The organism is Stenotrophomonas sp. Steno-Z10-BAI (assembly GCF_056393115.1).
This window is the reverse complement of the sequence record NZ_JBWJOZ010000004.1, coordinates 327453-385123: the sequence shown is the minus strand read 5'-3', so window position 1 is coordinate 385123 and position 57671 is coordinate 327453. Positions and strand designations below refer to the sequence as shown.

The following is a 57671-nucleotide window of genomic DNA, read 5'->3' as shown; positions in this document are numbered from 1 at the left end:
GCAGCACATCCAGACGCGTGCCATCGCCGTAGTAGATCTTGAAGCCGAACTTCTCGGCGCTCTGGATCATCTCGATGTCGTTGTCGATGATGGTCACATCCACATCGCGCGCCAGCAGCGACTGACTCGCCACCTGGCCGAAGCGACCAAAGCCGATCAGCAGCACGCTGCCGGACAGGCCGTCGGCTTCTTCGACGCCATCGAGTGAGACTTCACGGTCCGGCATCAGCTTGTCGTGCAGCAGCACGAACAGCGGTGTCAGTGCCATCGAAAGCACCACGATCGCGGTGAGGTTGGCGTTGACCTGCACGTCGATCACACCCGCCACCGCCGCGGCGGAGAACAGCACGAAGGCGAACTCGCCGCCCTGCGCCATTACCACGCCACGGTCCAGCGCCTGGCGATGATCACTGCCGAGGATGCGCGCGACCACGTAGATGCAGATTGCCTTGGCAAACATCAGCGCGAATACGCCGGAGACGATCAGCGGCCAGTTGTTGGCGACCACGGTGAGGTCCAGCGCCATACCGACGCTGAGGAAGAACAGGCCGAGCAGGATGCCGCGGAACGGCTCGATGTCCGCTTCAATCTGGTGGCGGAAGGTGGATTCGCTGAGCAGCACGCCCGCGAGGAACGCACCCATCGCCATCGACAAGCCACCCAGCTGCATCAGCAGCGCGGCGCCGAGCACGACCAGCAGGGCAGCGGCCGTCATCACCTCGCGCGCTTTGGCGGCGGCAAGGATGCGGAACAGCGGATTGAGCAGGAAGCGGCCGACCAGCACCAGGCCGACGATCGCACCGGCGGCGATACCGACGGTGACCCAGCGCGAGCTCTCGCCCGCGTCGCTGTGCACCGGCGCCATGAACGCGACCACCGCCAACAGCGGCACGATCAGCAGATCTTCGAACAGCAGGATCGAGACGATCTTCTGGCCGGTCGGCAGCGCGATGTCGCCACGTTCGGCGAGCAGTTGCATCACCACTGCGGTGGAGGTCAACACGAACCCGGCGGCGCCGATGAAGGCCACCGGCAACGGGAAGCCGAGCAGCATGCACACGCCGGTCAGCACCGCGCCGCAGACCACGATCTGCAGCGTGCCCAGGCCGAAGATCTCGTTGCGCAGACTCCACAGGTGCGAGGGCCGCATCTCCAGGCCGATCACGAACAGGAACATCACCACGCCCAGCTCGGCGGTATGCAGGATGGCCTGCGGATCGGAGAACCAGCCGAACCCGAACGGGCCGATGGCCAGGCCCGCGGCGAAATAGCCCAGCACCGAGCCCAGCCCGAGCCGGCGGAACAGCGGCACCATGACCACAGCCGCACCCAGCAGGGCGACCACTTTCACCAGTTCACTGGCACCTGCTTCCACCGCCATGCGGTTGTTTCCCCGGACTGCACAAGATGGGTCAACGATAGGGCAAAGCGCTGAAGGGCAGTAGCGCGGATGCTGCGTTTTATCGTACTGAATTCAGAACGATGTTGAATCTGGATGCCAGATCATCCCGAAATCGCGACCGAACCCAGCTGTAGAGCCACGCCACGCGTAGCTGCGCTCACCCGGCGGCCTCGCCAACGACCTCCACGCATGGCGTGGATCTACGCGGCCCCTCAGCCGCTGCAGAACGCCGCGTAATCGATGTAGCCCGGAAATGCGCGCCCGGGCGCGCACAGCGGGCAATCCGGGTCGGGCCTGAGCCGCGTCTCGCGGAAGCGCATGCCCAGCGCGTCGAAGGTCAGCAGGCGGCCGATCAACGGCTCGCCAATGCCAAGCAGCAGCTTGAGCACTTCGGTCGCCTGCAGCAGACCGACCATCCCCGGCAGCACGCCGAGAACCCCCGCCTCCGAGCAGTTGGGCGCGAACTCGGGCGGCGGCGGCTCGGGGAACAGGCAGCGGTAGCACGGCGCGGCGCCGCGCTGGCGGCCGGCATCGAACACGCTGACCTGCCCGGTGAAGCGCTCCACAGCGCCATACACCAGCGGAATGCCGTGCTGGAGGCAGGCATCGTTGAGCAGATAACGCAGCGGGAAGTTGTCCGAGCCATCCAGGACCACGTCGACCCCGTCGAGCAGCGCATCGATGTTGTCCGAGGTAACCCGTGCCTGCACGGCCTCCACGTCCAGCGAAGGATTGAGTGCGAGCAGGCGTGCGCGGGCCGAGAGCACCTTGGGCTCGCCGACGCTGGCGTCGGTATGGATGATCTGCCGGTGCAGGTTGCTGCGGTCCACCACATCGTCGTCGGCGATGCGCAGGTGCCCTACCCCGGCCGCGGCCAGGTAGAAGCTGGCCGGTGCACCCAGACCGCCCGCGCCCAGCACCAGCACGCGCGAGGCCAGCAGCGTCTTCTGGCCCTCGACACCCACCTGCGGCAGCAGCAGATGGCGCGAGTAACGTTCGTTGAAGTCGCGCTCGGCATCACTCTGCATCGGCTGCACCAGCGGCAAGCCATCGGCGCGCCACGCGGTGGTGCCACCGTGCACGGAGGCGATGCGGGTGTAGCCGAGGCCGGCCAGGAAGGCCGCGGCCTGCATCGAGCGCTTGCCGCTCTGACAGATCAGGACGACCTCGCGGTCGATCGCCGGCAGGTGCGTGCTGGCTTCGGCCTGGAGATCGCCCTTGGCGATGCCGAGCGCACCTTCGGCCATGCCGATGGCACGTTCGTGTGCCTCACGAATGTCGATCAGCAGCGCGCCGTGGGCGAGCCGTTCGCGGGCCTGCACCGGGGTGAGTTCGGGGATGCTCATGCGGAGGATTATCGCGCACGTGCGCGCCGGCGGTCGGTTTGTCCGGGTTGCCGGCCAGCGGCCGGCACTACGGCTGCGTGCGGCCACTGGCCGGCCGCGCCAATGAAAAGAGCCGGCTTGCGCCGGCTCTTCTTTGCATCACTTGCCCTTGACGTGCTTGATCAAGCGCCGCTTGCGCTTGAGCTGACGTTCGGTGAGCACGTTCTTTTTGCCTTCGTACGGGTTCACACCCTCGCGGAAGATGAACTGCACGGGCGTGCCGACCAGCTTGAAGCGCTTGCGGAAGAAGTTCTCCAGATAGCGCTTGTACGACTCCGGCAGGTCTTTCAGACGGGTGCCGTGGACGATGAAGGTCGGCGGGTTGGAACCGCCCGGATGCACGTAGCGCAGCTTGGACACGTGACCACGGATCGCCGGCGGCGGGTTGGTCTCGTAGGCCGTTTCCAGCGCCTTGTTGACTTCGCTGGTGCTGAATTCGTGCGTGGCCGAGGCATGCGCGGCGTGGATGCAGCGGAACAGCTCACGCAGGCCCGAGCCGTGCTTGGCCGAGATGCGCACCACTTCCGCCCACGGCACGAAGCCGAGCTTGCGCGACACCAGGGCTTCGGCCTGCTCGCGCTGGTAGTCGGTCAGGCCATCCCACTTGTTGATCGCCACCACCAGCGCACGGCCGGCATCGAGCACCGCACCGAGCACGCTGGCATCCTGATCGGTCACGCCTTCGGAGGCATCGAGCATCAGCACCGCAACCTGGCACTGCTCGATCGCCTGCAGGGTCTTGATGACGCTGAACTTCTCGACCACTTCCTCGACACGCGCCTTGCGACGCAGGCCGGCGGTATCGATCAGGCGGTACTCACGCCCGTCGCGCTCCATGTCCACCGCGATCGAATCACGGGTGGTACCGGGCACTTCGGAGGCGATCATGCGCTCTTCGCCGAGCAGACGATTGACCAGCGTCGACTTGCCCACGTTAGGGCGGCCGACGAAGGCGATGCGAATGCGGTTCGGATCGGTGTCCAGGGTCTCGGTGGTGCCCTCTTCCGGCAACCGTTCCACGACCTCGTCCAGCAGATCATCCAGGCCCTGGCGGTGCGCGGCCGAGACGGTCAGCATTTCGCTGAAGCCGTAACGGGCAAATTCCGAACGCACGGTGTCTTCGTTCATGCCATCGATCTTGTTGATCAACAGCAGGGTCGGACGAGCCAGTCTGCGCAGCCAGGACAGGATCTCGTCGTCCATCGGGCCCTCACGGGCATCGACCACGAACAGGATCAGGTCCGCCTCGGCGGCGGCGGCGCGGGCCTGGCGGGCGGTAGCACCGGCCAGACCTTCTTCTTCACCGGCGATACCGCCGGTATCGACCACCAGGAACGGGTGGTCTTCATCAAGACGACAAACACCGTAATTACGGTCCCGGGTCACGCCGGGCTGGTCATGGACCAGCGCGTCGCGCGTACGGGTAAACGCATTGAACAGCGTGGACTTGCCGACATTCGGCCGTCCAACCAGGGCGACCAAGGGCAGCATCGCGGTAACTCCTTATTGTGCCAACCGGAACGCGGTCAGCTTTCCATCAACGTTCTGCACCAGCAGAATCCCATCGGCAGCTACCGGCTGTGCCAGGAGGGCGTCGCCGCCACTCTTGGCGCGCGCCGCGAACTCACCGTTATCGGTCCGCAACCAGTGCAGATACCCCTTGTAATCACCGACCACAACGTAATCGCCGTGGATGACCGGACCGGTCAGCGAACGACGGGCCAGGCCCGTCTGCGACCACATGGCCGAACCGCTGGCCTTGTCCAGGCCGAACACGCCGCCCTTGTTGTCGGTGACGAACACATTGCTCGAGGTCAGGGCCACGCCACCGGCGCCGCCATGATCACGTGCCCACAGCGGACGGCCGGTCGGGCCTTCGATCGCCATGGTCTGGTTCTTGAAACTGCTGACGAACAGCGTATTGCCTTCCAGCACCGGGGCGCCGTCGATATCGGCCATGCGGTCCAGCTCGGTACGGCCTTCGCCGTTGCCGACCATCTGGTCCCACAGCGTGCGGCCGTCCTGCATGGCCAGCGCGGCGATGGAGCCGTCGTCGTTGCCGATGAACAGCACGCCCGGGCCGGTGACGACCGGCGCGTTGCCACGCACGGTCAGTGCCGGCAGCTCGCGCGGGTTGAACCAGCGCTGGGTGCCATTCTCGGCATCCAGACCGGTCACGCGACCGTCGTTGCTGCGCACGAACACCATGCCCTGGCCCACGGCCGGCGCGGAGATCACTTCACCCGGCACCTTGGCACGCCACTTCTCAGTGCCGTCGGCCGCGTTCAACGCGATGACTTCGCCATCCAGCGTGCCGATGACGACCAGGCCGTCACCCACGCCCGGGCCACCGGACAGACGCAGCTTGGGCTGCTTCTTCACCTTGGCAGGTTCGTAGGTCCAGATCTTCTTGCCGGTCTGCAGGTCGATGGCATGCACGCCACCGTAGATGGCGGCCGCGTACACGCGACCATCGGCGACCACCGGGCCCTGACGGACACCGATGCGCTTTTCACCCTTGCCGACGTTGGCCGTCCAGATCTTGTCGACCTTGGCGGTGGCATCGAACTTGACCAGCTCGGCCGGTTCCAGTGCCTTCTTGGCCGCGGCATCTTTGCCGGCGAACCAGCCCTTCATCGTGCTGCAGCCGGTCAGGGCCATGCCCAACAGGGCAACCGTGGCAACGCGCTTGATCATGACCATCTGATTCATTACACCGACTCCGCAGGATCGGTGACGGTGCCACCGGCATCCGTCAACTTGGTTTCCAGCAGGCGCCGCTGGGGCGCTGCCACGTCCAGCGTCTTGAGCGCCTTCTCATACTGCTCGCGGGCGGCATCACGCTTGCCCTGCGCCATCAGTGCGTCGCCATGGATTTCCAGGCTGGCGCTGTCGGTTGCGGTGCCGAGCTGCTTGATCGCATCCTCGGTCTTGCCGGTGGCCACCAGCAGGCGCGCAACGCGCTGCTCGATCACCGGCTTGAATTCGGGGTCGGCCTTGATCGCGCGCAGGGTCGCCAGCGCATCTTCGTTCTTGCCGGCATCGACCTGGGCCCTGGCCAGCTGCAACGCGGCCAGATCGGCATAGATGTTGGCCTTGCCGCTTTCCAGGTCCTTCACACCCTTGGCGGCCTGCTCCAGATCCTTTTCTTCCAGGCTCTTGAGGACGATCTGGTATTGGACGTTGGCGCCGGCCAGGCTGTTGCTGTGCCGGGTCTGCCATTCTTTCCAGCCCCAGATGCCACCGATCGCGATGGCTACGCCAGCAAGGATGCTGACACCATTCTTCCGCAGCCAGCCGCGGACGCGTTCACTTTGTTCGTGCTCGTCGAGCAGGTCGTCGATCGCCATGCGTACTCTCGCCCCGCCCATGAGGAGGAGCTATTTGAATTGGATTGGGGAAACGCGGTTCAGTGCGAAACTGGGACCACGGAGCCGTCAGAGGATACCGTAAAGCGTGCCACGTTGGCTCGCTGGTACGGCGAAAGGTCGACGATAGTGCCGGCCTGCTGAACCTCAACCGCCGATGCATTGCCCAGCACCATGCGGGCCACCTGGCCTGGCGCGAAGCTGCGGGTCTCGCCCGACTTGATCAGGGCCTTTTCGACGGTGGTGCCGTCGGGCCCGGAAATATCCACCCAGCTGTCGCCTTTGAACTGCAGGCTCAGCGCGCCGGCCTGTGGTGCCGGCGCAGCGGCCGGACGCGGAACCGGGGTCAGCGATGCCAGATACGGCGCCGCCGGTGCCGAGGGCTTGGCCGCTTCGACCGCCGCCGGTGCGGCCGGGTCCGGGGTGTCGCCACCGGCCACTGGTACCGCCGCCGGGATCACATCCAGCGAGGCGGTGTTCGGGGTGGTCGCCGTGCCATCGAAATGGCCACGGGTGGCAAACCAGACCGGCACGGCCAGAACCGCGGTGATGCCGACATACAGGACACGACGCCCCAGGCTCTCGGCAATGCGCCGGGCCCGCGGGGTATGGGTGTGGCTGACCAGTTGCGGTGGCACGATCGGCCCGATATGCGCCTGCTCGAGGATCTCGCCGATGTCCACCTTCAGCAGACGGGCATAACTGCGCAGCTGGCCGCGCACGAAGACCGGCGCGCCGAGGCGCTGCCACTGTTCTTCTTCGAGGGACTTGAGTACCTGAACGGGCATGTGCAGCTGCTGCCCCACCGCCTCCAGGGTCAGTCCGGCCGCTTCCCGGGCCTGGCGAAGACGAGCTCCGCAACCGGCCGCAGTATCAAAAGCGTTCACAGTCTGGTCATCAATCACAATGCTTCAACCCCGGGGATTAGGTGCCGCATCCTGCGGAAATTCCTCATGAATTCGCTGCAGATAGCGACCGGATGCCACGCTGTCGCCAAGCCGCGCCTCGATTTGAGAGGCAAGTTGTAACACGGAACGTGTGGCCGGTGCAGCCGTCAAACGCCGTTGCGAAAAGGCCCGGGCCTCGAAATAGCGCCCTTGGGCGTACTCGTTGCGGGCCATCGACTCGAGCGCATAGGCATTGACGGGATCTATCTCAAGTGCCCGTCGCAGGTCCGGCACGGCCCGTTCGGGCTGGCCGGCGTCCAGTGCACAGCCACCGGCATTGGCCAGGGCGGACGCCGGGGTGGTGTAGCCCGGCGCCTGCAGCGCCCGGTCGAACCAGACCAGCGACTCGGCCGGCCGGCCATGAGCACATAGCCACGCGCCATAATTGTTGAGGACGTCGCCGCGCTCCGGGCCCAGCTCGGCGGCCTTGGCGTACAGCTGACCCGCTTCGGCCTGGTTGCCGCGCTGGGCGGCGATGGCTGCCAGCAGCATGTAGGCCTCGGGACGCCGCGCATCGATCTTCATGGCCGCCCGCACCCGCTTCTCGGCGGCATCCGGGGCACCCGCGCGCAGCGACTCGCCGGCCAGGACCATCTGGTCCTGGTAGTTCACGCGTTTGCGGATCTCGGGGTTGTCCCGGGCCTCATAGGTCGGCGCGACCTCGAGGGGACCGGACGGCGGTTTGATGCCTTGCTTGCCACAGCCGACCACTGCCAGCGCGAGGAAAACAACGGCTGGCAATCGGCAATCAGGCAGCGGCATCCCGGCCTTTCCCGTCCTGCAGCGTTTTATTGAACTCGGCCTGGCGGCGCGTGCGATCCATGACCTGGCCCTTGAGCTGGCCACAGGCGGCGTCGATGTCGTCGCCACGGGTGCGTCGCACCATCGTCAGCACCTTCGCATCGAGCAGGATCTTCTGGAAGGCGCGGATGTCGGTTTCGCCGGAGCGCTCATAGCGCGTGCCCGGGAATGGATTGAACGGAATCAGGTTGACCTTGCCCGCGTTCGAGGCCTGCACGGCGTTGTCGAACTGGCGCATCAGCCGCGCCAGCTGGCGGGCGTGCTCGGGCTGGTCATTGATGCCCTTCATCAGGGTGTATTCGAAGGTGACCGATTCGCGGCGCTTGTTGGCGCGCAGGTAGCGTGCGCACGAGGCCATCAGCTCGACGATCGGGTACTTCTTGTTGAGCGGGACCAGGGTCTCGCGCAGTGCATCGTTGGGCGCATGCAGCGACACCGCCAGCGACACGTCGCTCTCGGTGGAGAGGCGGTCGATCTGCGGCACCAGGCCGGAGGTGGACAGCGTCACGCGCTTGTTGGCCAGGCCGTAGCCCAGATCGTCGCGCATCACGCTCATGGCGCGCACGACGTTGTCGAAATTCATCAACGGCTCGCCCATGCCCATCATCACCACGTTGGTGAGACGACGCTGCTTGTGTGGGATGTTGCCCAGATGGCGCGCCGCGACCCACACCTGGCCGATGATCTCGGCGGTGGACAGGTTGCGGTTGAAGCCCTGGGTGGCGGTCGAGCAGAAGGTGCAGTTCAGCGCGCAGCCGACCTGCGAGGACACGCACAGCGTGCCGCGGTTCTTGTCCGGGATGTAGACCGCTTCGATCGCATTCTTGCCGTCGGTGCCCATGGCCAGCAGCCACTTGTGGGTGCCATCGGCGGAGGGCTTGTCGAACACGATGTTCGGGACCAGCACCTCGGCATGCTGCTTGAGCTTGGCGCGCAACGCCTTGCCGAGGTCGGTCATGTCATCGAAATCGGTGACGTAGTGATGGTGGATCCACTTCATCACCTGGTGGGCACGGTAGCGCGCTTCGCCGAGTGTCTCGGCGAAGAAGCGCTCCAGACCCTCGCGATCGAGGTCGAGCAGGTTCTGCTTGGCCACAGCCGGGCTCGAGACGAGCACGGATGGGATGGCGGTTGGCTGTACGACCTCGTTCACGGCATCACTCTCAGCGCGAGACGACTTCAGTCGCGGCGAAGAAGTAGGCGATTTCGATCGCGGCATTCTCAACCGAGTCCGAGCCGTGGGCGGCATTGGCATCGATGGATTCAGCGAAGTCGGCGCGGATGGTGCCTGCGGCGGCTTCCTTCGGGTTGGTGGCGCCCAGCAGGTCGCGGTGGGCCAGCACGGCGTTCTCGCCTTCCAGCGCCTGGATCATCACCGGGCCGGAGATCATGAACTCGACCAGCGCGTTGAAGAACGGACGCTCGCGGTGCACGGCGTAGAAGCCTTCGGCTTCACGGCGCGACAGCTGCTTGTACTTGGCGGCGACGACCTTCAGGCCGGCCTTTTCAAAGCGGGCGTAGATTTCGCCGATGACGTTCTTGGCGACGGCGTCCGGCTTGATGATGGAAAGGGTGCGCTCCAGCGCCATGGGAATACTCCGTTGGGCGGGCCACTTGATCGGCCCGAGGTTAGCATGAAAAAAACCCGCGTCAAAACGCGGGCTTAGCCTGATATACGTGCGCCAATTCTAACGTGTAACCCCGCCGTACGGTAGTGCCGGCCGCTGGCCGGCAACGCCCTGTGCGCCTCGGGTGATCGGCCTGTTCAGGCAACGGCGTGGTTGCCGGCCAGCGGCCGGCACTGTCGGGAGCGCGGATGAACGAACCCCCGTTTCTGCTGCGCCGCACAATGCGGTGACGCAACCGCAGGTCTAGTATCAAACAATCGTTTGATTGAACTGCCCTGCCCCATGGCCAAACCTGCCCACTTCTCCACCAAGGACCGCATCCTCGGCGCTGCCGAGGAACTGTTCGCCCTGCACGGGTTCGCGGGCACCTCGCTGCGCCAGGTCACCAGCCAGGCCGATGTGAACATCGCCGCGGTCAATTATCACTTCGGCTCCAAGGAGAACCTGGTCAACGAGGTCTTCCGCCGCCGCATGGATGAAATGACCTCGGCCCGCCTGGGCCAGCTGGAGGCTGCGCGCCGTGAGCACCCCGGTGAGCTGCGCCCGGTGCTGGCCGCCTTCGTCGAGCCGGCCCTGGCGATGGCCCAGGACCGCCAGACCGGCGGCGCGTTCGTGCGGGTCATCGCCCGCGCCTACGCCGAAAAGAACGACAACCTGCGCAAGTTCCTTTCCGACCATTACGGCCACGTCCTGCGCGACTTCGGCAAGGCGATCTCCGCGTGCGTGCCGGGGCTGAGCAAGGAAGAGCTGTACTGGCGCCTGGATTTCCTCGCCGGCTCGCTGACCTATGCCATGGCCGACTTCGGCCTGATCAAGCGACCCGCCGGTGTCACCGAAGCGGCGCATCGTGCCCATGCCGCCCAGGAACTGATTCATTTCGCCGAAGCCGGATTCCGCGCCAGCGCGGCCTCGAGCGCTTCGACGACCTCCCTTTCCACCCCGTAGAGCCGGGCGCTGACCGGCTTCCAGACAACAAAGGCTTATCGACATGTCCAATTCCCTGCTAGTCCGCCGTGCCGCCGTGCTGGGTGCCGGCGTCATGGGTGCCCAGATCGCCGCCCACCTGACCAACGCCGGCGTCGACACGGTGCTGTTCGACCTGCCCGCCAAGGAAGGTCCGGCCGATGGCATCGTGCTCAAGGCCATCGCCAACCTGGGCAAGCTCAGCCCTGCCCCGCTCGCCAGCAAGTCCTACGCCGAGGCGATCACGCCGGCCAACTATGAAACGGGCCTGGAGCAGTTGCGCGACTGCGACCTGATCATCGAAGCCATCGCCGAACGGATGGACTGGAAGCAGGACCTGTACAAGAAGATCGCCCCGTTCGTGGCCGATCACGCCGTGCTGGCCTCCAACACCTCCGGCCTGGGCATCAACAAGCTCGCCGACGTGCTGCCCGAGCAGCTGCGCCACCGCTTCTGCGGCGTGCACTTCTTCAATCCGCCGCGCTACATGCACCTGGCCGAGCTGATCCCGGCGACCACCACCGATGCCGCCGTGCTGGAAGGCCTGGAAGCGTTCCTGGTCACCACCCTGGGCAAGGGCGTGGTGTATGCCAAGGACACCCCGAACTTCATCGGCAACCGCATCGGCGTGTTCTCGATCCTGTCCACCATCCACCACACGCAGGCCTTCGGGCTGGGCTTCGATGAAGTGGACGGCCTGACCGGCCCGCTGGTTGGCCGCCCGAAGTCGGCAACCTACCGCACCTCCGACGTGGTCGGCCTGGACACCATGGCGCACGTGATCAAGACCATGGGCGACACCCTGCCCAACGATCCGTGGCATGAATTCTTCACCTCGCCGACGTGGCTGGACGCGCTCATTTCCAAGGGCGCGCTGGGCCAGAAGACCGGTGCCGGCATCTTCCGCAAGGTCGGCAAGGACATCATGGTGCTGGACCTGGACAAGCAGGACTACCGCCCGGCCGACCGCACCGCCGCGCCGGAAGTGGTCGAGATCCTCAAGATCAAGAACCCGGCCGAGAAGTTCGCCAAGCTGCGCGAGAGCCAGCACCCGCAGGCGCAGTTCCTGTGGGCGACCTTCCGTGACCTGTTCCACTACAGCGCCTACCACCTGGCCGATATCGCCGAGACCGCGCGCGACGTGGACCTGGCCATCCGCTGGGGGTACGGCTGGTCGCTGGGCCCGTTCGAAACCTGGCAGGCTGCCGGCTGGAAGCAGGTCGCCCAGTGGATCGCCGATGACATCGTCGCCGGCAAGAGCATGAGCAATGCCCCGCTGCCGGATTGGGTGTTCGATGGCCGCGACGGTGTGCACGCCGCCGAAGGCAGCTACAGCCCGTCGCGCAATGCCAAGCTGCCGCGTTCGGCCCTGCCGGTGTACCAGCGCCAGCGCTTCCCGGATCCGCTGCTGGGCGAGACCTTCAGCCCGGGCGAAACCGTGTTCGAGAACGACGGCGTGCGCATGTGGCACGACGGGGACGGCATCGCGGTGGTCAGCTTCAAGACCAAGATGAACACCGTGTCCGACCACGTGCTCAACGGCCTGCAGGAAGCGATCAAGCGCGCCGAGCAGGGCTATAAGGGCCTGGTGATCTGGCAGCAGAAGGAACCCTTCTCCGCCGGTGCCGATCTGTCCGGTGCGCTCGGCCTGCTGCAGGCCGGCAAGGTGGACCAGTTCGAAGAGATGGTGCACAACTTCCAGCGCACCAGCCAGGCGATCAAGTATTCGCTGGTGCCGGTGGTGACCGCCGTGCGCGGCTTGGCCCTGGGGGGCGGCTGTGAGTTCCAGATGCACAGCGCCAAGAGCGTGGCCGCGCTGGAAAGCTACATCGGCCTGGTTGAAGCAGGCGTAGGCCTGCTGCCGGCCGGCGGTGGCCTGAAGGAACTGGCCGTGCGCGCCTCGCAGGCCGCAGGTCCCGGCGGCGACGTGTTCGCCGAGCTCAAGAAGACCTTCGAAACCGTCGCGATGGCCAAGGTCTCCAACTCGGCGGTCAACGCCAAGGAACTGGGCCTGATGCGCGCGACCGACAAGGTGGTGTTCAACAGCTTCGAGACGCTGCACATCGCCAAGGCCGAAGTGCTGGCGCTGGCCGAAGGTGGCTACCGTCCGCCGATGCCGGCCCGCCGCATCCAGGTCGCCGGTGACGTCGGCATCGCCACGTTCAAGATGATGCTGGTCAACATGCTGGAAGGCCGCTTCATCAGCCCGTACGACTACGAGATCGCCGTGCGCATCGCCACCGTGCTGTGCGGTGGCGAAGTGGATCGCGGCACGCTTGTGGACGAAGAGTGGCTGCTGACGCTGGAGCGCAAGCACTTCGTCGAACTGGCCCAGCAGGAAAAGACCCAGGCCCGCATCGCGCACATGCTCAAGACCGGCAAGCCGCTGCGGAACTGACGGAAGAGAACGGTAGTGCCGGCCGCTGGCCGGCAACTTCTTCCAGACCCCATTCAAGAGATCACTGCAATGACCAAGCAAATCCAGGACGCCTACATCGTCGCCGCCACCCGCACCCCGGTGGGCAAGGCGCCCAAGGGCGTGTTCCGCAATACCCGCCCCGACGACATGCTGGCCCATGTGCTCCGCTCCGTGGTCGCACAGGCGCCGAGCATCGACCTCAACCGCATCGATGATGCGATCATCGGCTGCGCGATGCCGGAAGCCGAGCAGGGCATGAACGTGGCGCGCATCGGCGTGCTGCTGGCCGGCCTGCCGGACACCATTGCCGCGCAGACCGTCAACCGTTTCTGCTCCTCCGGCCTGCAGGCCGTGGCCATGGCCGCCGACCAGATCCGCCTGGGCAATTCGGACCTGATGCTGGCCGGTGGTACCGAGTCGATGTCGATGGTGCCGATGATGGGCAACAAGATCGCGATGGCGCCGAGCGTGTTCGACAACGACCACGTCGCCATTGCCTACGGCATGGGCATCACCGCCGAGAAGGTCGCCGAGGAATGGAAGGTCTCGCGTGAGGAGCAGGACGCCTTCGCCCTCGCCTCGCACCAGAAGGCCATCGCCGCGATCCAGAACGGCGAGTTCAAGGACGAGATCAGCCCGTACGACGTGCGCACCCGCCAGCCGGACCTGGCCGACGGCCGCCGCATCATCACCCGCGACAAGATCGTGGATACCGACGAAGGCCCGCGCCTGGATTCGTCCGCTGAAGGCCTGGCCAAGCTGCGCCCGGTGTTCCGCAACGGCCAGTTCGGTGGCACGGTCACCGCGGGCAACTCCTCGCAGATGAGCGATGGCGCCGGTGCGGTGCTGCTGGCCTCCGAGCAGGCGATCAAGGATTACGGCCTGACCCCGCTGGCCCGCTTCGTCAGCTTCTCCGTCGCCGGTGTGCGCCCGGAAGTGATGGGCATCGGCCCGATCGCTGCGATCCCGAAGGCACTCAAGCAGGCTGGCCTGACCCAGGACCAGCTGGACTGGATCGAGCTCAACGAGGCCTTTGCGGCGCAGTCGCTCGCGGTCATCCGTGATTGCGGCCTGGACCCGTCCAAGGTCAATCCGCTGGGCGGCGCGATCGCCCTGGGCCACCCGCTGGGTGCGACCGGCGCGATCCGCACCGCCACCCTGCTGCACGGCCTGCGCCGTCGTCAGCAGAAGTACGGCATGGTGACCATGTGCATCGGCACCGGCATGGGCGCGGCGGGCATCTTCGAGTCGCTGTAAGGCATTGATCGGTGCCGGCCGACGGGTCGGCACCGGTGCAGTGGGTGTCACCGGTGCAACCCGGTGGCGCCAATGCAACGGGTAGACACCGACCGCTGGTCGGTGCGCAGTCGGAAACGAAAAGGGCAGCCTCGCGGCTGCCCTTTTCTGTTCTGTCGGGAGCCGGCCAGCGGCCGGCACTACCCTCGCTGCTTGATGAGCCGGCCAGCGGCCGGCACTACCACCGCTGCATCGCGCGGCGGCAGCCCGTCCTCAGCCTTCGGCCAGCATCTTCTGCAGCACTTCGCGCGCCGGGCCGGCCAGCTTCTCGTTGTCGAGCGCGAAGCGGATCGTGGCTTCGACCAGGCCCAGATGGGTGCCGCAGTCGAAACGGCGGCCCTCAAAGCGGAACGCGTCGACACGCTCACTCTTGAGCAGCTCGGCGATCGCATCGGTCAGCTGGATCTCGCCGCCTGCACCGGTCCCGGTCGCTTCAAGCAGCTCGAAGATCTTCGGGCTGAGCACGTAACGGCCGACCACGGCCAGGTCGCTGGGGGCGTCTTCGGGCTTGGGCTTTTCGACGATCGCGTTGATCTTGCCCTGGCGGCCATCGAAGGCCTCGGTGGCCACGATGCCGTAGCTGCCGGTCTTGTCATGCGGCACGTCTTCAACCGCGATGATGCTGGCGCCGGTGGCTTCATTGGCATCGGCCATCTGCTTGAGGGCACCGTTGCCGCGGTTCCAGATCAGATCGTCCGGCAGCAGCACGGCGAACGGCTCGTCACCGACAATCGCCTTGGCGCACAGCACCGCATGGCCCAGGCCCAGCGCTTCCGCCTGCGTCACGAACACCGCGCGAACGCCGTTGGGCAGCACGTGACGGACCAGTTCGAGCTGTTCCTTCTTGCCGGCGCGCTCGAGCTTCTGCTCCAGCTCGTAGGCTTTGTCGAAGTAATCCGCGACCGCATGCTTGTAGCGGTTGGTGATGAAGATCAAGGTGTCACAGCCGGCCTCGATCGCCTCATCAACGGCGTACTGGATCAACGGCCGATCAATGATCGGCAGCATTTCCTTCGGAACGGTCTTGGTGGCCGGAAGGAATCGCGTTCCCAACCCTGCGACAGGAAATACCGCCTTGCGAATACGCTTGCTCATCAGAACCTGTTGGCCTCACGCGCGGGAAAGGCGAGAACTTTAGCAGAGCTGACGTGATCATCCTGTTGCAGCGGCGAGAACTCCGGCATGGTCGAGAACAGAATGCTGTTGATCGCATCAGTGTCGTAGGTGGCGATCGCCTCGCGCAGTTTCGGCACGTTGGCCAATACCTGTTCGCGCGCGAACGTGCGTACGCCGGCTTCGAGAATCTTCGGGTGTGCGGTAGGACGATAATCTTCGTCCGAATAGAAGAGCGTCTCGTGCAGTTTCTCGCCCGGGCGCAGGCCCGTATAGACGATGGCGATGTCCTTGTACGGCTGTTTGCCGGCCAGGCGGATCATCTGCTCGGCAAGCACCCGGATCGGCACCGGCTCGCCCATGTCCAGCGTGTAGATCGCCCCATGCGAGGCCGACGCGGCCGCCTGCAGGATCAGCTGGCAGGCCTCGGGAATCGTCATGAAGTAGCGGGTGACTTCCGGGTCGGTCACGGTGACCGGGCCGCCTTTGAGGATCTGCTCGCGGAACACCGGCACCACGCTGCCCGCCGAGGCCAGCACGTTGCCGAAGCGCACGGTCACGAAACGGGTGTGGCTGGTCTTCTGGTCCAGGCTCTGGCAGATCATCTCCGCGTAGCGCTTGCTGGCGCCCAGCGCGTTGACCGGATCGACCGCCTTGTCGGTGGAGATGAAAACGAAATGCTCGATCCGCGCTTCGACGCAGGCGCGGGCCACCGTTTCGGTGGACAGAATGTTGTTGCGCACCGCTTCGCGCAGCTGGCGCTCCAGTACCGGCACCTGCTTGTAGGCGGCGGCGTGGAACACCGAGTCCACCCGCGACAGCGACAGCGCATGGCGGATCACCGCGGGGTCCCCGCAGTCACCCAGCACCGCCTCCACGACCAGATCCGGGAAGCTGCGCTGCAGCTCGGCCTCGATGGTCAGCAGCAGCAGCTCGCTCATCTCGACCAGGACAATCCGCCCTGCCCCATGGCGGGCACACTGGCGGCACAGTTCAGAGCCGATCGAACCACCTGCGCCCGTGACCAGCACGGTGCGGCCACCCAGCCAGCCGCGGATCAGCGCCCAATCCGGCAGGATGGGCTTGCGGCCGAGCAGATCCTCGATCGCCACTTCCTTGAGCTCACCCGGCAACGAGTGACCCAACAGAATATCGTTGAGCTTGGGCACCATGCGGAACGGAATGCCGGTGCTCTCGCAGATGGCCACCACCCGCTGCATGCCGACGGCATCCAGCGACGGGATGGCGATCACCAGCAGCTTGGCGGCGGTCTCGCGGACCACGGCGGGCGCGTCTTCCAGCGTGCCGAGGATCGGCAGGCCCTGCAGCTTGGCGCCCTGCAGATGCGGGGCATCGTCAAGCAGGCCGACCGGCTCGAAATCGCCGGAGCGGCGCAGGTCACGCACCAGGGCTTCCGCTGCCTGGCCGGCACCGAGGATCAGCACACGGCGGGCGGTGACGTCCGACTGCAGCGCCTGGTAGTCCTTCCACGCGCGATACAGCAGACGCGGGGCGCCCAGCAGCGCCGACAGTGCGAAGGGATAGATGACCAGCACCGACATCGGCACGCCTTCGAAGCGCTTGTACGCCAAGGCCACCACGATGGCGAGCAGGCCGATGAAGCTGGCTTTGAAGATGTTGAGCAGATCGGCGACGCTGGCAAAGCGCCAGAGGCCGCGATACAGGCCGACCCGCCAGAACACCACGGCCTGGATGACCAGCACCAGCGAGGTATCGATGTTCCAGAGCGGCAACGCCGGCGCATCGGCCAGCATCGAGTAGCGTCCCGCATGCAGCAGCTGCCAGCACGCCCAGACCATGAAGAGATCGTGGGCGACGATGGCGGCACGGGGCACCAAGCCGGTAAATCGGTCCTGCCAAGGCGTCATAAACAACGTAGTCCTTCTAGTTGCGCATTCCCTTGCGCAGGAGCAGCCAAAGGCCGGTCGCGAGGATCAACCACGCGATGGCCACGGCAGCCTCCCACCTCGGCTGCAGATTCGTGCATGCATTAAACACTGCCGCACTGAATATTCCAAAAACAAGATACATCCCGGTGACGAAAGTGTGGCTTGCACCACTTTTCACCGCGCGCTGATAGAGATGCTGCGTGTGGGGTTCCATCCAGCGCTGTCCGGACAGGATGCGCGAAAGCAATGTGAAGCCTGCGTCCACAAGAAAGGCCGAAAGCGGCACCAGCAACAGCAACCAGTGGATATCGGTACGCACGCTGACCAAGCAGACCAGGGCCGCGATCGCATAGCCCAGCGCCCCGCTGCCGACGTCCCCCATGAAGATGCGCGCCTTCGGGTAGTTGAACGGCAGGAAGCCCAGACAGGCCAGCCCCAACACCACGCCGGCCAGCCCGTAAGGCGGCGGCAGGACCAGGGCGAAGGCGAGACCGGCCAGGATGGCCTGCGTGGTCGCGATGCCGTTGATCCCATCCATGAAGTTCCAGATGTTGATCAATGAGGTGGCAAACAACAGCGCCAGCAGCGCCTGCCAAGGGTTGCCACTGGCATGCCAGACCAACCCCGCCAGAAGCGCGGCGGCGATGGCATGGACCAACAGGCGACGAACCGCCGGCAGGGGCCGGTGGTCGTCCCACCAACCAATCCCCGCGACCAGCACCAGCCCCAGTGCGAATACTGCCAGGGTGAGGCCGGCCTTGGGCCAGATCACCACAGCGACCGCGCAGGCCAGCAGCAGGGTCAGCACGATCGCGATGCCGCCGCCGCGTGGCGTCGCCACCCCGTGGCTGCGGCGCTCGCCGGGCTCATCCAATAGATTGCGGCGCAGCGCATAGGCGCGTGCGCCCCAGGTCAGGCCCGCCGATACCGCCAGCACCGCCAGCAGCCCCGCCATCCAGGCGACCATCATGGTTCAGAGCACCGCGTAGTTGAGCAGCGGCTTGACGGTGCCCCATTCCTTGCAGCTCGGGCACTGCCAGTGATGCGTGCGCGCGCCGAAGCCACAGCGGGTGCAGCGGTACGCCGGATTGCGCACCAGCAACTGGTCGGTGATGTGCTTGAGGTCGTGCAGCGTCGCGGTGGAATCGGCGCCCTCGGCCAGGGTCAGGTCGATCAGGGCCGACTCGCCACGCACGGAAGGACGATCCTTGAGCTGGCGGCCGAGGTAGGCGCGCGCCGGAGCCACACCCTCCTGCTCCTCCATCAGCTGGGTCAGCGCCAGCACCGGGGCGATGCCGCGGTAATGTTCGGTCATCTCAGAGAGAAACGCGCGCGCGCCACCGAGGTCGCCGACCTTGCGGTAGTTCTGCATCAGCGCCTGCAGCACTTCCGGCAGGTACTCCGGATCATTGCGGGCGGCACGTTCGAAGGCACGCACGGCGGCTTCGGCATTGCCGGCGTCGTTCTCCAGGCGCCCTTCAATGATGCCGGCACGCACCGACATCGCATCGGCCTGGTAGGCGCGCGCGATGGCCGCGCGGGCCTCTTCGATCTTCCCGGCGCCACGGTAACGCTCGGCCAGCTCGCATTCGAACTGCCCGATCAGCTTGCCCATCGGCTCGCCGGTGACCTCTTCGAAGCGGCTGGCGTTGTCGATCGCCTTTTCCCAGTCGCGCTCGGCCTGGTAGATGCCGATCAGGTGCTTGAGCGCCTGCGGTGCGCGCTGGTCGATCTGGGCCAGCTCGGTGAACACGGTTTCGGCGCGATCAAGCAGGCCGGACTTCATGTAGTCCTCGCCCAGCGCCAGCAGCGCCTGGACACGCTGCTGATCGCTCAGGTCCGCGCGGTTGACCAGGCCCTGGTGCAGGCGGATCGCACGATCAACCTCACCGCGGCGGCGGAACAGATGGCCCAGCGCGACCTGGGTCTCGAAGGTTTCCTTGTCCAGCTCGGCGATGTGCAGGAACAGCTCGATCGCCTTGTCCGGCTGCTCGTTGAGCAGATAGTTCAGGCCGCGGAAGTACGTGCTGGACAGATGGCTGACCTGGTTGTCGCCATGGCGTTGACCGCCGCGACGCCCGATCACCCAGCCCGACAACGCGGCCAGGGGCAGGAACAGGAAGAACCAGAACCACTCGGAGACAAATTCCATCGGCGCTCAGCGTCCGTCGAATGTAGAAGAAGAAGGGGGTGCCACGACCACGGCAGGCGCGGCTTTCTGCGCGCGGCGCAGTTTGGCGTACAACGGGATCACCACGCTGGCGAGCACCAGGCCGCCGCCGATGAGCGCACCGGACAACAAGGCGATGATGATCGCCACGCCGGTGGTGGAATTGATCTGGGTAAAGCCCAGGCTGATGATGATCGGCTGCGAGTTGAGGGCGCCGATGATGAGACCCACGACCAGAACCGCCAGCAGGATCAGCAGACGTACGATGTTCATGCAGCAGCTCCAGTTCCGTAGGGCTCAAGAGTAGCGGACTAACACTCCGCTCTACCAGCCGACTCCGTGGAAATCACGCATCCGCCCCTTGGCGGATGACACTCAGGCAGGATCGCTTTCCAGCGGTACCACGGCGCTGACGCGCTCGCGCAGTTCCTTGCCCGGCTTGAAGTGCGGGACATGCTTGCCCGGCAACGCGACCGATTCCCCGGTCTTGGGATTGCGCCCCAGCCGTGCCGGCCGGTAGTGCAACGAAAAACTGCCGAACCCGCGGATCTCGATGCGATCCCCGCCGGCCAGCGCCCCACCCATCATTTCCAGCAACGACTTCACGGCCAGATCGACATCGTCCGACTTCAAATGCGCCTGTCGGCGCGCCAGGATTTCGATCAGCTCGGATTTGGTCATTACGGGCTCTTGGGGAGGAACTCAGACCCTGAAACGGCCCGGACTGATGTCCGGGCCGCCCAGGAAACTACGACAGCGACAGACCGATTACTCGGACTTGTTGCCGTTCAGCTGTGCACGCAGCAGCGCGCCGAGCTGGGTGGTGCCGCTCGAGGCCGAAGAGGACTGGTATTCCTCCAGCACTTCGCGCATTTCCGCGTCGTCCTTGGCCTTGATCGACAGCTGCAGGGTACGACCCTTGCGATCCATGCCCACGAACTTGGCTTCCACCTTGTCGCCGACCTTCAGGAACTGGGTCGCGTCGTCCACGCGCTCGTTCGCAACGTCGCGAGCGGCCACGTAGCCTTCGATGCCGTCAGCCAGTTCGATGGTAGCGCCCTTGGCGTCCACTTCCTTGACCACGCCTTCGACCTTGGAACCCTTCGGGTTGGCCGCCATGTACTGACCGAACGGATCCTGCTCCAGCTGCTTGACGCCCAGGCTGATGCGCTCGCGCTCCGGATCGACGGCCAGGACGACTGCGTCCAGGTTGTCGCCCTTCTTGTAGTTGCGGACCACGTCTTCGCCGGTGGTGTTCCAGCTGATGTCGGACAGGTGCACCAGGCCATCGATACCGCCGTCCAGGCCGATGAAGATGCCGAAGTCGGTGATCGACTTGATCTGGCCCGACACCTTGTCGCCCTTCTTGTGGATGGCAGCGAAGGTTTCCCACGGATTGGCGGCAACCTGCTTCATGCCCAGCGAGATGCGGCGACGCTCCTCGTCGACGTCCAGGACCATGACTTCAACTTCGTCACCGACCTGCACAACCTTGGACGGGTTGACGTTCTTGTTGGTCCAATCCATTTCCGACACGTGCACCAGACCTTCGACGCCCGGCTCGATCTCGACAAATGCGCCGTAATCGGTGACGTTGGAGACCTTGCCGAAGACGCGGCTGTTGGCCGGGTAACGACGGGCGATGTTGTCCCACGGATCTTCACCCAGCTGCTTCAGACCCAGCGAAACGCGGTTGCGCTCGCGGTCGAACTTCAGCACGCGCACGTCCAGCTCGTCGCCGACGTTCACGACTTCGGACGGATGGCGCACGCGCTTCCAGGCCATGTCGGTGATGTGCAGCAGGCCGTCGATACCGCCCAGGTCCACGAATGCGCCGTAATCGGTCAGGTTCTTGACGACACCCTTCAGGATCGCGCCTTCCTGCAGCTTGTCCATCAGCTGCTCGCGCTCTTCCGAATGCTCGCTTTCGACGACTGCACGACGGGACACAACGACGTTGTTACGCTTGCGGTCCAGCTTGATGAGCTTGAATTCCAGCTCCTTGCCTTCCAGGTAGGCCGGGTCGCGCACGGGGCGCACATCCACCAGCGAACCGGGCAGGAACGCGCGGACATCCTTGATGTCCACGGTGAAACCACCCTTGACCTTGCCGCTGATGCGGCCGGTGATGGTTTCGTTCTTTTCCAACGCTTCTTCCAGCTCGTCCCACACCATCGCGCGCTTGGCTTTCTCACGCGACAGAACGGTTTCACCGAAGCCGTTCTCGATGGAATCGAGGGCAACCTTGACGACGTCGCCTTCAGCGACATCGATCTCGCCAGCGTCGTTACGGAACTGTTCGATCGGCACGATGCCTTCGGACTTCAGGCCGGCGTTGATCACCACGACATCGCCGCGGACTTCAACAACGACACCGCTGACGATCGAGCCCGGCTTCAGCTTGGCCAGATTGGCCTGACTGGCTTCGAACAGCTCTGCAAATGATTCGGTCATTAGATTTACTCTGTTGGACACATGGGCATTGGCCCCCGAAGGGAACCGCTTACTGCCCGCCTGTTGGTCGACCCCGGTAACGCAGGTCGTGTGTTAAGTAGGAAAACCGCCACGCATCATTGCGGGACGGAGCTTTTGTTGCCTTGCGATGGTGCGACACCGTCGATGGATTGACGGCCCTCCTTTACAACGGATCAGGCACCCGAAACCGGAAGCAGATCCAATACCTTGGCAACGACAGCGTCGATGCCAATACCACTGGTGTCGATGACGACGGCATCGTCTGCCGGCTTCAGGGGCGCCACTGTGCGCTGTGCATCACGGGCGTCGCGGGCCATGATCTCGCGCAGGAGGTCGTCAAAGTTAACCGAAACACCCTTGTCTTTCAACTGCTTATGCCGCCGCTCGGCCCGTTCCTCGGCGCTGGCGGTCAAAAACACCTTGAATGGGGCGTCCGGGAAGATGACCGTGCCCATGTCCCGTCCGTCGGCGACCAGGCCCGGCTCCATCCTGAATGCGCGTTGGCGCTCTTTCAGCGCCGCCCGGACCTCCGGGATGGCGGCAATGGCCGAGGCCAGCGCCCCGGTGGTCTCCAGGCGCAGCTCGTCGGTGGCATCGGTCTCATTGACCAGCACCCGCAGCCCGCCATCGGCCGATTCCACGAAGCGCACGTGGGTGTCGAAGGTGCAGCGCACCAGCGCCGAGGCGTCTGAGGTATCGATATCAGCCCAACTGGCGGCCACGCCCACCGCCCGGTACAGGGCGCCCGAATCCAGGTAATGCCAGCCCAGGCGGCGTGCGACAATGCGGCTGACAGTGCCTTTGCCGGCCCCGGAAGGACCGTCGATGGTGAGCACGGATGGAAGCTGATTCATGGGTTTCCCGGTAGATGTGACCGCCCATTCTAGCCCCTGCCCGGGGCGGCTTGAGACTTTTTTGGCCCAACCACTTGAAAGGATGGGAAAAAGCCCGGTAGAATGGCGGGCTTGAACGGGCGTCACCTGCCGATTGTCATCTGCATATCGCGGCCGCGCTCCAACCGAATCCAACGTTTACGCCGAGGTATGCAATGAAAGTCCTGTCTTCCCTGAAGTCGGCCAAGACCCGTCACCGCGACTGCAAGGTCGTCCGTCGCCGCGGCAAGATCTTCGTGATCTGCAAGTCGAACCCGCGCTTCAAGGCTCGCCAGCGCTGAGCCGGCTGGCCTCACGGCCGCCATCGGTCCCTCGCCGGACCGGGTGATGAACAAAAAGCCGCCTCCGGGCGGCTTTTTGCTGCCATTTTTGGTGTAATCGCCGGGTAGCTCACGACCGTTGGCCGTAGGACCTTCCGCATTCTTGACCACTGGGGAGTAGATCGAGATGAAGCGTTACCTGACCACTTTGCCGTTGCTGGCCGTGCTGGCCGTTTCCGATGCCCACGCCGACACCCTGCTGATCGACCGCAGCCGTGAAAAGCCCGCCGTCGCCCTGCCCGTCCGCGGCCAGAGCATGCAGCAGGTCCAGGCCCAGTTCGGCGAGCCGGGCGAGCGCCTGGATCCGCGCGGCGGGCAGAAGCGCCAGTGGCCCACCATCAACCGCTGGGTCTACCCGCAGTTCACCGTGTACTTCGAAAAGCAGAAGGTGATCGACGTGGTCGCCAACCGCGCCGACGCCAACGAGATCGGGCCGAAACCGCCGATCCGCTGACCCCTTTCCCTTTGCCCGCCAGCCGGCGGGCCATCGCACTGAGATCATGAACGACACGCTCCGCTTTCCGGCCGAATGGGAATCCCAGTCCGCCATCCTGATCGCCTGGCCCCACGCCGACACCGACTGGGCCGACCGCCTGGGTGACGTCGAGGACACCTACATCGCGCTCGTCGCGGCCATCACCCGCTTCCAGCCGGTGGTGATCATCGTCGCCGACGACGACCTGGAGGCGTACGCCGATGCGCGCCTGCGTTCGAACCGGATCGACACGGATCGCGTGCGGTTCGTGACCGCCCAGTACGATGACACCTGGCTGCGCGACTCCGGCCCGATCACGCTCAAGCGTGCCGATGGCGGCTTCCGCCTGCTGGACTTCCGCTTCACCGGCTGGGGCGGCAAGTTCGACGCCAGCCTGGATGACCAGCTGGTGGGTGTGCTGCACGCGGCCGGCACCTTCGCAAACGCCGAACTGCAGAGCATTCCGTTCGCGCTGGAAGGCGGCGGCATCGAGACCGACGGCGCCGGCACCCTGCTGACCACCTGGCAGTGCCTGCACGAGCGTCATCCGGACCGCAGCCGCGAATCGCTCAGCGCCGACCTGGCCACCTGGCTGGCCCAGGACCGTGTGCTGTGGCTGGACCATGGCTATCTGGAAGGCGACGACACCGACGCCCACATCGATACCCTGGCCCGCTTCGCCTCGACCGACAGCATCGTCTACCAGGCCTGCGATGACGCCGGCGATTCGCACTACGCCGAACTGCAGGCGATGGGTGCCGAGCTGGCGGCGCTGCGTACGACCGACGGCCAGCCGTACCGCCTGTTCCCGCTGCCGTGGGCGCAGCCGGTAATCGACGAAGGCCGCCGCCTGGCGGCTTCCTACGCGAATTACCTGATCCTCAACGGCGCGGTGCTGATGCCGGCCTACGGCGATGCGGCCGACGAAGCGGCGCGTGCGGTGTTGGCCCAGGCTTATCCGGACCGCGAGATCGTGCCGGTGCCGTGCCGTTCGCTGATCTGGCAGAACGGCAGCCTGCACTGCATCACGATGCAGCTGCCGGCGGGGTTGCTGGCCTGACAGCAAAGCACGCGGCCTGAAGGCTGCGGAGGCTGGGCTGGCGGGGGCGGAGGTGCGGGACGCGCCGTAAACCCATCCCTGGGGGCTCGTGGGCGCCATCCATGGCGCCCTGACGGTCCCGCACCTCCGCCCCCGCCATCCCTTCGACAGTGCACGGGCGGCCAACGGAAGAGCGACAGGTCACGCCGATGCGCCTGGCCAGTGAACTGTTGCCCGGAACATTCTGCGGAGCCGGCCAGCGGCCGGCACTACCGACGCGCGGGTGTTGACCATTTAGCAGCCAGCACGCTGCGTGCACCCATCCGCGATAAACTGCGTTTTTCCCCTTGCAGGACCGTCTCCGGATGAGCTCACGCCACACCCTTTCCGTCGCCCTGATCCAGGAGCGCAACCACGGCGATGCCGAGGCCAATCTGGCCGTCATCGAAGCGCGCGTAGCTGAAGCGGCCGCGCAGGGTGCCAAGCTGATCCTGCTGCAGGAATTGCACAACGGTGCGTACTTCTGCCAGCACGAGTCGGTGGATGAATTCGATCTGGCCGAGCCGATCCCGGGCCCGAGCACGGAGCGCCTGGGCGCGCTGGCCAAGAAGCACGGCGTGGTGATCGTCGGCTCGCTGTTCGAGCGTCGCGCTGCCGGGCTGTACCACAACACCGCGGTCGTCTTCGAGAAAGACGGCACCCTGCTCGGCAAGTACCGCAAGATGCACATCCCGGATGATCCGGGCTTCTATGAGAAGTTCTACTTCACCCCGGGCGATCTGGGCTTCACCCCGATCGACACCTCGGTGGGTCGCCTCGGCGTGCTCGTGTGCTGGGACCAGTGGTATCCGGAAGCGGCGCGCCTGATGGCGCTGGCCGGCGCGGAGCTGCTGCTCTACCCCACCGCGATCGGCTGGGATCCGGACGACCAGCGCGACGAACAGGGCCGCCAGCGCGATGCGTGGGTGCTCAGTCACCGCGGCCATGCCGTGGCCAACGGCGTGCCGGTGTTGAGCTGCAACCGCGTCGGCCATGAAGCCTCGCCGATGGGTGCCTCGGGCATCCAGTTCTGGGGCAACAGCCACGTGCTGGGCCCGCAGGGCGAGTTCATCGCCGAAGCCGGTGGCGAGCCGACTGTGCTGGTCTGCGATGTGGACCTGCAGCGCAGCGAACACGTCCGCCGGATCTGGCCGTTCCTGCGTGATCGCCGCATCGATGCATACGGCGATCTGCTCAAGCGCTACATCGACTGACCGACCAGGACACCCCACCGTGACCGTGCACCTGCGCGACGCCACCGATGCCGATATCGCGGCCATCACCGCGATCTATGCGGTGGAAGTGACCGACTTCGTCAACACCTACGAGTACGAGATCCCGGAGGCGGCGGAAATGCGCCGCCGCATGCAGGACATCGTCGGCCGCGGCTTTCCATACATCGTGGCCGAAGTCGATGGCCAGGTGGCCGGCTATGCCTACGCCAATACCTACCGCGGCCGGATCGCCTATCAGTGGACCGTGGAGAACTCGGTCTATGTGGATGCGGCGTTCCAGGGCCGTGGTGTCGGCACCGCACTGATGCAGGGGCTGATCGATGCCTGCGTCGCGCGCGGTTACCGGCAGATGGTGGCCGTCATCGGCGAGCCCACCAACACCGCCTCCATCAAACTGCACGAGCGTTTCGGTTTCCATACCGTCGGCGTTTTCCGCGGCCTCGGCCGCAAGCATGGCCGCTGGCTGGATACCGTCCAGATGCAGCGCGCGCTCGGCGATGGTGCCGACAGCGCCCCTTCGAATGAATGATGCAATGACCGATACCCTGATTGACGCCGGCGACACGTTGTTCGCCGGCCAGCCCGTCCGCATCGTCGAACGCGATGGCGTGCGCTACACCCTGCTGGGCACCGCGCACGTCTCGCAGGCCAGCGTGGAAGCGGTGGAACGTGCGATCGAAAGTGGCCGCTTCGATGCGGTCGCGGTCGAACTGGACGCGCAGCGCCTGCAGGCACTGACCGACCCGGATGCGCTGGCCAAGCTCGACCTGGTCGAGGTGATCCGCAAGGGCCGCGTCGCCCTGTTCGCGGCCAACCTGGCCTTGGCCGCCTACCAGCGCCGCCTGGCCGAACAGCTCGAGATCGAGCCGGGTGCCGAGCTCAAGCGCGCGGTCACCCTGGCCAACGAGCGCAACCTGCCCGTGCATCTGATCGACCGCGAGGTCGGGCTGACCTTCCGGCGTGCCTCGCAGCGCCTGGGCTTCTTCGGCAAGATCAAGCTGGTGATGGGCCTGGGCGCTGGCCTGTTCGCGTCCGAGGAAGTCGGCGAAGACGAGATCGAGAAGCTCAAGCAGGGCGACATGCTCGAAGCCAGCTTCGGCGAGTTCGCCAGCGAGAGCCCTGCCCTGTACGAAACCATCATCGGCGAGCGCGACCGCTACATGGCCACGCGCCTGCGCGAAGTGCATGATCCGGCCCAGCGCGAAGTGCTGGCCGTGGTCGGTGCCGGTCATCTGGCCGGTCTGGCCAAGTACCTGGAAACCGACACCGACGCGCCGGGCCCGCTGCGCGAGTCGCTGGAAGACGTGCCGAAGAAGCGCAACATTCCGTGGATCACGCTGGCGATCCTGGCCATCGTGCTGACCGGTATCGGCGTGGGCTTCTATCGCGGTGGCCTGGGTGTCGGCAGTGAACTTCTGGCGGTCTGGGCGATGTACACCGGCGGCTTGGCCGGCCTGGGCTGCCTGCTGGCCGGCAGCCACCCGCTGAGCATCCTGACCGCGATCGTGGTCGCGCCGTTCAAGCCGTTCCGGCTGAGCATCCCGACCGGTGCGTTCTCGGCCCTGGTGGAAGCGCGCCTGCGCAAGCCGGCCTACGAGGACTTCCTGAAGCTGCGCGACGATGCGCAGAGCGTCAAGGGTTGGTACCGCAACCGGGTGACCCGCGTGGTGCTGACCTTCATGCTGACCAACCTGGGCAGCATGCTCGGGTTGTGGCTGACCGGGTTCCAGGTGTGGGGCAAGGTCGCGGGGTGATTCCCGCGCCGGCTGTGAATCGAAAGGCCACGCAATGCGTGGCCTTTTTTGTGCGCGAATGTGGGAGTCGCGGGTAATGCACGCGTGGGTGCGGTCCGCGAAAAAAAGGAGGCCCGCCCAACGGGCCTCCATGCACCCTCAAACCGATTCTGCGCCCGGTTCTACCACCGGAGCATCCACGCCGCGGCCACGCGCGCGCAGGATGATCCGCGACACCGCGGTGCTCATGTCATCAAGCATCGCGTAGATGGTCGGCAGGAACAGCAGGCTCACCACCGTGGAGAACGCCAGGCCGCCGGCGATGGCGCGGGCCATCGGGTAGTACGGCGGGCCATTGCCGAGCAGCTGGGTGTCGGTCATGGAGATCGGGATCATCGCCAGGATCGCGGTGCCCATCGTCATCATGATAGGGCGCAGGCGCTCGCGCGAGCCTTCCACCAGCGCCTGGGTCCGGCCCATGCCACGGCGGCGCAGGTTGTTGATGTGCTCGATCATCACGATGCCGTTATTCACCACCACGCCCATCAACACCAGGATGCCGATGAAGGACATGATCCCGAACGAGGTGCCGGTGATCCAGAACAGCCAGAACACGCCGAAGATCGAGAACAGCACGCCGCTCATGATCGCGGCCGGGAACAGCAGCGACTCGAACACGGCGGCCATCACCACGTAGATCATCACCAGCGCGATCACCAGATTGAACATCATCTGCGACATCGCCTGGTCGTCGTCGCCGTAATCCCCGCCGTCGAAGCTGAAGGTGTAGCCGGCCGGGAAACTCATCGGCTTGAGCGTTTCTTCCATCGCCTTGCGGCCGTCCGGCACCGTCACCTTCTCGGCCAGGTTGGCCTTGATGGTCAGCGTGGTCTGACGGTTGGTGCGGCCGATCTGGGTGGCCGACGGCTTGATTGCCACATCGACCAGGCTCAGCAAGGGCACCGAGCGGCCGTCGCCAGTGCGTACCGTGTAGCTGGCCAGGTCCTCCGGGCTGCTCTGCTCGGCACCGGCGAAGCGCACCCATACCGGCACTTCGCTGTCACCGCGGCGGAACTCGCGCAGCGGCGCGCCACGCAGGGCCAGGCCGACGAAACTGGCGACCTGCTCGGCGTTGAAGCCGAAGGCTGCCGCGCGCTCCCGGTCCACATGGATGGACAACTCGGTGCCCTTTTCGCCGTTGTCGATGCGAACGTCGCGCAGCTCCTTGCGCTGGGCCAGCAGCGGCACCACTTCCTCGCCGATCTCCTGCAGCATCTTGGTCGAGTCGCCGACCAGTTGCACGTGCACCTGGTTGTTGCCGCTTCCGCCATTGCCCTCGCCCGAATTACCGACCACGTAATCGGCACGCGCCGAGCGAGGCAGCCCCTTTCGCAGTGCTTCCTGCACGGCCGGCATGTTCTTGGCGTGCGCGGTGTCGAACGTCACGATCGTGCTGCTGCCTTCCTGCTCGCTGTACCAGGAATACACCTGGGTGATGTGCAGCGCCTGCCGGTTGTCGTCCAGGTAGCGTTCGACGCGCGCCACTTCCTCGGACATCTGCCCGAAGGTATAGGCGCCCTTCCAGTTGTACCCGATGAACACCTCATGGCCCCCCTCGCCACCGAACATGTCGATCTTGGTCAGCTTCATCGGCACCAGACTGATCAGGATCACCATCGCGATGCCGAACACGCTCCAACCGCGGTGCTCCAGGGTCCACTGCAGCAGTGTGGCGTAGCGGCGCTGCAGGCGTGCGATCACGCCGCTGTCCGAATGCACCAGTTTGGGCGTCTGCATGCGCGCGGACAGCATCGGGATCAGACTCACCGCGACCAGCCAGGAGGCCAGCAGCGAGACCGAGATCGTGATGGCGATCTGCGACATGAAGATGCTGATGTTGTTGGTCTCGCCGAACAGGTTCGGCACGAATACGATGCAGTGGCACAGGGTGCCGGCGCTCAGCGCGATGGCCACGTTGCGGGTGCCGATGATCGAGGCCAGCCGCGGCTGGTCGGGCATGCGCTCGCGTTCCTGGTAGATGCTTTCCACCACCACCACGGCATTGTCCACCAGCATGCCGACCGCCAGCAGCAGGCCCATCATGGTCAGGATGTTGAGGGTGACGCCGGCGAAATACATGAAGCCCAGCGTGATCACGAAACAGATCGGGATCGCCAGGGTCACCATCAGCGTGGACGGCCAATGGCGCAGGAAGAAGAACAGCACAGTGATCGACAGCAGCAGGCCGACCGCACCCGCCTCGGCCAGTTCCAGCAGCGAAGACGTCACCATCTTGCCCTGGTTGTCGATCACCTTGATCTGCACATCGCGCATCGAGGGCTGCGTGCGGATCGCCTCCACTTCGGCCAGCGCGGCACGCGACACCTCCACCAGGTTGGCGCTGCGCTCCTTGTAGATATCCAGGCCGACGGCCGGGTTGCCATCCAGGCGCCGCCCGTAGTTCATGCGGGTGGGCTTGAGCCGGATCTCGGCGATGTCGCCCAGGCGCAGGCCCTTGTTGTCGATCACCAGATCGCGCAGTTCCTGCAGGTCGGTGATCTCGCCTACTGGCTGGATGCGTACGCGCTGGCCGTTGTCGTCGATCTGCCCGGCCGAGATCGAGAAGTTCAGCGTGCGCAGGCGATCGCTGAGCTCGTTGATGCTCAGGTTGTGCGCGGTCAACCGGTCCGGGCTGATCGCGATCTCGACCTCGTTCGGCGGGGCACCGGAGATGTTGACCCGCGCCACGCCCGGGATGCGCTCGATCCGCCGCTTGAACTCGCGGTCGAGCATGTCGTAGGCGCCGGTCAGGTCGGTGGCACTGGCCAGGCGCACCTTCAGCACCGGGTCGTCGCTGCTGGACCACTTGAACACGTTGTAGCGCTGCAGGTCGTCGGGCAGATCGCTGCGGATCGCATCGATGCGCTCGCGGGCGTCCGAAGCCGCGATGGCGATGTCGCGGTCCCAGTCGGTGAACTCGATGAAGATGCTGGCGCCTTCGGAGGTGGCCGAGGAGCGCATGCGCTTGATCCCGGTCATCGTTGCCAGCGCTTCTTCGGTCGGCCGGATGATGTTGCGCTCGACCTCCTCCGGGGTGGACCCGGTATACGGCACCTGCACGAACAGGAACGGCGCGGAGATGTCCGGCAGCGCTTCCAGCGGCAGCCGGAACGAGGCGATCAGGCCCACCACCGCCAACGACACAAAACACATGATCGTGGTGATGGGCCGGCGGATGGAGAACTCGGCAATGCTCATGCCGGCTCCCGTGCGGTGTCATGGCCGGCATCGGCCAGCGGCGTCTTGAGGTGGCGGCCACGCTCGCGGTAGTAGGCGTCGCCACGACGATCCAGCAGGTCGTACACCACCGGGATCACCACCAGGGTCAGCAGGGTGGAGACCAGCAGGCCACCGATCACGGTGATCGCCATCGGCGCACGCACTTCCGCGCCCTCGCCCATCGCCACCGCCAGCGGCAGGAAGCCGAACAGCGTGCACAACGTGGTCATGATGATCGGCCGCAGGCGGGAACGCGCGCCCTCCACCAGTGCCTCGCGCTTGGGCACACCGGCCTCGCGCAGCTGGTTGACCTTGTCGATCAGGATGATCGCGTTCTTGGTTACCAGGCCCACCAGCAGGATCAAGCCGATGAACACCACCACCGAGATCGGCTTGCCGGTCAGCATCAGCGCCAGGATCGCGCCGACCAGCGCCAGCGGGATGGTGAACAGGATGACGAACGGGTGCAGCAGCGACTCGAACTGCGAGGCCATCACCAGATACACCAGGAAGATCGCCAGGCCGAAGGCGAAGATCAACGAGCGTGCCGAGTCGGCCAGCTCCTCACCCTGGCCGCCGATGTGCATGCCCACACCCGCACCCAGCGGCTGCTTGGCGACCATGTCCTGCACTTCGCGCACGGCGCCGCCCAGGTCGATGTCGCGCAGGTTGGCAGAGACCACCGCCACGCGGGTCTGGTCGGCGCGATGGATCTCGCTGGGGCCGTTGGTGGCGACCACCTCGGCCACCGAATCCAGCGTCACCGGCCGGTTGCTGCCCGGATTGACGATCAGCCGGCGGATGCTGTCCACGCTGGCCCGGTCACCTTCCTGGGCACGCACCAGCACGTCGATCTTGCGGTCGCGGAAGCTGTAGCGCGTGGCCACGTCACCGCGCACCTTCTTGACCACCACATCGGCAATCTGCCGCGTGGTCAGGCCCAAGGCACCGGCGCGCTCCTGGTCGAAGCGGATCTGGATCTCCGGGAAGCCCTCTTCCACCGTGGATTTGACGTCAGCATAGTGCGGGTTGTTGCGCAGCATCGCGGCCAGCGCCTTGCCGGCCGTCTCCAGCGTGGCCATGTCCTGGCCACGCAGTTCCACTTCCAGCGGGGTGGAGAAGCTGAAGAGCGCCGGGCGGGCGAAATCGACCTGCACGCCAGGGTGCTGCTGCATCGATTCACGCAGACGCTCGGTGATCGCCGCTTCGGTGCGCGCGTTGCCGCCGCCGGCCATGACCACCGTCAACTTGCCGATGTTCTCGCCACTCTCGGTCGGGCTGGCATCCAGGCGGGTGCCGCTCCCACTGACCCCATACAGCGAGGCGATGCTGTCATCCTTGGCATGGGCCAGCTGCATCTCGCGGACCAGCGCATCGGTCTGCTTCAGCGGTGTACCGGCCGGCAGCTTGGCGGTCATTTCGAAGCGGTCCTGGGCCAGCTGCGGGATCAGATCCGCACCCAGCATCGGCACCAGCGCCATCGTGCCGACGAAGGCCAGCGCGGCCAGACCGAGCACCTTGCCCGGGTGATGCAGCGCGCCCGGCAGCAGCTTCAAGTAACCGCGCTCGGCACCGGCGTACGGCTTCATCGCCACATCGCTGGCCTTGCGCATCACCGGGCCGACCACGGCCACCAGGCCGCGCCAGACGCGGATCACCGACCAGGCCATCCCGAAGCAGATCCAGCGCACCAGCGTGCCCACGCCACGACGGCTGCCGGCGACCGGCTTCAGCCAGCGGCTGTCCGGCTGCCACGGTTGATGCGTGGGTTCTTCCGGGAAGGCCAGCGGTGGGCGGCCCTTGAGCGAGCTCAGCATCGGGATCAGGGTCATCGAGACCAGCAGCGAGATCGCGATCGCGATCGCCACGGTCAGCGCCTGGTCGCGGAACAGCTGGCCGGCGATACCGTCCACGAACACCAGCGGCAGGAACACCGCAATGGTCGTCAGGGTCGAGGCGACCACGGCCATGCTCACTTCGCGGGTGCCGACGATGGCGGCCTGCAGGATGCTCAGGCCACGCTCGCGCGCCTTGGCGATGCTCTCCAGCACCACGATCGAGTCATCCACCACCAGGCCGGTGGCCAGCGCCAGACCGCCCAGCGACATCACGTTCAAGCTCAGGCCGAGCTGGCCCATGAAGAAGAACGTGGTGATGATCGAGACCGGCAGGGACAGGCTGATCACGAACGTGCTCCAGCCATCGCGCAGGAACAGGAAGATGATCAGGATGGCGAGGATGCCGCCGATCACGGCGTCTTTCTTGACGTCGCTGATGGCGTGTTCGATGAAGCGCGACTGGTCTTCGATCGTGGTCAGCTCGGCATCGCCGGGTACCTGGCCCTTGATCTGCTCCAGACGCGCACGCAGCGCCTCGGCGGTCGAGACCGTGTTGGCATCGCCCTCCTTGTAGATCGCCAGCTCGACCGCTTCCTTGCCGCCCAGGCGGATGATCGCTTCGCGTTCCTTGTAACCCTGGCGCACGGTGGCGACATCCTTGAGCCGCACCGGCACGCCGTTGGCGATGTTGGTGGAACTGCTGCTGGACGCGCTCTGCGCGGCCGAGGCGGCGGCCACGGCGGCATCCGAGCCGGTCGAGGCGGCGATGGCGAACATCTGCTGCATCGCTGCATCGGCCGCGCTGCCGTTGCTGCTCTGGGTGGTCACCAGCAGGTTGCGGATATCCTCCAGATCGGCGAACTGGTTGACGGTACGCACCAGGTAACGCTGCGAGCCTTCCTCCAGGCGACCGCCGGAGATGTTGATGTTCTCTTCCTTGAGCCGCTTGATGACGGTGTCGATCGGCAGGTTGAGCTGGGCCAGCTTCTGCTGGTCGATGTCGACCTGGATCTCATCCTCCAGACCGCCGCCGACCTTCACCGCCGCCACGCCGGTAACCGGCTCCAGCTTCTTCTTGAGGTCTTCATCGGCGTAGCGGCGCAGCTCGGTGAGCTGGCGCACGGCCTCGGCATCGCTGGATGGATCGGTCTTCGCCGAGATCACCAGACGCATGATCGGCTCGGTGGACGGATTGAAGCGCAGCAGCACCGGGGACTTCGCCTCCAGCGGCAGGTTCAGCGCTTCCATCTTGTCGCGCACCTCCAGGCTGGCCTGGTCCATGTTGGTGCCCCAGGCGAACTCGAGCACCACATCGCTCTGCCCGGTGCGCGAGATCGATTTGAGCTTGCGCAGGTTCTTGACCACGCCGACGGCTTCTTCGACCGGCTCGGTGATCAGCGTTTCGATTTCCGCCGGCGCTGCACCGGTGTATTCCGTGCGCACAGTCAGGGTCGGGTAGCTCAGGTCGGGCAGCAGGTTGACCTTGAGATTGCCCAGCGCGATGAAGCCGAACAGCATCAGCGTGACGGTGAACATCGCGATGGTGACGCGGCGGCGGGTGGCAAACTCCACCAGGCCGCCGCCGTGGGCACCGGGGCGATCGCCCTGGTGCGGATCGTTGCCGTGGTCGTTGCCGGCCGCTGTCATTGACGGCTCTCCGCCTTGGTCGGTGCCGGCTTGGCAGCGGCGGTGGCGGCCGGCTTGGCGCCGATCACCTGCACCGCGGTGCCGTCACGCAGCGCCACCTTGCCGGCGGTGACCACCTGATCACCGGCGGCCAGGCCTTCGCGGATTTCCACCCACGGGCCTTCGGCGTAGCCGAGCTTGACCGGCACACGCGCCGCCTTGCCCTCGCGCACGCGGAATACCGCCGGTTCACCGTCGTCCAGCAGCGCCAGGCGCGGCACCACCAACGCATCGGCGCGCTGATCGTAGTCGATGCGGATGCGGCCGAACATGCCCGGCTGCAGGCCTTCAGCATCTTCGCCGAAGCCGCTGACCACGCGGAAGGTGCCGCTGCCGGCATCGACCACCGGCGAGATGCGATCCACCGTGCCCGGGAAGGTCTTGCCCGGCAGCGCATCGGCAATCAGCGTGACCGGCTGGCCCGGGCGCAGCGTGGCCAGCTCGCGCTCGGGCACGTTGAGCGTGGCTTCCAGGCGCGAGGTGTCGACGATGCGGAAGATTGGCGTGTTGATCTGCACGAAATTGCCGGTCTTGATGGAGCGCGAGGCGATCACGCCCGAGATCGGCGCGATCACCGTGGTGTAGGAAAGCTCCAGCGTGGCCAGCCGGTACTGCGCGCGGGCGTTCTCCAGGTCGTACTTGATCTGGTCGACGTCCGAGGCACTGACCATCTGCTGGCCAATCAGCTTCTGGGCGCGCTGGTAATTGTTCTCCAGCTTGCGCATCTGCGCTTCGCTCTGGGCAACGGCCAGGCGCGCACGGTCCGGATCCAGCCGCACCAGCGGCTGCCCCGCACGCACCTGCTGGCCCTCTTCGACCAGCACCGCCAGCGCGACGCCGGAGGTCTTGGCGACCACCTGCGACTCCCCCCGCGGCTCCAGTGCGGCCGTGCCGGTGTAGCTGGCGGCGACGGCGCGATGGCTGGCGGCAACGGCTTCGACCGGTACCGCATCGACCTTCTTTTCGGCCTTGCCGTCCTTTTCAGCGGCATTGGCTTCGGCGGGACCGGCGCCACCGCAGCCGCTCAGCAGCAGGGTGGAAGTGATCAGCAACGCGGCGGCACAGCGTCCGGTGTGGCCGAGCAGGAAAGAATGTCGCGACATCGTCGTGTCCCTAAGGATGCGTGGGCAGGTGTGGTAGCAAAGTAATGCACCACGTCACGACCACACCATATCCCAAAGGTCATGGTGACCTGCGGCGATGGCTTCCCCGGCCCGGTTTCAGCTAGATGAAATGGCAGGCTATACTCGGCCCAGTTCCGTACCCCACGCCGGAACGACCAGACCCGTTTATCGGAAAAGGACATCATGCGCCCGCAGCCGCTCGCCGCTTGTCTCGTTCTGGCCGTCCTCCTGCCCCTCGGGGCCGCCGCACAGGCCGCAACACCCGCTCCTGCTGTACCTTCCACCCCCGCTCCGGCCGCCACCGCGCCGGCGCCTGCCGCCGTCACCGGCCGGTTCGACAATGGCCGGGTCCTGGCCTATACGTGCCAGGGGTGCCACGGCATCACCGGGTACAAGAACGCCTACCCCAGCTACAAAGTGCCCAAGATCGGCGGGCAGACCCGTGAGTACCTCAGCCAAGCGCTGACCGAGTACCGCCACGGCAAGCGCAAGCATCCCACGATGCAGGCGCAGTCGATGAGTTTCAGCGAACAGGAGATCGCCGATCTCGCTGTTTACCTGTCCACCGTCAAATAAGCGCGCTCATGTCGAAAGCCACGCCACTCCAGCGTTATGCCATCGCCCTGTCCGTTGCCCTGCTGATGACTGCGTGTTCGCAGTCACAGGTGGAGAACAGCGCAGATTCCGCCGCCGATCCGGGCCACGCCAGTGGTGAACACGGGTCCGGCTCCTCCGCCGGCCTGCCGGCCGGCCGCATCGCCGCCGGTGAGGCGCGTGCCCAGGTCAAGGGCAAAGCCACCGGCCAGAGCTGCATCGACTGCCACGGGGCGGACGGCAACAAGCCGATCGACCCGACCTACCCGAAACTGGGTGGGCAGTACGGGGATTACCTGGCGCACAGCCTGCAGGCCTACCGCGCGGGGGATCGCCAGCACGCGCTGATGACCCCGCAGGCGACCGACCTGAGCGATCAGGACATCGCCGATCTGGCTGCATATTTCGGCTCACGACCGACCCAGCTGCGGGATCTGCACGGCTTGAAGTGACGCCGGTGGAGCCGACCAACGGTCGGCTCTACATCGATCGCTGGATCAGGCGTCCAGTTCTTCCCAGCGCGCGTACGCGGCATCCAGCTCGGCCTGCACCTTGGCGAGCTTCGCATTGTGCGCGGCCATGTCGGGCGCGCTGCGCTGATAGAACGCCGGGTCGTTCATCGCGGCGGTGAGGCCTTCGACGTCCTTCTCCAGCGTTTCGATCTTCAGCGGCAGCTGTTCCAGTTCGCGCGCGTCCTTGTAGCTCAGCTTGCGCTTGGGCTCGGCCGGCGCGGCAGCGGCAGCAGCCGCAGCAACCGGCTTGGCCGCTACCACGGGTGCGGACGCAGCCGCGGCGGCCACGCGTGCGGCGTGGCGCTGCCAATCGGTATAGCCGCCAACGTACTCGCCGACCACGCCGTCGCCCTCCATCACCATCGTGGAGGTCACCACGTTGTCCAGGAAGTCACGGTCATGGCTGACCAGCAGCAACGTGCCGGTGTAGTCGCTCAGCAGCTCTTCGAGCAGCTCGAGGGTTTCCACGTCCAGATCGTTGGTCGGTTCATCCATCACCAGCAGGTTGGACGGCTGCGCGAACAGCTTGGCCAGCAGCAGGCGGTTGCGCTCACCACCGGACAACCGGGTGATCGGCGCGCGGGCGCGCTCGGGCGAGAACAGGAAGTCCTGCAGGTAGGCATGAACGTGCTTGCGCTTGCCGTTGAACTCGATGAAATCGCGGCCCTCGGCCACGTTCTCGATCGCGGTCCAGTCTTCGCGCAGGACCGCACGGTACTGGTCGAAATACGCGATCTGCAGGTTGGTACCGGCGCGCACTTCGCCGCTCTGCGGCTGCAGGTCGCCCAGCAGCAGCTTGAGCAGCGTGGTCTTGCCGCTGCCGTTCGGCCCGATCAGGCCGATGCGGTCGCCGCGAAGGATGACGGTACTGAAATCCTTGACCATCACGCGCTCGCCGAAGGCGAACGAGATGTCCTTGACGTCGATGACCTTCTTGCCGGAGTTCTCCGCCTGCGCCGCTTCCATGCGCACGTTGCCGCCGAGTTCGCGGCGCTGCGAGCGATCGTTGCGCATCGCCTTGAGGCGGCGCACACGGCCTTCGTCGCGGGTGCGGCGGGCCTTGATGCCCTGGCGGATCCAGATTTCTTCCTGCGCGAGCAGTTTGTCGAAGCGCGCGTTTTCCTGCGCCTGCGCGTTCATGCGCTCTTCGCGGCGACGTTCGTAGTTGGCCCAGTCGCCCGGCCAGCTGGTGACCTGGCCGCGGTCGATCTCGACGATGCGGGTGGCCAGTGCACGCAGGAAGCGACGGTCATGGGTGACGAACACCACGCTGCCGTTCCAGTTCTTGAGGAACATTTCGAGCCAGTCGATGGCTTCGATGTCCAGGTGGTTGGTCGGTTCGTCGAGCAGCAGCAGATCCGGCGAGGACACCAGCGCGCGGCCGAGCAGCACACGGCGCTTCATGCCGCCGGACAGGCGCGCGAATTCGGCATCGCCGTCCAGGTCGAGCTTGGTCAGGGTCTCGCTGACGCGCTGATCCAGGCCCCAGCCGTTGGCGGCATCGATCTTGGCCTGCACGGCCGAGAGCGCATCGCCGTCGAAATCGTCGGCCATGCTCAGGTGGTGGAACTCGGCCAGCCACTGGCCCAGTTCGCCCAGACCATCGGCGACCACGTCGAACACGCTGCCGGCGGCACCGTGCGGAACCTCCTGTTCCAGGCGGGTGATGCGCACCCCCTGCTGCACGCGGACTTCGCCGTCATCAGGCTTGTGATCGCCGGACAGCAGTTTGAGCAGGGTCGATTTGCCGGCGCCGTTGCGCCCGATCAGGGCGATACGCTCGCCCGGCTCGATCGACAATTCGGCTTTTTCCAGCAACAGGGGGCCGCCGACGCTGAAGTCGACGTTTTGCAGAGTAATCAGAGGCATCCGACCATTGTACGGTCTGGCGGCAACCGCGTCGCTTACTGCTGACCGAACGCCTCCGCGGGCAGCCCCAGCAGCGCCCGCAGCGCCGCGGGCACCCGCTTGCCCGGATGGCGTACCACCCACAGCTGGCGCGACATCGGCGGCACCGGCGTTTCCACGACGCTCAAGCTGCCCAGCGCGAGCAGATCGGCCACCGCATGCCGCGACAGGCACGCCAGGCCAAGCCCGGCCGCAGCGGCCTGCTTGATCGCCTCGGTGCTGCCCAGCTGCATGGCGCGGGCAAAGTGGTGCAGGTGCGGCAGCAGCGCCTGCTCGACCGCCTCGCGGGTGCCCGAACCCGGCTCGCGCAGCAGCCAGCGGGCCTGCGCCAGCGCCGCGACATCCATGCAGGTGGGCGTCGTGCCCGGCGCGGCCACGATGACCAGATCATCGCGCTGCCACGGCAGCACCTGCAGGCCGCTTTCATGGCACGGGCCTTCAATCAGGCCCAGATCGACCTCAAGGCGCTGTACGGCCGCGACCACATCTGCGCTGTTGCCGATCCGCAGGTCCACCTGCGCCTGCGGGTTATCGGCCAGCAGCGCGGCGACGCGGGGTGGCAGCAGGTAGTTGCCGATCGTGGTGCTGGCCCCGAGCCGCAGCAGCAGAGGCAAGACGCCGGCATTGGACTGCCCTGCGCCGGCCAGCCGCTCCAGATCGGCGGCGGCGACCAGCAGCGCGCGGGCCGGATCCAGCAGCGCCCGTCCCTGCGGGTTGAGCACCAGCCGGCGCCCGATCCGGTCGAACAGTGGGCTGGCCAGCTGGCTCTCCAGTTCATTGAGCGCGGCGCTGGTGGCCGACTGCGATAACGCCAGCTGCGCGCCCGCCGCAGCCGTGGTGCCGGCGTCGGCAATGGAGACGAAAACCTGCCATTGACGGAGGGTGAGGTGCATGACGCCAATTAACGCACTAAACAGGTCGAAATTACAGGAACAATGCGTTTTACAGGTTCATCAGCAACGCGCAGGCTATGCCGGTGCTTTGACTGGAGACCCTTGTGAACACCTCTGCCGCCGCCCTGCCTTCACCCACCACCGCGCAACGCTGGCGCAGCCGCCTGCCCGGGCTGCTGCTGACCGGCGCCGTTGCGGCTGCGGCCATGGGCCTGGCGCCGCTGCCGTGGCTGCAGGCGCACGGCATCAGCGCGCTGACCCTGGCCATCGTGCTCGGCATCGCCGTGGGCAACACTGCCTACCCGCGGCTGGCGGCCCATGCCGGCGCCGGGGTCGGCTTTTCCAAGCATTGGCTGCTGCGGGCAGGCATCGTGCTGTACGGCCTGCGCCTGACCTTCCAGGATATCGGCCAGGTCGGTATCAGCGGGGTGCTGATCGATGCGCTGGTGCTGACCAGCACGTTCGCGCTGGCCTGGTGGGCCGGCACGCGCTGGTTCGGGCTCGAGAAGGAAAGTGCCCTGCTGATCGGCGCCGGCAGCTCGATCTGCGGGGCGGCGGCGGTGATGGCGGCCGAGCCGGTGGTGCGCGGGCGCGCCGAACAGGTGACCGTGGCCGTGTCCACCGTGGTGGTGTTCGGCACGCTCGCGATGTTCCTGTACCCGCTGCTGTACCAGCTCAACCTCGCGCACGGGTGGATCCCGATGACCGCGCAGGCCTACGGCGTGTTCACCGGCTCGACCGTGCACGAAGTTGCGCAGGTGGTCGCCGCCGGCCGCGCCGTGAGCACAGCTGCGGCCGACACCGCCGTGATCGCCAAGATGGTGCGGGTGATGATGCTGGCACCGTTCCTGATCGGGCTGTCGATGCTGTTGGCACGCGGTGGTGCGCCGGGGGCGCCGGGCCAGCGCGCCAGCATCGTGGTGCCCTGGTTCGCGTTCGGCTTCGTCGCGGTGGCCGGGTTCAATTCGCTGCAGGTGCTGCCGGCGGCCATCGTCAGCGCGGCGATCGAACTGGACACCGTGTTGCTGGCGATGGCGATGGCCGCGCTCGGTCTGACCACGCATGCCTCGGCGCTGCGCAATGCCGGGATGAAGCCGCTGCTGCTGGCGCTGCTGCTGTTCGGTTGGCTGCTGGCGGGCGGACTGGGGATCAACCTGGGCGTCCACGCGCTGCTGGGCTGAGGCACGCCGGGCGGACTTCTGCGACACTACCGCATGTCTGAATTCTCCTCCCTGCCGCTGAAACCAGCGCTGCTGCCCGGCATCGATGCCATGGGCTATACCTCGCTCACCCCCGTGCAGGCCCAGAGCCTGCCGGCCATCCTTGAGCGCCGCGATGTCATCGCACAGGCCCCGACCGGCAGCGGCAAGACCGCCGCCTTCGGCCTGGGCCTGCTGCAGGCGCTGGACCCATCGGTGACCCGCGCCCAGGCGCTGGTGCTGTGCCCGACCCGTGAGCTGGCCGACCAGGTCGGCAAGCAGATCCGCAAGCTGGCCACCGGCATTCCCAATCTGAAGCTGCTGGTGCTGACCGGCGGCATGCCGCTGGGCCCGCAGCTGGCCTCGCTGGAAGCACACGACCCGCAGGTCGTGGTCGGCACTCCCGGGCGCATCCAGGAACTGGGCCGCAAGCGCGTGCTGCATCTGGGCGGCGTGACCACGCTGGTGCTGGATGAAGCCGACCGCATGCTCGACATGGGCTTTGAAGAGCCGATCCGCGAGATCGCCGGGCGCACCAGCAAGGACCGCCAGACGCTGCTGTTCTCGGCGACCTTCCCGGATGAGATCCGCGAGATCGCCCGCGTGCTGCTGCGCGACCCGGTGGAAGTGACCGTGGAAGGCGCCGATCACGCGCCGGCGATCCGCCACCTGTTCTGCGAGACCGAGCTGGCACTGAAGCAGAAGGCGCTGGCCGGCCTGCTGCTCAAGTACACGCCGGAATCGGCCGTGGTGTTCTGCAACACCCGCCGCGATGTCGACGATGTCGCCATTTCGCTGCAGCAGTTCGGGTTCTCTGCGCTGCCGCTGCACGGCGAGATGGAACAGCGCGACCGCGACGAAGTGCTGGTGCGCTTCGCCAACCGCAGCTGCAACGTGCTGGTTGCCAGCGACGTCGCCGCGCGTGGCCTGGATGTGCAGGATCTGGCCGCGGTGATCAATTACGAGCTGCCGACCGATATCGAAACCTATGAGCATCGCGTTGGCCGCACCGGCCGCGCCGGTGCAACGGGCCTGGCGATCAGCCTGGTGACGCACCGCGAACGCAACCGCGCCGATGCGCTGGAAATGGCACAGGGCAAGCCGCTGGACTGGCAGAAGACGCCGCTGGCCACCGCACGCCCGCCAGTGCTGCCGCAGGCCGCGATGACCACGCTGCGCATCGATGGCGGCAAGACCGACAAGCTGCGCCCGGGCGACATCCTCGGCGCACTGACCGGCGATGCCGGGCTCGCGGCCAAGTACATCGGCAAGATCGACATCTACGCCACGCGCTCGTACGTGGCCATTGCGCGCGAACATGCCGGCCGGGCGATCGCCCAGCTGGAGGCCGGCAAGATCAAGGGCCGCCGGTTCCGCGTCCGCAAGATGGATGTCTGAGCGGTAGAGCCGACCGTTGGTCGGCTGCACGTTCCTCGAGGCGTTCGAGGTGCCGGCCAGCGGCCGGCACTACCGGTGCCGTCACGCCCGCGCGGCTTCCCGGATCAATAGACCAGGTTGGCCAGCAGCGGGACGTCACTCGTCCAGCGGTCGCGGCCACCGAGGCCGGCCAGTTCCACCAGCACGGCCGCACCGACCACCTCGACCTGCAGCTGGCGGGCCAGCGACAACGCCGCCAGCAGGGTACCGCCCGTGGCGAGCACATCATCGATCACCAGCACGCGTGCGCCGGCCGGCAAGGCATCGGCGTGCACTTCGATGCTGTCGGTGCGGTATTCCAGGGTGTAATCCTGGCGCAGCACCTTGCCCGGCAGCTTGCCCGGCTTGCGCACCGGCACGAAGCCCACGCCCAGCACCCGCGCCATGGCCGCGCCGAGGATGAAGCCGCGCGACTCGATCCCCATCACTGCCTGCAGGTTGGCATCGCGCCAGGGCGCAACCATCGCATCGATGGCGGCCGCGAAATCCGGGCCGTCGGCGAGCAGCGGCATGATGTCCTTGAACAGGATGCCCGGCTTGGGGAAATCGGCGATGTCGCGCAGGCGGCCGGCCCAGGCGGGCGTGGCGGAAGACTCGGTCATGGGTCTGGGAACGAACGGGGTGGCATAGGGTAACCGAGGCGCTTACGAGCTGCAGGACAGCATCGAGCAGCCGGCCTTCACGCGCGCCCACTCGGGCCGCTTGGCCGCGAAGTGTTCGCGCCCCGGCTGCGTTTCATACGGCCGCCGCAGCACCTCCAGCAGCGTATGCACGCCGCTGAGGTCGCCCTGCTCCGCCTGCTCGATCGCCTCCTGGGCCAGCCAGTTGCGCAGCACGTAGCGCGGGTTGGCGCGGCCCATCTGCTGCTGACGCGCCTGTGCACTCAGGCCATCGCCGCGCAGGCGCGCCGCGTACTGCTGCAGCCATGCCTGCAGCGACGGCAGCACCGCGTCGCGACGGGCCGGGCTGTAGAACGCCTCCTCCAGCACCACCACGGAAGGCGATGCAGGATCGAGCGCCATCAGCCCACGGAAGGCCAGGGTCATGTCCATCTCGCCCTCGTGCAGGATCTCCAGCCAGGCGGCCATCAACGCCACATCCTCATCGCGGCAGCTATCCAGGCCCAGCTTCGCGGCGATGTCGGCGCGCTCGCAGTCCGCATGCACCTGCTGGAAACGCGCCAGCCCGTCATGCAGCGGGGTGACATCCTCGAACAGCGGTGCCAACGCCTGCGCCAGCCGGGTGAGATTCCAGTACGCCACCTGCGGCTGCGTGCCGAAACGATAGCGTCGGCCCTGCGCGTCGGTGGTGTTGGGGGTCCACTCGGGATCGTAATCCTCGACCCAGCCATACGGGCCGTAATCGATGGTGAGCCCGAGGATGGAGAGGTTGTCGGTGTTCATCACGCCGTGCACGAAACCCACGCGCATCCAATGCGCGACAAGCACCGCGGTGCGCTCGCAGATGTCGGCAAACCAGCGCGCATGGCGCGCCTCGCCCGCCTCTGCCAGCGCAGGAAAATCGCGCGCAATGCAGACATCGGCCAACTGCCGCAGCAACGTCGTGTCGCCGCGCGAGGCCGGCAGTTCGAAGCTGCCGAAGCGGATGAACGACGGCGCGACGCGACACACGATCGCGCCGGGTTCGGCTTCAGGGTGACCGTCGTAGAACATGTCGCGCACGACGGCATCGCCGGTGCCGACCAGACTCAGCGCGCGCGTGGTCGGCACGCCGAGGTGATGCATCGCTTCACTGCACAGGAACTCGCGGATGGACGAGCGCAGCACCGCACGCCCGTCGGCGCCCCGCGAGTACGGTGTGCGCCCGGCGCCCTTCAACTGCAGCTCCCAGTGCGCACCGTCCGGGGTGAGCAGCTCGCCCAGCGAGATCGCACGGCCATCGCCGAGCTGCCCCGCCCAATGGCCGAACTGATGGCCACCATAGTTGGCCGCCCACGGTGCCATCCCGGCATACAGCGCATTGCCGCCGAACACCCGTGCGAAATCCTCGCTCTCGATCAGTTCCTCGCCCATGCCCAGCAGCGTGGCCACCTCCGGCGAGTACGCCAGCAGCTGTGGCGCGGCGACCGGCGTCGGCATGACCGACGACCACACAGCCTCGCGCACCTCGCGCACGCGCGGGCCGGTTTCCGGGTCGCCGGGCAGGTCACGGATGAAACGGTTGTCGAAACGCAGGGGCTGGGTGCTCATCGGTATGAAATGGGGGCAGACCGGCTGCCCCGCAAGTTCAGCGCGAACCGCCGCCGAGGTTCAACGGACCGCCGCGCTCCACCGCACGTTGGTAGGCCGGGCGCTGCTCGATCCGGGCCAGGTATGCCTGCAGCCGTGGGTAGGCGGCCATGTCGCCACCGCGCGCGGCGGCGGCCTGGATCGGGAAGCTCATCTGGATATCGGCGGCGGTGAAGCGCTCACCGGCGAACCACGGCGACTGGCCGAGCTCGCGTTCCATCCAGTCCATGTGCAGCTTCACCTGCGGACGCACGAAGCCGTTGAGCGCCTTGTCGGCGATGGAGCGCGCGATCGGCTTGGCGAAGAACGGCATCGGCGCATTGCGCAGCCGCGAAAACACCAGCGTCATCACCAGCGGCGGCATCGCCGAGCCTTCGGCGTAGTGCATCCAGTAGCGGTAACGCACGCGTTCGGGGGCCTGGGCCGGCATCGGCTCGGGGGAGAGCTGGCGGCCGCTGTCGTAGCGGTCGGCGAGGTATTCCAGGATCGCGCCGGATTCGGCCAGCACCAGCGCGTCGTCCTGCAGCACCGGCGACTTCCCCAGCGGGTGCACGTCGCGCAGCGCCTGCGGCGCGAGCCAGGTCTTGGGATCGCGCTGGTAGTTGACGACCTGGTACGGCAGGCCCAGCTCTTCGAGCATCCACAGCACGCGCAGCGAGCGCGAATGGTCCAGATGGTGCACCTTGATCATCGAGGGTTCCGCAGGGTCAAAGCGGCATCGTAACCGGGCGACGGGAACGATGACGTCTTCAACGGGATCTGCGTCGACGATGGCCGAATGCCGCCCAATAAAAAACGCCGGAAGCTTTCGCTTCCGGCGTTTTAGGCGACCTTACGGTTGCGGGGGGTCGATTAGACCGCCTGCACCTGGTCAGCCTGCATACCCTTCTGGCCCTGCACGGCGACGAAAGTCACCTTCTGGCCTTCCTGCAGCGACTTGAAGCCGGTGCCCTGGATCGCGCGGAAATGCACGAAGAGGTCCGGGCCGCTTTCCGGGGTGATGAAGCCGAAGCCCTTGGCGTCGTTGAACCACTTCACGGTGCCCTGCTGACGATCAGACATGTACTAACTCCTGAAACAATAGTTGAAATAATCGCGGCCGCCGCGTATCGGAGCCGAGACTGAGTTGCAGGCGTTGGTAAAGCGGATCGATGAGCAGATCGTGAGATCAACTGCACCAGGCCACGATTCACGGTGACCCTAGCAAACACAGTGTGGGTGACGATACTCGTGTTTTACCGAAAAAGCGATAGCTGGTTGATTCAGCCATCCTCCCCCTCCCGCCTGACAGGACAAGGGGTCGGGCGATCCTACACGAAATCGCACCCCCTATTCAGATTTTTCCTACCTTAAGATCAGCCAAATGACTGATGCCCCGACCCCTAAAGTTCACATCTGGGTGGACGCCGACGCTTGTCCGGCCGTCATCAAGGAGATCCTGTTCCGGGCCGCAGAGCGTGCCGGGATCGAGATGACCCTGGTCGCCAACCACTGGCTGCGGACCCCTCCGTCCCGTTTCATCCGCTCCATCCAGGTTCCGCCGGGCCTGGATGTGGCCGACAGCGTGATCGTGGAACGGGTCCAGCCGGGCGATCTGGTCGTCACGCAGGACATCCCGCTGGCGGCCCTGGTGTTGGACAAAAAGGCCGTCGCATTGAACCCGCGCGGCGACCTGTACACCCCCAACAACATGGCCGAGCGGCTCTCGATGCGCAATTTCATGGAGGAACTGCGCGGCTCGGGCGTTCAGACAGGGGGCCCTCCGCCGCTGCATGCGCGCGACAAGCAGGCCTTTGCCGCGCAACTGGACCGTTGGCTGGCCAAACGTTAAGGCTGATGAACCGTCAGCACCCTGATGAACCGCTGGCCAGCTGAGGGTTCGGTGTGGAAAGGGTCCGGCATGGCTGAGGGGCCGGTGTTGGTAGAGCCGGCCGCTGGCCGGCTCCTCCGTCGCATCTGGTGACCACCACAGATCCCGGCAGCCGGCCAGCGGCCGGCCCTACAGGTGAAGCGACAACCCGCTGGCGAACGTGCGCCGCTCCCCGGTCAACGGGTCATCGAACGCCAATTCCTTGGCCAGCAGCTGCAGCGGCGCGTCCGCCGGCGCATCCGCGTGCAGCTCCGGGTACAGGTCGTCCCCCAAGATCGGGGCGCCCAGCGCGGCCATGTGCACGCGCAGCTGGTGCTTGCGGCCGGTCACCGGGTGCAGTCGGTAGCGCCAGACCGGTCCGGTGCCGTCGATCACCTCGATGCGGGTCCGCGCATTGGGCTCGCCGGGCTCCTCGGCCATGCGGAAGAACGGCTCTCCCGGGACCAAGCGGGTCTGCCGCTCCAATGGGAACGGCAGTTCGGGCAGTCCCGGCGCCAGCGCTTCGTACACCTTCTCGATGCGCCGCTCGCGGAACAGGCGCTGGTAGGCATCGCGGCTGTCTGGCCGGGTGGAGAACAGCACCAGCCCGGCGGTCAGGCGGTCCAGGCGGTGCAGCGGCACCAGATCCCGGTTGCCGGTGCGCGCCACCAGCCGGGCCAGCAGCGTCTCGCGCACGTAGCCGCCGGCAGGGGTGACCGGAAGGAAGTGCGGCTTGTCGGCCACCAGCAGGTGCGCGTCCTGGTGGACGACGGCCTCGGCGAAAGGAATCGCCGGCTCATCAGCCACCTCGCGGAAATACACGATCTCCAGCCCCACCTGCCAGGCCTGATCCGGCGCGAGCGCCCTGCCCTGCGCGTCCTGCACCCGCCCCCGGGCGAAGCGGTCTGCCCACTGCGCGCGGTCGATGCGCGGAAAGCGCGCGCACAGCCCGTCCAGCAGGCTCGGCCAGTCGCCGGGGGGCAACTGCAGGCGGCTGGGTGCGGGGGCAACGAGGATCGGATCGGACGGGCTCATGGCGAACCATTATCATGGCGCTCTTTGTTTCAGGTATCCCCATGGCCCTCACCGCCACCATCCGCAAGGCCGAACTGCAGATCAGCGACATGGATCGCGGCTATTACGCCAGCCATACGCTGACGCTGGCCCAGCACCCGTCCGAGACCGATGACCGCCTGATGGTGCGCCTGCTCACCTTCGCGCTGAACGCCGATGACCGGCTGGAGTTCGGCCGCGGCCTGAGCGTGGACGACGAGCCGGACCTGTGGCGCCGCGATTACACCGGCGACATCGAGCTGTGGATCGAACTGGGCCAGCCCGACGATTCGCGCCTGCGCAAGGCCGCCGGCCGCGCGCGTGCGGTGCAGCTGGTCACTTACGGCGGCCGCGCCGCCGACATCTGGTGGGACCGCAACGCCTCCGCGCTGAAGAAGCTGTCCACGCTGGAGGTCATGGACCTGCCGGGCGAGTTCGTCACCGAATGGGGCGCGCAGATCGAACGCACGATGCAGTGGGACGTGCAGATCCAGGACGGCGAAGTGCAGTTGACGTCCGACAAGGCGCAGCTCAGCGTCATCCCCACCTGGCGCAAGCAGAAGCCGCAGGCGTGAGTGTGATCCGCTGTGATGTGCTGGTCATCGGGGCCGGCGCGGCCGGGCTGATGTGTGCGATGACCGCAGGCAAACGCGGGCGCCTGGTGCAGGTGATCGACCATGCCAACAAGGTTGGCAAGAAGATCCTGATGTCCGGCGGCGGGCGCTGCAACTTCACCAACACCGGCACCACGGCGGCCAATTTCCTGTCGGCCAATCCGCACTTCTGCAAATCCGCGCTGGCCCGCTACACGCCATACCATTTCATCGAGATGGTGGAGCGGCACGGCATCGCGTATCACGAAAAAGAGCTGGGCCAGCTGTTCTGCGATATCTCCTCCAAGCAGATCGTGAAGATGCTGGTGGACGAATGCCTGGCCGCCGGCGTGCAGATCCGCACCGACTGCGGCGTGCAGAAGGTGGAGCGCGGCGCGGACGGCTTCCATGTGCACACCACACAGGGTCACTTCCATGCCGCCTCGCTGGTGGTGGCCACCGGTGGCTTGTCGATCCCGAGCATGGGCGCGACCGGCGTCGGCTATGAGCTGGCCCGCCAGTTCGGCCACGAGGTGCTGCCGACCCGCGCCGGGCTGGTGCCGCTGACCCTGAGTGGCAAGCATCAGGAGCGTTTCAACGACCTCAGCGGCGTGGCCCTGCCGATCGAAGCGCGCTGCAACGGCACCGAGTTCCGCAACTCCATGCTGATCACCCACCGCGGCATCAGCGGCCCGGCGATCCTGCAGATCTCCTCGTACTGGCAGCCGGGCGACGAGCTGCGGCTGGACCTGCTGCCGGGCCAGGACGCGCTGGAGTGGCTGCGCCGGATGAAGGCCGAACGCGGTGCCGCCGAACTGCGCACGGTGCTCTCGGAGGTGTTGCCGCGCCGGCTGGCACTGCGCCTGTGCGAGCACTGGCTGCCGGACCGGCTGGTGCGCCAGATCGACGAGCCACAGCTGCGCGAGGCGGCCGAGCTGCTGCAGAATTTCCCGCTGGTGGCCAGTGGCACCGAGGGGTACCGTACCGCCGAAGTGACGCTGGGCGGGGTCGACACCCGCAAGGTGTCCTCCAGTACGTTTGAATCGCACGTGGTTCCCGGCCTGCACTTCATTGGGGAGGTGCTGGACGTGACCGGCTGGCTGGGGGGCTACAACTTCCAGTGGGCCTGGGCCTGTGGCCATGCCGCGGGCAGCGTGGCCTGAGCCGGAACCAGCGTGCCATGATCGGCTACCGTTTGCCGCATGGACGTAGTCACACGCATCGTGTATCAAGTTTGCAGTCCGGGGAGTAGTGAATGCAGAACGCGAATGACATGACGGTCCGCCTGCTGATCGTGGACGACAGCGGCGAGAACGCCGAGACCATCGTCAGCACGCTGCGCAACAGCGGCATCGCGGTGCGCCCGACGCGCCCGCAGCACAGTGAGGAACTGGCCCAGGCACTGGGTACCCAGCCGATCGACCTGGTGCTGGTCGCCGCAGCGCAGAGCATCCCGCTGCTGCAGGTGACCCAGCAGATCGCGGCCAGCGGCAAGGACATCCCGATGATCCTGCTGGCCGAATCGATCAACGAAACCGAGTGGGTCGAGGCCGGGGCCAATGGCATCCGCGCCATCGCCCTGCGCCACCGCCCCGAGCACCTGCTGGCGGTAGTGCGCAACGAATGGACCGATCTGCATGCGCGCCGCGGGCTGCGCCGGATCGAGGCGCAGATGCGCGAGACCGAGCGCCGCTGCGACGCGCTGATCTCGTCTTCGCGCGACCCGATCGCCTACATCCATGAAGGCATGCACATCCGGGCCAACGAGGCCTATCTGGAGATGTTCGGCTACGAAACCTTCGACGATGTGGAAGGCATCTCGCTGCTGGACATGGTCGCCCCGCAGCACGTGGACGGCTTCAAGCAGCTGCTCAAATCCATGAGCAAGGGCGATGCGCCACCGCCGCAGTACCAGGTGGATGCGCGCAACCAGGACGGCGCGGTGTTCCCGGCCACGATGGAGTTCACCCAGGCCAGTTATGAGGGCGAATCCTGCCTGCAGGTGGTGTTCCGCCGGCGCATGGAGTTCGATCCGGAGCTGGCGCGCGAGGTGGAGGACCTGCGCCAGCGCGACCAGGTTACCGGCCTGCTCAACCGCCCGACCTTCATGTTGCACGTCGAGCATGCGGTGGCCCAGGCCGGTCGCAGCGAGGGCCGGTTCGGCCTGCTGCTGATCGAACCGGACCATTACGCGCGCCTGCTGCCGGAGATCGGCCTGGACTCGGCCGACACGCTGATTGGCGCCCTCGCCCGTGTGCTGGCCCAATCGGTTGGCGACACCGCCCAGGTGGCCCGCTTCGGCGAGCACAGCTTTGCCGTGCTGACCGAAGCCCCCTACGCGCAGACCGTCGCCCTGGCCGACCAGATCCGCGAGGCCTTCGCCTCGCAGGTGTTCAGCATCGGCGAGCGCTCGGCCACGGTCACGGTCAGCGTAGGCGGTGTGCAGGTCGGCGAGAAGATCGCCAGCATTGGCCAGGTGCTTGCGCGCGCCACCGAGTGCACCCAGGCGGCACTGGAGCTGGGCAACACCACCCGCGTGTTCGATCCGGCCGCGGTGGATCGCGTGGAAGAAGAGCGCATCCAGCACTGGGTGGCACGCATCCGCCAGGCCTTGGCCGGCGATGGCTTCCAGCTGCATTACCAGCCGGTGCTCAGCCTGCAGGGCGAGGCACTGGAGTTGTACGAGGCCTACCTGCGCCTGGACCACAACGGCGAGCTGCTCAGCCCGAACGCGTTCCTGGGCATCGCCGAGGACCATGGCCTGCTGGCCGACATCAACCGCTGGGTGGTCACCCACGCGATCGGCATGCTCGCGGCGCGCAAGCGCGAGGGCCATGTGACCCACCTGATGGTGAAGATCACCCCGGAGTCGTTCAACGACCCGCAGATGATCGCCACGCTCCGGCGCGAACTGGAGGCGCAAGGCGTGCCGGGCGAACAACTGTGGCTGCACGCGCCAGAGGCCAAGGTGTTCACCCACCTGCGCAATGCCCAGCAGTTCCTGGCCGCGGTCGCCCCGTTGGGCTGCCGGATCGGCCTGGAGCAGTTCGGCTCAGGACTGGATTCGTTCCAGCTGCTGGCGCACTTCCAGCCGCAGTTCCTCAAGCTGGACCGCGACTTCACCTCCGACTTCGCCCGTACGCGCGAGCACAGCGAGAAGATCAGCGAGATCACCGCGCGTGCGCAGGCCGCCAACATCCGGACCATCGCCGAATTCGTCGCCGATGCAAACTCAATGAGCCTGCTCTTCAGTGCCGGGGTGGACTACGTGCAGGGTGAGTTCGTCGGCCCGGCCGGCCCGGTGATGAATTTCGATTTCAGTTGACGGGATGCGTCACGACCCACGGTCGTGACCTGCCGTCTCCCGCGCATCAGGGGGCGCACCGCCCGGGCATCAACGGACGCGCCGCGCGGCCATCCGGGCACGCACCGCACCGGTGGATGCCGACCGTTGGTCGGCATCCCTCCTTCCGATCAGGCCATCTCGACCAGGTTCGGAATCTTCACATCGGTGGCGACATCGGCGTCGTAATCCACGCCCTCCACGCCGAACCCGAACAGACGCAGGAAGTCGGCCTTGTAGCCGGCCAGATCGCTGATCTCGTACAGGTTCTCGTTGGTCACCTGCGGCCACAGCGCGACCACCTCGCCCTGCACCTCCGGTGCCATTTCCTTGTAATCCGCGCGCAGGCGGCCGGCGTCATCGATCAGCGCGACCTTGCGCCCGCCATCGGTGACCAGATCGTGGCGCAGGCGCTCGGATGCGGTGCCCGCGTCCTTGCCGCCGTAGAGGATGTCGTACAGGGTATCGAGCTGCTCGATGCAGCCTTCGTGCGTGCCCTTGGCCTTCATCACCTTGAACAGCAGCGACAGGTACAGCGGCATGGTCGGGATCGCCGAGCTGGCCTGGGTGACCACCGCCTTGAGCACCGACACGCGCGCATCGCCACCGATCGGGGCCAGCTTCTGGCGCAGGCCGACGACCTTCTCGTCCAGATCCTTCTTCGCCGCACCGATGGAGCCGTTCCAGTAGATCGCCTGGGTGATCTCCTCACCGACGTAGGTGAAGGCCGTGGTGGTCGCGCCCTCGGCCAGCACACCGGCCTCGAGCAGCGCATCAATCCACATCTGCCAGTCTTCGCCGCCCATGACGGCGACGGTGCCGGCGATCTCTTCCGGCGTGGCCGGCTCGATCGTGGTCTCGGTGATCACTTCCTTGTCCGTATCCAGGCCACGCAGCGTGATCGGCGCACCGATCGGCTTGAGCGTGGAGCTGATCACTTCACCGGTCTTGGGATGCTTGCGGCGCGGCGCGGCCAGGCTGTACACCACCTGGTCGACCTGGCCGAGGTCCTGCTTGATCAGCTCGATGACCTTGGCCTTGACCTCATCGGAGAACGCATCGCCATTGACGCTCTTGGCGTACAGACCGGCCTGATCGGCGTACTTATGGAACGCGGCGGTGTTGTACCAGCCAGCGGTGCCGGGCTTGGTCTCGGTACCCGGGCGCTCGAAGAACACACCCAGCGTGGCGGCATCGCTGCCGAAGGCAGCGGTGATGCGCGCAGCCAGCCCGTAGCCGGTGGAGGCGCCAAGCACCAGCACCTTCTTCGGGCCGTTGGTGATCTTCGGCTTGGACTGGATGTAATCGATCTGCTGCTTGACGGCCGCATCGCAGCCGACGGGATGGGTGGTGACGCAGATGAAGCCGCGCACACGCGGTTTGATGACCATGTAAACCTCGAGGGGGACTGGCGCAGGGCGGACCGGCGCGATGAAAAGGGAGGTCGCGCGCCACCGGAGCGGCTGCGCGGAACGCAAGGGATCGTAGTGCGCAGCGCTGCGGAGTACAACCGACGGGGGTGTATGTTCCTTGTGGCCTGGGACCGGTGAGGGCAGGTCGGGACGCGCCGTGAATCCGTCCCTGGAGGCTCGACACCCGCATCCATGCGGGTGACGGTCCCGCCCTGCCCTCACCGGCCCCTGCCTGACACACGGCCGCTGCGGACGGGAGAGCCGCCACGCATGGCGTGGCTCTACGCACCACACCTGATGGGGCGTCAAGTGCCTTGCACGCCAGCGCGGGTGCCGTTGCTTTGCTGTGCCTTGCGTTGCCTTGCTCCGCTCTGCCCTACCAACCGCCCTCCAGCCCCCTGTCTGGAGGGTGACGGGTAGCGATGTGCAGGACCGTTGGAGCGCCATGGATGGCGCTCACGAGCCCCCAGGGATGGGTTTACGGCGGGTCCAGCACAGCGCTACCCGTCACCCTCCAACAGTGAGCATCCAAGGCGCCGCTCTGGCTCTGGCTCTGGCTCTGGCTCCGGCTCCGGCTCCGGATCTAACTCTGGCGCGGGCCCTGAACAAAAAGAAAGGCCGCGCAGTGCGCGGCCTTTCAGATGTTTCAAACCACCAGAAACCTTACGGACGACGCTCCAACGCTTCCACGTCCTTGGCCTTCGGCAGCAGATCCTGCTTGGTCACCGCCAGCGCGCCCATGGTCAGCAGCGGGCAGGCAATGAAGATCGACGACAGCGTACCGATCACCGCACCGATCATCTGGCTCAGCGCCAGCCCTTCCAGCGAACCACCGCCGTACAGATACAGCGCCAGCACCGACAGGAAGAACACCAGCGAAGTGATGATCGTGCGCGACAGCGTCTGGTTGATCGACCGGTTCATCACTTCCAGCGGCTCCACACGCAGGCTGCGGAAGTTCTCACGCACACGGTCGAACACCACGATGGTGTCGTTGATCGAGAAGCCCATCACCGACAGCAGGCCGGCCAGCACGGTCAGATCGAACTCACGGCCACTCAGCGAGAAGTAACCCGCCACCACCAGCACGTCGAACAGCGTGGTGATGATCGCCACCATCGCGAACTTCCACTCGAAGCGGAAACCGATGTAGATCAGGAAGCCGATCAGCACGAACAGCGCCGCATACAGGCCGTTCAGCGCCAGCTCCTTACCGACCTGCGGGCCGACGAACTCGGCACCCACGATGGCGGCCTGGTTGCCCTCCATCGAGATCGCCTTCTGCACGGCTTCGGCGGTGCGGTTGTTGGCCTCACCGGCGTTCTCGCCTTCGGCCATCTCCTGCGGCTGCAGACGGATCAGCAGGTTGCTGCCGCTGCCGAAGCTCTGCACCTGGGCACCGGCATAACCGGCGCCTTCCAGGTGCTCGCGTACGGCATCGACGTCAGCGGGCTTGTCGAAGCGGACTTCGACCACGGTGCCGCCGGTGAAATCCAGCGCGTAGTTGAAGCCCTTGAAGGCAATGCAGCCGATGGCGGCAATGAACACCAGCGCCGCCAGAGCGATGGCCACCCAGCGGGTGCGCATGAAGTCGAACTTGGTGTCGTTCGGGATCAGATGCAACGGGAAAAGTTTCATGGTTTCTATTCGCTTCCCGTCAGATGGCCAGGGTCTTGAGCTTCTTGCGGCGGCTGTAGACCAGCACGGCAAGGGCACGCGAGACGGTAATTGCAGTGAACATGGAGGCCAGGATGCCGACGATCATGGTCACGGCGAAGCCCTTCAACGGACCGGTACCGAACGCATACAACGCCACACCCGCCAGGATGCCGGTGAGGTTGGCGTCCAAGATGGTCCCGGAAGCCTTCTCGTAACCGGCCACGATGGCCGTCTTGGGCGGCATGCCGGCCCGCAGCTCTTCACGGATACGTTCGTTGATCAGCACGTTGGCGTCGACCGACAGGCCGATCGACAGCGCCAGACCGGCGAAGCCGGGCAGCGTCATCGTCGCGCCGAACAGCGACATCACCGCCACCACGATCAGCAGGTTGAACAGCATGGCCACCGAGGTGATCACGCCGAACATGCGGTAGTACACGGTGAAGAAGATCAGGGTGAACAGGAACGCGAAGCCGACCGCGGTCACGCCGCGCTCGACGTTCTCCGCACCCAGGCTCGGGCCGACGATGCGTTCTTCAACGAAGTCCATCGGCGCGGCCAGCGAACCGGATTTCAGCAGCTTGGCCAGGTTTTCCGCCTCGGTCTTCTCAAGGCCGGTGGTCTGGAAGTTCTTGCCGAACACGCCGTTGATGTTGGCGACCGAGATCACTTCTTCCTTGACGCGGAAGCTGCGCACTTCCTTGCCATCGACCACGTTCACGGTCGGGATGCGTTCGGTGTAGACCACCGCCATCGGCTTGTTGACGTTGGCGCTGGTGAAATCGAACATGCGCTGGCCGCCGACGTTGTTCAGCGTCACGCTCACAGCGGCGGCGCCATTCTGGTCGGTGGTAGCCTGGGCGGCGACCATCTGGTCACCGGTCACGATCACGCGCTTGTTGAGCAGGATCGGGCCACGGTTGTCACGCTGCTGGTAGACCTTGGCCTCCGGCGGGATACGGCCGCTGGTGATCGCGTCCTGGGCATTGCCCTCGACCACGGCGCGGTATTCCAGCGTCGCGGTGGCACCGATCATGCGCTTGGCTTCGGCGGTGTCCTGCACGCCCGGCAGCTGCACGACCACGCGGTCGGCACCCTGGCGCTGGATGATCGGCTCGGCCACGCCAAGCTGGTTGACGCGGTTGCGCAGCGTGTTGACGTTCTGCTCGATGGCGCCGTTGGCGATCGCGGTCAGTTCGGCCTCCGGCATGCTCACGGTGATGCGGTTGCCCGCCACCTCGTAGCCCAGCGTCGGCTGCGCCTTGACCATCACTTCGCGGGCACGCGCGGCGGCATCGGCACCGGCGGACGGGCTGATGGTGGCCACGATGGTGTTGTCGCCACGGCGCTCGACCGACTGGTAGGCGATGCGGGCATCGCGCAGACTGGTCCGCACGTCTTCGGCGTAGGCATCCAGACGCTTGTCCAGTGCGGCCTTCTGGTCGACCTGCAGCACGAAGTGCACGCCGCCCTGCAGATCCAGGCCCAGCACCATCGGCTTGGCGCCGAGGTCGCTCAGCCACTCCGGCACGGTGGAGGCAAGGTTCAGGGCAACCACGTAGTCCTCGCCCATCTCGTCGCGCAGGGCGTCGTTGGCGGCGGTCTGCGCCTGCAGCGTCGGCAGGCGCACGATCAGGCTGTCGCCTTCCTTGGCCACCGACAACGGCTCCACGCCGGCCTGCTTGAGGTCACCCAGCACGCGGTCGCGCAGGGCGTCGTCGATCTGCCCGCCACGATTGGCGGTGATCTGCACGGCAGGGTCCTTCTGGTAGATGTTGGGCAGTGCGTACAACGCACTGACCGCCAGCACGATCAGGATGAGGAAATACTTCCAGCGTGGAAATTCGAGCATTGCTTGGGTCCCGCGCGGTGCCCGTCCCGGCACCGCGGTTGAACGGAAAGGAGGTGGATCAGTTGGCCGACTTCAGCGTGCCGGTCGGCAGCACATTGCCCACGGCGCCCTTCTGCACGCGGATGCGCACGTTCTCGGCCACTTCGATGGTGATGAAGTTGTCGCCGATGTCGGTGACCACGCCGGCGATGCCGCCGTTGGTCAGCACTTCATCACCGCGCTTGACCTTCTCCAGCATGGCCTTGTGTTCCTTCTGGCGCTTCATCTGCGGGCGGATCATCAGGAAGTACATGATCGCGATCAGGATGATCGGGAACAGCAGGGTGGTCAGGCCCATGCCCTGCGACTGGCCACCGGCGGCCTGGGCGTTGGCGGTGGGAATGAGGAAGGCGAGCAGGTTCATAGTGTGTCCTTGGGTTGGGAGGCGCCCTGCCCCTTGAAGGGTCAGGGAGTCGCCGCGAAACGGGGGTCAGCCTCGAAGTATGCCATGGCCCCGGGAGTTCGTCCTTGGGCCGTTTGGCAGGGTCGGCGCGCCGGATCGGCCGGCGGGGGTCACTTTACAGCGCAGGCGTGACCGCACCACGAGCCGCGTAGAAAGACTCGCGGAAGGCGGTAAAGGTTCCCGCCGCGATCGCGGCACGCATGTCGGCCATCAACGTCTCGTAGTAATAGAGGTTGTGGATGGTGCCCAGCATCGGCGCCAGCATCTCGTTGCAGCGGTCCAGGTGGCGCAGATACGAGCGGGTATAGCCGCTGGTGCAGGCATGGCAGCCGCAGCCCGGCTCGATGGTGTCCATGTCGCGCTCGTAGCGGGCGTTGCGGATGCGCACCGTGCCGAACGAGGTGAAATAGTGGCCATTGCGGGCATTGCGGGTCGGCATCACGCAATCGAACATGTCCACGCCGCGGGCGACGCCTTCGACCAGGTCCTCCGGGCGGCCGACGCCCATCAGGTAGCGCGGCCGGTCGGCCGGCAGGATCGGGTGCATATGGTCGAGCATGGCGTTGCGTTCGTGCTCGGGCTCGCCCACGGCCAGGCCGCCGATGGCGTAGCCATCGAAGCCGATCTGCTGCAGGCCCTCGGCCGAGCGGCTGCGCAGGTCGTGATGGACGCCGCCCTGGACGATGCCGAACAGCGCTGCGTCATTGCCCAGTTCATCGTGCGCGTTGCGGCTGCGCTGCGCCCAGCGCAGGCTCAGTTCCATCGAGGTGCGCGCGACCGGCTCGGTGGCCGGGTACGGGGTGCACTCGTCGAAGATCATCACCACGTCCGAATCGAGCACCTTCTGGATGCGCATGCTCTCTTCCGGGCCCAGGAACACGCGGGCGCCGTCGGTCGGCGAGGAAAAGGTCACGCCCTGCTCGGTGATCTTGCGGCGGTGGGCCAGCGAGAACACCTGGAAGCCGCCGGAGTCGGTCAGGATCGGGCCGTTCCAGCGCGCGAAGCCATGCAGGCCGCCGTGGTCGGCGATCACGTCCAGGCCCGGGCGCAGGTAGAGATGGAAGGTGTTGCCCAGGATGATTTCCGCACCCAGCGCGCGGATCTGCTCCGGCAGGATGCCCTTCACCGAGCCATAGGT

The 57671-nt window shown here is 66.2% G+C and carries 49 protein-coding genes (2 of these 49 cut by a window edge); 17 read left to right on the top strand and 32 right to left on the bottom strand.

Annotation, left to right across the window (positions count from 1 at the left end):
• The 9 genes from AC06E9_RS13150 to ndk all read right to left on the bottom strand — a co-directional run.
• Positions 1-1381, bottom strand: partial view of a monovalent cation:proton antiporter-2 (CPA2) family protein gene (locus AC06E9_RS13150; RefSeq protein WP_121042164.1) — the 5' portion only. 446 nt of this gene lie to the left of the window's left edge; 1381 of the gene's 1827 nt are visible here — the first part of the coding sequence; the start codon lies at positions 1379-1381; the stop codon falls past the left edge of the window.
• Positions 1382-1614: 233 nt separating this feature from the next.
• Positions 1615-2748, bottom strand: coding sequence for a molybdopterin-synthase adenylyltransferase MoeB (gene moeB / locus AC06E9_RS13145; RefSeq protein ID WP_478056192.1), 1134 nt, complete (start codon positions 2746-2748; stop codon positions 1615-1617).
• 138 nt (positions 2749-2886) lie between these two features.
• Positions 2887-4278, bottom strand: a complete 1392-nt coding sequence (gene der, locus AC06E9_RS13140; protein WP_121042160.1) for a ribosome biogenesis GTPase Der — start codon at positions 4276-4278, stop codon at positions 2887-2889.
• Between the two features lie 12 nt (positions 4279-4290).
• Entirely contained in the window at positions 4291-5499 is a 1209-nt protein-coding gene (gene bamB / locus AC06E9_RS13135) for an outer membrane protein assembly factor BamB (RefSeq protein WP_121042158.1), read from the bottom strand.
• Positions 5499-6137: a YfgM family protein gene (locus tag AC06E9_RS13130; RefSeq protein WP_478056191.1), complete on the bottom strand. Its 639-nt coding sequence runs from the start codon at positions 6135-6137 to the stop codon at positions 5499-5501. The genes bamB and AC06E9_RS13130 overlap by 1 nt, the downstream gene beginning before the upstream one ends.
• 59 nt (positions 6138-6196) lie before the next feature.
• Positions 6197-7060 (bottom strand): helix-turn-helix domain-containing protein, encoded by an 864-nt coding sequence (locus AC06E9_RS13125; protein WP_121042156.1) that lies wholly within the window; start codon positions 7058-7060, stop codon positions 6197-6199.
• Positions 7061-7066: 6 nt separating this feature from the next.
• A complete protein-coding gene (gene pilW, locus AC06E9_RS13120) occupies positions 7067-7864 on the bottom strand; it encodes a type IV pilus biogenesis/stability protein PilW (RefSeq protein ID WP_152150569.1) in 798 nt (265 codons plus the stop codon).
• Entirely contained in the window at positions 7851-9056 is a 1206-nt protein-coding gene (rlmN, locus tag AC06E9_RS13115; RefSeq protein WP_152150567.1) for a dual-specificity RNA methyltransferase RlmN, read from the bottom strand. The genes pilW and rlmN overlap by 14 nt, the downstream gene beginning before the upstream one ends.
• 10 nt (positions 9057-9066) lie before the next feature.
• Positions 9067-9492, bottom strand: coding sequence for a nucleoside-diphosphate kinase (gene ndk / locus AC06E9_RS13110; RefSeq protein WP_008265389.1), 426 nt, complete (start codon positions 9490-9492; stop codon positions 9067-9069).
• 321 nt (positions 9493-9813) lie between these two features.
• Between ndk and AC06E9_RS13105 the strand changes: the two genes are divergently transcribed.
• The 3 genes from AC06E9_RS13105 (at position 9814) to AC06E9_RS13095 (ending at position 14170) form a co-directional block, all read left to right on the top strand.
• The gene (locus AC06E9_RS13105; protein ID WP_121042150.1) at positions 9814-10476 is read left to right on the top strand and encodes a TetR/AcrR family transcriptional regulator; all 663 of its coding nucleotides are present in this window, start codon (positions 9814-9816) and stop codon (positions 10474-10476) included.
• Between the two features lie 43 nt (positions 10477-10519).
• Positions 10520-12892: a 3-hydroxyacyl-CoA dehydrogenase/enoyl-CoA hydratase family protein gene (locus AC06E9_RS13100; protein ID WP_282264246.1), complete on the top strand. Its 2373-nt coding sequence runs from the start codon at positions 10520-10522 to the stop codon at positions 12890-12892.
• 69 nt (positions 12893-12961) lie between these two features.
• Positions 12962-14170, top strand: a complete 1209-nt coding sequence (locus AC06E9_RS13095) for an acetyl-CoA C-acyltransferase (RefSeq protein WP_478049759.1) — start codon at positions 12962-12964, stop codon at positions 14168-14170.
• Between the two features lie 252 nt (positions 14171-14422).
• Here the strand turns inward: AC06E9_RS13095 and galU are convergent, their stop codons facing one another.
• The 8 genes from galU to cmk all read right to left on the bottom strand — a co-directional run bounded on the left by galU (position 14423) and on the right by cmk (position 22731).
• Positions 14423-15304, bottom strand: a complete 882-nt coding sequence (galU, locus tag AC06E9_RS13090; RefSeq protein WP_121042144.1) for a UTP--glucose-1-phosphate uridylyltransferase GalU — start codon at positions 15302-15304, stop codon at positions 14423-14425.
• Complete coding sequence (locus AC06E9_RS13085; protein ID WP_183073785.1) at positions 15304-17211, bottom strand: polysaccharide biosynthesis protein; 1908 nt, start codon at positions 17209-17211, stop codon at positions 15304-15306. Before AC06E9_RS13085 ends, galU begins: the two co-directional genes overlap by 1 nt.
• 16 nt (positions 17212-17227) lie before the next feature.
• Positions 17228-18202, bottom strand: a complete 975-nt coding sequence (locus AC06E9_RS13080) for an MraY family glycosyltransferase (protein ID WP_282264199.1) — start codon at positions 18200-18202, stop codon at positions 17228-17230.
• 3 nt (positions 18203-18205) lie between these two features.
• Positions 18206-19384: a lipopolysaccharide assembly protein LapB gene (gene lapB / locus AC06E9_RS13075; RefSeq protein WP_121042140.1), complete on the bottom strand. Its 1179-nt coding sequence runs from the start codon at positions 19382-19384 to the stop codon at positions 18206-18208.
• A gap of 6 nt (positions 19385-19390) precedes the next feature.
• Positions 19391-19675 carry a LapA family protein gene (locus tag AC06E9_RS13070; RefSeq protein ID WP_121042138.1) on the bottom strand — a complete coding sequence of 95 codons (285 nt, stop codon included), beginning with the start codon at positions 19673-19675 and terminating at the stop codon, positions 19391-19393.
• A 102-nt stretch (positions 19676-19777) separates the two neighbouring features.
• Entirely contained in the window at positions 19778-20083 is a 306-nt protein-coding gene (locus AC06E9_RS13065) for an integration host factor subunit beta (RefSeq protein ID WP_019183098.1), read from the bottom strand.
• 87 nt (positions 20084-20170) lie between these two features.
• Complete coding sequence (gene rpsA, locus AC06E9_RS13060; RefSeq protein ID WP_121042136.1) at positions 20171-21856, bottom strand: 30S ribosomal protein S1; 1686 nt, start codon at positions 21854-21856, stop codon at positions 20171-20173.
• Between the two features lie 194 nt (positions 21857-22050).
• Positions 22051-22731, bottom strand: coding sequence for a (d)CMP kinase (gene cmk / locus AC06E9_RS13055; RefSeq protein WP_046273768.1), 681 nt, complete (start codon positions 22729-22731; stop codon positions 22051-22053).
• Between the two features lie 194 nt (positions 22732-22925).
• On the opposite strand from cmk, the gene ykgO reads away from it, so the two are divergent.
• The 6 genes from ykgO (at position 22926) to AC06E9_RS13025 (ending at position 27632) form a co-directional block, all read left to right on the top strand.
• On the top strand, positions 22926-23051 hold the full coding sequence (gene ykgO, locus AC06E9_RS13050; RefSeq protein ID WP_057628212.1) for a type B 50S ribosomal protein L36: 126 nt from the start codon (positions 22926-22928) through the stop codon (positions 23049-23051).
• Positions 23052-23217: 166 nt separating this feature from the next.
• Positions 23218-23544, top strand: coding sequence for a hypothetical protein (locus AC06E9_RS13045; protein WP_478056190.1), 327 nt, complete (start codon positions 23218-23220; stop codon positions 23542-23544).
• 46 nt (positions 23545-23590) lie between these two features.
• On the top strand, positions 23591-24625 hold the full coding sequence (locus AC06E9_RS13040) for an agmatine deiminase family protein (protein ID WP_121042132.1): 1035 nt from the start codon (positions 23591-23593) through the stop codon (positions 24623-24625).
• Positions 24626-24969: 344 nt separating this feature from the next.
• Complete coding sequence (locus tag AC06E9_RS13035) at positions 24970-25857, top strand: carbon-nitrogen hydrolase (protein WP_121042130.1); 888 nt, start codon at positions 24970-24972, stop codon at positions 25855-25857.
• Positions 25858-25876: 19 nt separating this feature from the next.
• On the top strand, positions 25877-26407 hold the full coding sequence (locus tag AC06E9_RS13030; RefSeq protein ID WP_121042128.1) for a GNAT family N-acetyltransferase: 531 nt from the start codon (positions 25877-25879) through the stop codon (positions 26405-26407).
• Entirely contained in the window at positions 26400-27632 is a 1233-nt protein-coding gene (locus AC06E9_RS13025; RefSeq protein ID WP_428999458.1) for a TraB/GumN family protein, read from the top strand. Before AC06E9_RS13030 ends, AC06E9_RS13025 begins: the two co-directional genes overlap by 8 nt.
• 138 nt (positions 27633-27770) lie before the next feature.
• Here AC06E9_RS13025 and AC06E9_RS13020 read toward each other — a convergent pair whose 3' ends face one another.
• Genes AC06E9_RS13020 through AC06E9_RS13010 form a run of 3 tightly spaced genes read right to left on the bottom strand, consistent with a single transcriptional unit; the run spans position 27771 to position 35517 of the window.
• The gene (locus tag AC06E9_RS13020) at positions 27771-30869 is read right to left on the bottom strand and encodes an efflux RND transporter permease subunit (RefSeq protein ID WP_478056189.1); all 3099 of its coding nucleotides are present in this window, start codon (positions 30867-30869) and stop codon (positions 27771-27773) included.
• Positions 30866-34375, bottom strand: coding sequence for an efflux RND transporter permease subunit (locus AC06E9_RS13015; RefSeq protein ID WP_478056188.1), 3510 nt, complete (start codon positions 34373-34375; stop codon positions 30866-30868). The genes AC06E9_RS13020 and AC06E9_RS13015 overlap by 4 nt, the downstream gene beginning before the upstream one ends.
• Positions 34372-35517, bottom strand: a complete 1146-nt coding sequence (locus tag AC06E9_RS13010) for an efflux RND transporter periplasmic adaptor subunit (protein WP_478056187.1) — start codon at positions 35515-35517, stop codon at positions 34372-34374. The genes AC06E9_RS13015 and AC06E9_RS13010 overlap by 4 nt, the downstream gene beginning before the upstream one ends.
• Before the next feature lie 204 nt (positions 35518-35721).
• On the opposite strand from AC06E9_RS13010, the gene AC06E9_RS13005 reads away from it, so the two are divergent.
• A complete protein-coding gene (locus tag AC06E9_RS13005; RefSeq protein WP_152151641.1) occupies positions 35722-36114 on the top strand; it encodes a c-type cytochrome in 393 nt (130 codons plus the stop codon).
• Between the two features lie 8 nt (positions 36115-36122).
• On the top strand, positions 36123-36584 hold the full coding sequence (locus tag AC06E9_RS13000; protein ID WP_019183110.1) for a c-type cytochrome: 462 nt from the start codon (positions 36123-36125) through the stop codon (positions 36582-36584).
• 45 nt (positions 36585-36629) lie between these two features.
• Here AC06E9_RS13000 and AC06E9_RS12995 read toward each other — a convergent pair whose 3' ends face one another.
• Both AC06E9_RS12995 and AC06E9_RS12990 read right to left on the bottom strand, forming a co-directional pair.
• Positions 36630-38513: an ATP-binding cassette domain-containing protein gene (locus AC06E9_RS12995; RefSeq protein WP_282259283.1), complete on the bottom strand. Its 1884-nt coding sequence runs from the start codon at positions 38511-38513 to the stop codon at positions 36630-36632.
• 35 nt (positions 38514-38548) lie between these two features.
• Positions 38549-39445 carry a LysR family transcriptional regulator gene (locus AC06E9_RS12990; RefSeq protein ID WP_478056186.1) on the bottom strand — a complete coding sequence of 299 codons (897 nt, stop codon included), beginning with the start codon at positions 39443-39445 and terminating at the stop codon, positions 38549-38551.
• Positions 39446-39549: 104 nt separating this feature from the next.
• Between AC06E9_RS12990 and AC06E9_RS12985 the strand changes: the two genes are divergently transcribed.
• Positions 39550-40626, top strand: coding sequence for a YeiH family protein (locus tag AC06E9_RS12985; protein WP_478056185.1), 1077 nt, complete (start codon positions 39550-39552; stop codon positions 40624-40626).
• A 33-nt stretch (positions 40627-40659) separates the two neighbouring features.
• The gene (gene dbpA, locus AC06E9_RS12980) at positions 40660-42042 is read left to right on the top strand and encodes an ATP-dependent RNA helicase DbpA (protein ID WP_259260417.1); all 1383 of its coding nucleotides are present in this window, start codon (positions 40660-40662) and stop codon (positions 42040-42042) included.
• 104 nt (positions 42043-42146) lie between these two features.
• Here the strand turns inward: dbpA and AC06E9_RS12975 are convergent, their stop codons facing one another.
• The 4 genes from AC06E9_RS12975 to AC06E9_RS12960 all read right to left on the bottom strand — a co-directional run bounded on the left by AC06E9_RS12975 (position 42147) and on the right by AC06E9_RS12960 (position 45392).
• Positions 42147-42683: an adenine phosphoribosyltransferase gene (locus AC06E9_RS12975; protein WP_121042110.1), complete on the bottom strand. Its 537-nt coding sequence runs from the start codon at positions 42681-42683 to the stop codon at positions 42147-42149.
• A 42-nt stretch (positions 42684-42725) separates the two neighbouring features.
• Positions 42726-44291: a protein adenylyltransferase SelO gene (locus AC06E9_RS12970; protein ID WP_478056184.1), complete on the bottom strand. Its 1566-nt coding sequence runs from the start codon at positions 44289-44291 to the stop codon at positions 42726-42728.
• Between the two features lie 37 nt (positions 44292-44328).
• Positions 44329-45021, bottom strand: a complete 693-nt coding sequence (locus AC06E9_RS12965) for a glutathione S-transferase family protein (RefSeq protein ID WP_121042106.1) — start codon at positions 45019-45021, stop codon at positions 44329-44331.
• 161 nt (positions 45022-45182) lie between these two features.
• Positions 45183-45392 (bottom strand): cold-shock protein, encoded by a 210-nt coding sequence (locus AC06E9_RS12960; RefSeq protein WP_017356920.1) that lies wholly within the window; start codon positions 45390-45392, stop codon positions 45183-45185.
• Between the two features lie 301 nt (positions 45393-45693).
• Between AC06E9_RS12960 and AC06E9_RS12955 the strand changes: the two genes are divergently transcribed.
• Positions 45694-46161, top strand: coding sequence for a YaiI/YqxD family protein (locus AC06E9_RS12955; protein ID WP_282259301.1), 468 nt, complete (start codon positions 45694-45696; stop codon positions 46159-46161).
• A 168-nt stretch (positions 46162-46329) separates the two neighbouring features.
• Here AC06E9_RS12955 and AC06E9_RS12950 read toward each other — a convergent pair whose 3' ends face one another.
• Entirely contained in the window at positions 46330-47214 is an 885-nt protein-coding gene (locus AC06E9_RS12950; protein WP_121042102.1) for a pseudouridine synthase, read from the bottom strand.
• A gap of 41 nt (positions 47215-47255) precedes the next feature.
• Between AC06E9_RS12950 and AC06E9_RS12945 the strand changes: the two genes are divergently transcribed.
• The 3 genes from AC06E9_RS12945 to AC06E9_RS12935 all read left to right on the top strand — a co-directional run bounded on the left by AC06E9_RS12945 (position 47256) and on the right by AC06E9_RS12935 (position 51150).
• Complete coding sequence (locus tag AC06E9_RS12945; RefSeq protein ID WP_121042100.1) at positions 47256-47807, top strand: YaeQ family protein; 552 nt, start codon at positions 47256-47258, stop codon at positions 47805-47807.
• Positions 47804-48988, top strand: coding sequence for a BaiN/RdsA family NAD(P)/FAD-dependent oxidoreductase (locus AC06E9_RS12940; protein ID WP_121042098.1), 1185 nt, complete (start codon positions 47804-47806; stop codon positions 48986-48988). The genes AC06E9_RS12945 and AC06E9_RS12940 overlap by 4 nt, the downstream gene beginning before the upstream one ends.
• Before the next feature lie 92 nt (positions 48989-49080).
• A complete protein-coding gene (locus tag AC06E9_RS12935) occupies positions 49081-51150 on the top strand; it encodes a GGDEF/EAL domain-containing response regulator (RefSeq protein WP_152151631.1) in 2070 nt (689 codons plus the stop codon).
• Between the two features lie 149 nt (positions 51151-51299).
• On the opposite strand, the gene fabV is transcribed toward AC06E9_RS12935, so the two are convergent.
• The 5 genes from fabV to tgt form a co-directional block, all read right to left on the bottom strand.
• Positions 51300-52559, bottom strand: a complete 1260-nt coding sequence (gene fabV / locus AC06E9_RS12930) for an enoyl-ACP reductase FabV (RefSeq protein ID WP_478056183.1) — start codon at positions 52557-52559, stop codon at positions 51300-51302.
• Between the two features lie 684 nt (positions 52560-53243).
• Positions 53244-54218 carry a protein translocase subunit SecF gene (gene secF, locus AC06E9_RS12925; protein WP_152151627.1) on the bottom strand — a complete coding sequence of 325 codons (975 nt, stop codon included), beginning with the start codon at positions 54216-54218 and terminating at the stop codon, positions 53244-53246.
• Positions 54219-54237: 19 nt separating this feature from the next.
• Complete coding sequence (gene secD / locus AC06E9_RS12920) at positions 54238-56091, bottom strand: protein translocase subunit SecD (protein ID WP_461770383.1); 1854 nt, start codon at positions 56089-56091, stop codon at positions 54238-54240.
• Between the two features lie 58 nt (positions 56092-56149).
• Complete coding sequence (yajC, locus tag AC06E9_RS12915; protein WP_121042087.1) at positions 56150-56494, bottom strand: preprotein translocase subunit YajC; 345 nt, start codon at positions 56492-56494, stop codon at positions 56150-56152.
• 154 nt (positions 56495-56648) lie between these two features.
• Positions 56649-57671, bottom strand: the 3' portion of a protein-coding gene (tgt, locus tag AC06E9_RS12910; protein ID WP_121042085.1) for a tRNA guanosine(34) transglycosylase Tgt. 108 nt of this gene lie beyond the right edge of the window; only the last 1023 of its 1131 coding nucleotides appear in the window; the start codon falls outside the window, past its right edge; its stop codon occupies positions 56649-56651.

Coding starts and splice junctions, on each gene's coding strand:
- pilW (WP_152150569.1), bottom strand. CDS start 7,864: ATGCCGCTGCCTGATTGCCGATTGCCAGCCGTTGTTTTCCTCGCGCTG.
- AC06E9_RS13100 (WP_282264246.1), top strand. CDS start 10,520: ATGTCCAATTCCCTGCTAGTCCGCCGTGCCGCCGTGCTGGGTGCCGGC.
- AC06E9_RS13130 (WP_478056191.1), bottom strand. CDS start 6,137: ATGGCGATCGACGACCTGCTCGACGAGCACGAACAAAGTGAACGCGTC.
- AC06E9_RS12945 (WP_121042100.1), top strand. CDS start 47,256: ATGGCCCTCACCGCCACCATCCGCAAGGCCGAACTGCAGATCAGCGAC.
- ndk (WP_008265389.1), bottom strand. CDS start 9,492: ATGGCGCTGGAGCGCACCCTTTCCATCATCAAGCCGGACGCCGTCGCC.
- AC06E9_RS12995 (WP_282259283.1), bottom strand. CDS start 38,513: ATGCCTCTGATTACTCTGCAAAACGTCGACTTCAGCGTCGGCGGCCCC.
- AC06E9_RS13085 (WP_183073785.1), bottom strand. CDS start 17,211: ATGACGCCTTGGCAGGACCGATTTACCGGCTTGGTGCCCCGTGCCGCC.
- AC06E9_RS12990 (WP_478056186.1), bottom strand. CDS start 39,445: ATGCACCTCACCCTCCGTCAATGGCAGGTTTTCGTCTCCATTGCCGAC.
- AC06E9_RS12960 (WP_017356920.1), bottom strand. CDS start 45,392: ATGTCTGATCGTCAGCAGGGCACCGTGAAGTGGTTCAACGACGCCAAG.
- der (WP_121042160.1), bottom strand. CDS start 4,278: ATGCTGCCCTTGGTCGCCCTGGTTGGACGGCCGAATGTCGGCAAGTCC.
- AC06E9_RS12970 (WP_478056184.1), bottom strand. CDS start 44,291: ATGAGCACCCAGCCCCTGCGTTTCGACAACCGTTTCATCCGTGACCTG.
- AC06E9_RS13045 (WP_478056190.1), top strand. CDS start 23,218: ATGAAGCGTTACCTGACCACTTTGCCGTTGCTGGCCGTGCTGGCCGTT.
- AC06E9_RS12955 (WP_282259301.1), top strand. CDS start 45,694: ATGACTGATGCCCCGACCCCTAAAGTTCACATCTGGGTGGACGCCGAC.
- secD (WP_461770383.1), bottom strand. CDS start 56,091: ATGCTCGAATTTCCACGCTGGAAGTATTTCCTCATCCTGATCGTGCTG.
- AC06E9_RS13065 (WP_019183098.1), bottom strand. CDS start 20,083: ATGACCAAATCCGAGCTGATCGAAATCCTGGCGCGCCGACAGGCGCAT.
- secF (WP_152151627.1), bottom strand. CDS start 54,218: ATGAAACTTTTCCCGTTGCATCTGATCCCGAACGACACCAAGTTCGAC.
- AC06E9_RS13105 (WP_121042150.1), top strand. CDS start 9,814: ATGGCCAAACCTGCCCACTTCTCCACCAAGGACCGCATCCTCGGCGCT.
- AC06E9_RS13040 (WP_121042132.1), top strand. CDS start 23,591: ATGAACGACACGCTCCGCTTTCCGGCCGAATGGGAATCCCAGTCCGCC.
- AC06E9_RS13000 (WP_019183110.1), top strand. CDS start 36,123: ATGTCGAAAGCCACGCCACTCCAGCGTTATGCCATCGCCCTGTCCGTT.
- fabV (WP_478056183.1), bottom strand. CDS start 52,559: ATGGTCATCAAACCGCGTGTGCGCGGCTTCATCTGCGTCACCACCCAT.
- AC06E9_RS13070 (WP_121042138.1), bottom strand. CDS start 19,675: ATGAACATCGTACGTCTGCTGATCCTGCTGGCGGTTCTGGTCGTGGGT.
- dbpA (WP_259260417.1), top strand. CDS start 40,660: ATGTCTGAATTCTCCTCCCTGCCGCTGAAACCAGCGCTGCTGCCCGGC.
- AC06E9_RS13035 (WP_121042130.1), top strand. CDS start 24,970: ATGAGCTCACGCCACACCCTTTCCGTCGCCCTGATCCAGGAGCGCAAC.
- AC06E9_RS13025 (WP_428999458.1), top strand. CDS start 26,400: ATGAATGATGCAATGACCGATACCCTGATTGACGCCGGCGACACGTTG.
- AC06E9_RS13095 (WP_478049759.1), top strand. CDS start 12,962: ATGACCAAGCAAATCCAGGACGCCTACATCGTCGCCGCCACCCGCACC.
- lapB (WP_121042140.1), bottom strand. CDS start 19,384: ATGGAATTTGTCTCCGAGTGGTTCTGGTTCTTCCTGTTCCTGCCCCTG.
- AC06E9_RS13080 (WP_282264199.1), bottom strand. CDS start 18,202: ATGATGGTCGCCTGGATGGCGGGGCTGCTGGCGGTGCTGGCGGTATCG.
- AC06E9_RS12965 (WP_121042106.1), bottom strand. CDS start 45,021: ATGATCAAGGTGCACCATCTGGACCATTCGCGCTCGCTGCGCGTGCTG.
- AC06E9_RS12935 (WP_152151631.1), top strand. CDS start 49,081: ATGCAGAACGCGAATGACATGACGGTCCGCCTGCTGATCGTGGACGAC.
- AC06E9_RS12975 (WP_121042110.1), bottom strand. CDS start 42,683: ATGACCGAGTCTTCCGCCACGCCCGCCTGGGCCGGCCGCCTGCGCGAC.
- AC06E9_RS13010 (WP_478056187.1), bottom strand. CDS start 35,517: ATGTCGCGACATTCTTTCCTGCTCGGCCACACCGGACGCTGTGCCGCC.
- AC06E9_RS13005 (WP_152151641.1), top strand. CDS start 35,722: ATGCGCCCGCAGCCGCTCGCCGCTTGTCTCGTTCTGGCCGTCCTCCTG.
- ykgO (WP_057628212.1), top strand. CDS start 22,926: ATGAAAGTCCTGTCTTCCCTGAAGTCGGCCAAGACCCGTCACCGCGAC.
- rpsA (WP_121042136.1), bottom strand. CDS start 21,856: ATGACCGAATCATTTGCAGAGCTGTTCGAAGCCAGTCAGGCCAATCTG.
- AC06E9_RS13015 (WP_478056188.1), bottom strand. CDS start 34,375: ATGACAGCGGCCGGCAACGACCACGGCAACGATCCGCACCAGGGCGAT.
- AC06E9_RS13020 (WP_478056189.1), bottom strand. CDS start 30,869: ATGAGCATTGCCGAGTTCTCCATCCGCCGGCCCATCACCACGATCATG.
- AC06E9_RS12950 (WP_121042102.1), bottom strand. CDS start 47,214: ATGAGCCCGTCCGATCCGATCCTCGTTGCCCCCGCACCCAGCCGCCTG.
- moeB (WP_478056192.1), bottom strand. CDS start 2,748: ATGAGCATCCCCGAACTCACCCCGGTGCAGGCCCGCGAACGGCTCGCC.
- bamB (WP_121042158.1), bottom strand. CDS start 5,499: ATGAATCAGATGGTCATGATCAAGCGCGTTGCCACGGTTGCCCTGTTG.
- yajC (WP_121042087.1), bottom strand. CDS start 56,494: ATGAACCTGCTCGCCTTCCTCATTCCCACCGCCAACGCCCAGGCCGCC.
- galU (WP_121042144.1), bottom strand. CDS start 15,304: ATGAGCAAGCGTATTCGCAAGGCGGTATTTCCTGTCGCAGGGTTGGGA.
- cmk (WP_046273768.1), bottom strand. CDS start 22,731: ATGAATCAGCTTCCATCCGTGCTCACCATCGACGGTCCTTCCGGGGCC.